Origin of the sequence: Leptospira haakeii, assembly GCF_002812045.1 — a bacterium.
GTDB classification, from domain to species: Bacteria; Spirochaetota; Leptospiria; order Leptospirales; family Leptospiraceae; genus Leptospira_B; species Leptospira_B haakeii.
Map to the genome: position 1 here is coordinate 1 of NZ_NPEG01000004.1, position 57,671 is coordinate 57,671.

General features: G+C 40.5%; 51 protein-coding genes (1 of these 51 running past the window's edge). 37 read left to right on the top strand and 14 right to left on the bottom strand.

Annotation, left to right across the window (positions count from 1 at the left end):
• The first annotated feature begins 50 nt into the window (after positions 1-50).
• From CH377_RS08910 to CH377_RS08935, 6 genes are all read left to right on the top strand, one after another.
• Positions 51-2,381 (top strand): adenylate/guanylate cyclase domain-containing protein, encoded by a 2,331-nt coding sequence (locus tag CH377_RS08910; RefSeq protein WP_100723477.1) that lies wholly within the window; start codon positions 51-53, stop codon positions 2,379-2,381.
• A gap of 18 nt (positions 2,382-2,399) precedes the next feature.
• Positions 2,400-4,313 (top strand): 1-deoxy-D-xylulose-5-phosphate synthase, encoded by a 1,914-nt coding sequence (gene dxs, locus CH377_RS08915; RefSeq protein WP_100723478.1) that lies wholly within the window; start codon positions 2,400-2,402, stop codon positions 4,311-4,313.
• Between the two features lie 47 nt (positions 4,314-4,360).
• Positions 4,361-4,831 carry a tetratricopeptide repeat protein gene (locus CH377_RS08920; RefSeq protein WP_100723479.1) on the top strand — a complete coding sequence of 157 codons (471 nt, stop codon included), beginning with the start codon at positions 4,361-4,363 and terminating at the stop codon, positions 4,829-4,831.
• Positions 4,832-5,452, top strand: coding sequence for a GNAT family N-acetyltransferase (locus tag CH377_RS08925; protein ID WP_100723480.1), 621 nt, complete (start codon positions 4,832-4,834; stop codon positions 5,450-5,452).
• A 98-nt stretch (positions 5,453-5,550) separates the two neighbouring features.
• On the top strand, positions 5,551-6,492 hold the full coding sequence (locus CH377_RS08930) for an alpha/beta hydrolase (protein ID WP_100723481.1): 942 nt from the start codon (positions 5,551-5,553) through the stop codon (positions 6,490-6,492).
• The gene (locus CH377_RS08935; protein WP_100723482.1) at positions 6,492-7,547 is read left to right on the top strand and encodes an alcohol dehydrogenase; all 1,056 of its coding nucleotides are present in this window, start codon (positions 6,492-6,494) and stop codon (positions 7,545-7,547) included. The genes CH377_RS08930 and CH377_RS08935 overlap by 1 nt, the downstream gene beginning before the upstream one ends.
• Before the next feature lie 46 nt (positions 7,548-7,593).
• On the opposite strand, the gene CH377_RS08940 is transcribed toward CH377_RS08935, so the two are convergent.
• A complete protein-coding gene (locus tag CH377_RS08940) occupies positions 7,594-8,091 on the bottom strand; it encodes a hypothetical protein (protein WP_100723483.1) in 498 nt (165 codons plus the stop codon).
• Entirely contained in the window at positions 8,091-8,564 is a 474-nt protein-coding gene (locus CH377_RS08945) for a hypothetical protein (RefSeq protein ID WP_243401979.1), read from the bottom strand. The genes CH377_RS08940 and CH377_RS08945 overlap by 1 nt, the downstream gene beginning before the upstream one ends.
• 172 nt (positions 8,565-8,736) lie before the next feature.
• Here CH377_RS08945 and CH377_RS08950 point away from each other — a divergent pair, with 172 nt between their 5' ends.
• On the top strand, positions 8,737-9,423 hold the full coding sequence (locus tag CH377_RS08950; RefSeq protein ID WP_008592254.1) for a hypothetical protein: 687 nt from the start codon (positions 8,737-8,739) through the stop codon (positions 9,421-9,423).
• Positions 9,424-9,621: 198 nt separating this feature from the next.
• Positions 9,622-10,500: an SDR family oxidoreductase gene (locus CH377_RS08955; RefSeq protein ID WP_100723485.1), complete on the top strand. Its 879-nt coding sequence runs from the start codon at positions 9,622-9,624 to the stop codon at positions 10,498-10,500.
• Between the two features lie 69 nt (positions 10,501-10,569).
• On the opposite strand, the gene CH377_RS08960 is transcribed toward CH377_RS08955, so the two are convergent.
• Positions 10,570-11,727 carry a glycosyltransferase gene (locus tag CH377_RS08960; protein WP_100723486.1) on the bottom strand — a complete coding sequence of 386 codons (1,158 nt, stop codon included), beginning with the start codon at positions 11,725-11,727 and terminating at the stop codon, positions 10,570-10,572.
• Complete coding sequence (locus tag CH377_RS08965; RefSeq protein WP_100723487.1) at positions 11,724-13,238, bottom strand: glycosyltransferase family protein; 1,515 nt, start codon at positions 13,236-13,238, stop codon at positions 11,724-11,726. The genes CH377_RS08960 and CH377_RS08965 overlap by 4 nt, the downstream gene beginning before the upstream one ends.
• A 166-nt stretch (positions 13,239-13,404) precedes the next feature.
• Between CH377_RS08965 and CH377_RS08970 the strand changes: the two genes are divergently transcribed.
• Complete coding sequence (locus CH377_RS08970) at positions 13,405-15,204, top strand: PQQ-dependent sugar dehydrogenase (RefSeq protein ID WP_100723488.1); 1,800 nt, start codon at positions 13,405-13,407, stop codon at positions 15,202-15,204.
• On the opposite strand, the gene CH377_RS08975 is transcribed toward CH377_RS08970, so the two are convergent.
• Positions 15,181-16,725, bottom strand: coding sequence for a hypothetical protein (locus tag CH377_RS08975; protein ID WP_100723646.1), 1,545 nt, complete (start codon positions 16,723-16,725; stop codon positions 15,181-15,183). The genes CH377_RS08970 and CH377_RS08975 overlap by 24 nt on opposite strands.
• A gap of 126 nt (positions 16,726-16,851) precedes the next feature.
• On the bottom strand, positions 16,852-19,386 hold the full coding sequence (locus tag CH377_RS08980; protein WP_100723489.1) for a Crp/Fnr family transcriptional regulator: 2,535 nt from the start codon (positions 19,384-19,386) through the stop codon (positions 16,852-16,854).
• Positions 19,387-19,560: 174 nt separating this feature from the next.
• Between CH377_RS08980 and CH377_RS08985 the strand changes: the two genes are divergently transcribed.
• A complete protein-coding gene (locus CH377_RS08985; RefSeq protein WP_100723490.1) occupies positions 19,561-20,697 on the top strand; it encodes a DUF1343 domain-containing protein in 1,137 nt (378 codons plus the stop codon).
• Between the two features lie 178 nt (positions 20,698-20,875).
• Here the strand turns inward: CH377_RS08985 and CH377_RS08990 are convergent, their stop codons facing one another.
• Both CH377_RS08990 and CH377_RS08995 read right to left on the bottom strand, forming a co-directional pair.
• On the bottom strand, positions 20,876-21,112 hold the full coding sequence (locus CH377_RS08990; protein ID WP_086446703.1) for a hypothetical protein: 237 nt from the start codon (positions 21,110-21,112) through the stop codon (positions 20,876-20,878).
• A 6-nt stretch (positions 21,113-21,118) separates the two neighbouring features.
• Complete coding sequence (locus CH377_RS08995; RefSeq protein WP_100723647.1) at positions 21,119-21,712, bottom strand: hypothetical protein; 594 nt, start codon at positions 21,710-21,712, stop codon at positions 21,119-21,121.
• 259 nt (positions 21,713-21,971) lie between these two features.
• Between CH377_RS08995 and CH377_RS09000 the strand changes: the two genes are divergently transcribed.
• The 4 genes from CH377_RS09000 to CH377_RS09015 all read left to right on the top strand — a co-directional run bounded on the left by CH377_RS09000 (position 21,972) and on the right by CH377_RS09015 (position 23,847).
• Positions 21,972-22,205, top strand: a complete 234-nt coding sequence (locus CH377_RS09000; protein WP_100723491.1) for a hypothetical protein — start codon at positions 21,972-21,974, stop codon at positions 22,203-22,205.
• A 150-nt stretch (positions 22,206-22,355) separates the two neighbouring features.
• On the top strand, positions 22,356-22,709 hold the full coding sequence (locus tag CH377_RS09005) for a hypothetical protein (protein WP_100723492.1): 354 nt from the start codon (positions 22,356-22,358) through the stop codon (positions 22,707-22,709).
• Positions 22,710-22,797: 88 nt separating this feature from the next.
• Positions 22,798-23,055, top strand: coding sequence for a hypothetical protein (locus CH377_RS09010; protein WP_125172154.1), 258 nt, complete (start codon positions 22,798-22,800; stop codon positions 23,053-23,055).
• Between the two features lie 162 nt (positions 23,056-23,217).
• A complete protein-coding gene (locus CH377_RS09015) occupies positions 23,218-23,847 on the top strand; it encodes a CDGSH iron-sulfur domain-containing protein (protein WP_100723494.1) in 630 nt (209 codons plus the stop codon).
• A gap of 11 nt (positions 23,848-23,858) precedes the next feature.
• On the opposite strand, the gene CH377_RS09020 is transcribed toward CH377_RS09015, so the two are convergent.
• The 3 genes from CH377_RS09020 to CH377_RS09030 all read right to left on the bottom strand — a co-directional run bounded on the left by CH377_RS09020 (position 23,859) and on the right by CH377_RS09030 (position 26,831).
• A complete protein-coding gene (locus tag CH377_RS09020; RefSeq protein WP_100723495.1) occupies positions 23,859-24,059 on the bottom strand; it encodes a hypothetical protein in 201 nt (66 codons plus the stop codon).
• Between the two features lie 155 nt (positions 24,060-24,214).
• Positions 24,215-25,675 (bottom strand): bifunctional ADP-dependent NAD(P)H-hydrate dehydratase/NAD(P)H-hydrate epimerase, encoded by a 1,461-nt coding sequence (locus CH377_RS09025; protein ID WP_100723496.1) that lies wholly within the window; start codon positions 25,673-25,675, stop codon positions 24,215-24,217.
• Between the two features lies 1 nt (position 25,676).
• Complete coding sequence (locus tag CH377_RS09030) at positions 25,677-26,831, bottom strand: LIC_12708 family protein (RefSeq protein ID WP_100723497.1); 1,155 nt, start codon at positions 26,829-26,831, stop codon at positions 25,677-25,679.
• Positions 26,832-27,192: 361 nt separating this feature from the next.
• On the opposite strand from CH377_RS09030, the gene rimP reads away from it, so the two are divergent.
• The 22 genes from rimP to CH377_RS09140 all read left to right on the top strand — a co-directional run bounded on the left by rimP (position 27,193) and on the right by CH377_RS09140 (position 52,445).
• Positions 27,193-27,618 carry a ribosome maturation factor RimP gene (rimP, locus tag CH377_RS09035; RefSeq protein WP_243401993.1) on the top strand — a complete coding sequence of 142 codons (426 nt, stop codon included), beginning with the start codon at positions 27,193-27,195 and terminating at the stop codon, positions 27,616-27,618.
• Positions 27,619-27,620: 2 nt separating this feature from the next.
• Positions 27,621-28,988, top strand: coding sequence for a transcription termination factor NusA (gene nusA, locus CH377_RS09040; RefSeq protein WP_100723498.1), 1,368 nt, complete (start codon positions 27,621-27,623; stop codon positions 28,986-28,988).
• A gap of 69 nt (positions 28,989-29,057) precedes the next feature.
• Positions 29,058-31,709, top strand: coding sequence for a translation initiation factor IF-2 (gene infB, locus CH377_RS09045; protein ID WP_100723499.1), 2,652 nt, complete (start codon positions 29,058-29,060; stop codon positions 31,707-31,709).
• A 7-nt stretch (positions 31,710-31,716) separates the two neighbouring features.
• Positions 31,717-32,070 (top strand): 30S ribosome-binding factor RbfA, encoded by a 354-nt coding sequence (rbfA, locus tag CH377_RS09050; protein WP_086446695.1) that lies wholly within the window; start codon positions 31,717-31,719, stop codon positions 32,068-32,070.
• Positions 32,027-32,953 (top strand): tRNA pseudouridine(55) synthase TruB, encoded by a 927-nt coding sequence (gene truB, locus CH377_RS09055; RefSeq protein ID WP_100723500.1) that lies wholly within the window; start codon positions 32,027-32,029, stop codon positions 32,951-32,953. Before rbfA ends, truB begins: the two co-directional genes overlap by 44 nt.
• A 51-nt stretch (positions 32,954-33,004) precedes the next feature.
• Positions 33,005-33,271 (top strand): 30S ribosomal protein S15, encoded by a 267-nt coding sequence (gene rpsO, locus CH377_RS09060; RefSeq protein ID WP_100723501.1) that lies wholly within the window; start codon positions 33,005-33,007, stop codon positions 33,269-33,271.
• A gap of 10 nt (positions 33,272-33,281) precedes the next feature.
• Complete coding sequence (gene pnp / locus CH377_RS09065; protein WP_100723502.1) at positions 33,282-35,369, top strand: polyribonucleotide nucleotidyltransferase; 2,088 nt, start codon at positions 33,282-33,284, stop codon at positions 35,367-35,369.
• Between the two features lie 40 nt (positions 35,370-35,409).
• Entirely contained in the window at positions 35,410-36,702 is a 1,293-nt protein-coding gene (locus CH377_RS09070; protein WP_100723649.1) for a M16 family metallopeptidase, read from the top strand.
• Between the two features lies 1 nt (position 36,703).
• Positions 36,704-37,138, top strand: coding sequence for a dUTP diphosphatase (dut, locus tag CH377_RS09075; protein ID WP_100723503.1), 435 nt, complete (start codon positions 36,704-36,706; stop codon positions 37,136-37,138).
• A 107-nt stretch (positions 37,139-37,245) separates the two neighbouring features.
• Positions 37,246-40,086: a DNA translocase FtsK gene (locus CH377_RS09080; protein WP_100723504.1), complete on the top strand. Its 2,841-nt coding sequence runs from the start codon at positions 37,246-37,248 to the stop codon at positions 40,084-40,086.
• Between the two features lie 102 nt (positions 40,087-40,188).
• Entirely contained in the window at positions 40,189-40,920 is a 732-nt protein-coding gene (locus CH377_RS09085) for a LolA family protein (protein WP_100723505.1), read from the top strand.
• 25 nt (positions 40,921-40,945) lie between these two features.
• Positions 40,946-42,073 carry a helix-turn-helix domain-containing protein gene (locus CH377_RS09090; RefSeq protein ID WP_100723506.1) on the top strand — a complete coding sequence of 376 codons (1,128 nt, stop codon included), beginning with the start codon at positions 40,946-40,948 and terminating at the stop codon, positions 42,071-42,073.
• A gap of 8 nt (positions 42,074-42,081) precedes the next feature.
• Complete coding sequence (rimO, locus tag CH377_RS09095) at positions 42,082-43,407, top strand: 30S ribosomal protein S12 methylthiotransferase RimO (RefSeq protein WP_100723507.1); 1,326 nt, start codon at positions 42,082-42,084, stop codon at positions 43,405-43,407.
• On the top strand, positions 43,404-44,138 hold the full coding sequence (pgsA, locus tag CH377_RS09100; RefSeq protein ID WP_100723650.1) for a CDP-diacylglycerol--glycerol-3-phosphate 3-phosphatidyltransferase: 735 nt from the start codon (positions 43,404-43,406) through the stop codon (positions 44,136-44,138). Before rimO ends, pgsA begins: the two co-directional genes overlap by 4 nt.
• The gene (trpD, locus tag CH377_RS09105; protein ID WP_100723508.1) at positions 44,128-45,138 is read left to right on the top strand and encodes an anthranilate phosphoribosyltransferase; all 1,011 of its coding nucleotides are present in this window, start codon (positions 44,128-44,130) and stop codon (positions 45,136-45,138) included. Before pgsA ends, trpD begins: the two co-directional genes overlap by 11 nt.
• Before the next feature lie 54 nt (positions 45,139-45,192).
• Entirely contained in the window at positions 45,193-45,531 is a 339-nt protein-coding gene (gene yajC / locus CH377_RS09110) for a preprotein translocase subunit YajC (RefSeq protein WP_100723509.1), read from the top strand.
• A gap of 40 nt (positions 45,532-45,571) precedes the next feature.
• Positions 45,572-46,282 (top strand): SRP-less Sec system protein, encoded by a 711-nt coding sequence (locus CH377_RS09115; RefSeq protein ID WP_100723510.1) that lies wholly within the window; start codon positions 45,572-45,574, stop codon positions 46,280-46,282.
• Between the two features lie 10 nt (positions 46,283-46,292).
• On the top strand, positions 46,293-48,233 hold the full coding sequence (gene secD / locus CH377_RS09120; protein ID WP_100723511.1) for a protein translocase subunit SecD: 1,941 nt from the start codon (positions 46,293-46,295) through the stop codon (positions 48,231-48,233).
• Positions 48,226-49,164 carry a protein translocase subunit SecF gene (secF, locus tag CH377_RS09125; RefSeq protein WP_100723512.1) on the top strand — a complete coding sequence of 313 codons (939 nt, stop codon included), beginning with the start codon at positions 48,226-48,228 and terminating at the stop codon, positions 49,162-49,164. The genes secD and secF overlap by 8 nt, the downstream gene beginning before the upstream one ends.
• Complete coding sequence (locus tag CH377_RS09130; RefSeq protein WP_100723513.1) at positions 49,161-50,432, top strand: bifunctional diaminohydroxyphosphoribosylaminopyrimidine deaminase/5-amino-6-(5-phosphoribosylamino)uracil reductase; 1,272 nt, start codon at positions 49,161-49,163, stop codon at positions 50,430-50,432. The genes secF and CH377_RS09130 overlap by 4 nt, the downstream gene beginning before the upstream one ends.
• Positions 50,417-51,022 (top strand): riboflavin synthase, encoded by a 606-nt coding sequence (locus CH377_RS09135; protein ID WP_100723514.1) that lies wholly within the window; start codon positions 50,417-50,419, stop codon positions 51,020-51,022. Before CH377_RS09130 ends, CH377_RS09135 begins: the two co-directional genes overlap by 16 nt.
• 217 nt (positions 51,023-51,239) lie before the next feature.
• Positions 51,240-52,445 (top strand): bifunctional 3,4-dihydroxy-2-butanone-4-phosphate synthase/GTP cyclohydrolase II, encoded by a 1,206-nt coding sequence (locus tag CH377_RS09140; protein WP_100723515.1) that lies wholly within the window; start codon positions 51,240-51,242, stop codon positions 52,443-52,445.
• On the opposite strand, the gene pdxH is transcribed toward CH377_RS09140, so the two are convergent.
• The 3 genes from pdxH to CH377_RS09155 are packed head-to-tail and all read right to left on the bottom strand — an operon-like array spanning position 52,442 to position 55,059.
• The gene (gene pdxH / locus CH377_RS09145) at positions 52,442-53,083 is read right to left on the bottom strand and encodes a pyridoxamine 5'-phosphate oxidase (protein WP_100723516.1); all 642 of its coding nucleotides are present in this window, start codon (positions 53,081-53,083) and stop codon (positions 52,442-52,444) included. The genes CH377_RS09140 and pdxH overlap by 4 nt on opposite strands.
• 5 nt (positions 53,084-53,088) lie before the next feature.
• Entirely contained in the window at positions 53,089-53,934 is an 846-nt protein-coding gene (locus CH377_RS09150; protein ID WP_100723517.1) for a prepilin peptidase, read from the bottom strand.
• A gap of 9 nt (positions 53,935-53,943) precedes the next feature.
• Positions 53,944-55,059: a pyridoxal phosphate-dependent aminotransferase gene (locus tag CH377_RS09155; protein WP_100723518.1), complete on the bottom strand. Its 1,116-nt coding sequence runs from the start codon at positions 55,057-55,059 to the stop codon at positions 53,944-53,946.
• A gap of 328 nt (positions 55,060-55,387) precedes the next feature.
• Between CH377_RS09155 and CH377_RS09160 the strand changes: the two genes are divergently transcribed.
• A protein-coding gene (locus CH377_RS09160; RefSeq protein WP_100723519.1) for an AAA family ATPase crosses the window boundary here: on the top strand, positions 55,388-57,671 show its 5' portion. It continues 746 nt past the right edge of the window; 2,284 of the gene's 3,030 nt are visible here — the first part of the coding sequence; the start codon lies at positions 55,388-55,390; its stop codon lies off the right edge, out of view.

Here is a 57,671-nt window from a genome sequence, read left to right on the forward strand (position 1 = left end):
CATTACCCTTGGATTTCCGGTAGAGAGAATCTTCCGGATCGGAGGAAAGAATGAGCGAGTCCAAATCAGCCCAGAAATTTACCGTTGTGGATATTATTTTCGGGGTCACTACAACCCTCGGAATTCTGGCACATTTTTATTACGCGTTTTTTTCCGAAGGGGAGTATTCAATTGATCTTCTCAGAATCGGTGCCCTCCTTTTATTTTCCTCTTCTTATTTCTTTTATAAAGCGATTATCAAGATGGCCAAGAGTCCACAAGTGGTCGGAAGCCTTTGGCTTGCAATCATCGTGTCTATGGTTTGGTTCGATCTTTATATCGAGTTTACTCCTGTTTCCGAGTTAGAAGAAAATTCCATTTCCTGGAGATTTAATCTTCTAAGAAGCCAAATGAATGCCAAAGTAGAAGTGGAGTCTGACAAAGGGGATTTATCTCGTATTGTGATGAATCCTCCACCCAAGGCACGTCGGGACATCAATATCATCGGGATCACTACTAAAACATTGGATCAACTAGGTGGAGTTTGGCCTCTTCCTTGGAAATATTACGCAAAGATAATAGATAAATTCGCTTCTTCTACCAATCAACTCATGTTCGACGTTTTCTTTCTGGACTATAAGCCAGGACAAACGGAAGAAATGTCAAAGGCTCTCTCCGGAAATCCAAGGGTAATGTTCGACTATCCGATGGAGACCAGTTTGGAATCCAAGAGTACAATTATTAATTTGGAGAAGAGAACGGAAATTCTTCGCAAATTCAAATTAGAGAATGTAAAGGACGATCAAAAAGGGCTTTCCTGGTTGAAATTTCCGCAGTCTCCTATCGAGCCGATTGCAGAAAAATCTTCCGGTTTAGGATTTGCGAATATTAAAAAAGACGAATCCGGTCTGAACCGCAAAATGCCGATCGTTGCCAAGATCTTAGGTTCGGGGCCCGGAAGAGAAGACGAATATTATCCTGCTATTGACCTTATCATTGCATGTAACTATTACGGGGTGGATGTCCGGAAAGATGTAGAAGTGGTCATGGGCGAATATGTGAAAATCAAAAATATTCCCCAAAAGAATATCAGCTATTTTGACCGTAATTCCCTAAAAATGGTCACAGAAGATATTATGGCGAAACCGAATGATACTCGAGAGATCATTATTCCGATAGACGAGTATGGCCAGATGGAGATCAACTTTCCAGGGGGATTATATTCTTATAATACTACGGAGTTCTTTGAAGTGTCCGAAGGTTGGGACAACGAAACTGCTACTCAATTGAATAATAATATCTTCCTCGTTGCAATGTTCTACGCTACAGGAAGAGGGGCAGCAAAAGATACTCACTTATCTCCATTCGGGGATATGTCCGGGATCGAGCACCACGCACATGCAATCAATACAATTCTAAACCAGGACTTTCTCTGGGATATGCCTTTGGCTGGAAACTTCCTGATCTTCTTCTCCATGGCATTTATTGTAGGGCTTATCCTGCCTAGAATGAAAACCTCTTGGGGGTTTTTGTTCGTTATCGGAATCGCTTTAATATATAGTATTGTCACATTATACAATTTCTCGGAATTAAATATCGTTCATGTGTTCCCATCCGTGATTATAGAACAGCTCTTCATATTCGTGGGGATCATAGTTTATAAGATCTTAACGGAAGAAGAGAACGTAAAATATATCCGCACAACATTCTCCAAATTCGTTTCTAAAGACGTTGTGGACGAACTTCTCAAAAACCCGGAAAACCTAAACTTGGGTGGATCTAAGAAGGATATTACTATTTTCTTCTCGGATATCCGCGGATTTACCACCATGTCCGAAAAAATGGGTCCGGAGGAACTGGTCCAATTCCTGAATCAGTACCTTTCCGAAATGACGGAGATCATTATCGAGTTCAAGGGAACGATTGATAAATACATGGGGGATGCGATCATGGCTTTCTGGGGGGCTCCGGTTCCTCTAGAAGACCATGCTTATTATGCCTGCGCAGCGTCTCTCGCTCAGATGAGAAGACTCGCAGTTCTTAAGGAAGAATGGAAAGCAAGAGATCTTCCTGTGATGGACATTGGTATTGGATTAAATTCCGGACCGGCTGTCGTGGGGAATATGGGAAGTTCTCACCGGATGGACTATACTTGTATGGGAGATACCATTAACCTGGGATCTCGTCTGGAAGGATCCAACAAGGAATATGCCACAAATATTATTATTTCGGAATATACATACGAAAAGGTCAAGGACCGCATAATTGCCAGAGAACTGGATCTAGTCAAGGTAAAGGGTAAAACCAAACCTGTCCGGATCTATGAACTGATCGACTTAGTGAACGAAGAAGACCTAAAACTTCTGAGGAGACCTTTGCATTCAGTAGAGCAGTCCCGATGACCGTCAAAGACGGAATACATGCAACAGGAAGATTCGTTATTGAACGGGATCCGCCTTCCGGCGGATCTCAGAAAATTGCCTCTCGAGGAACTGCCTAAACTCTGTTCCGAGATCCGAAATTATATCATTGATACTCTCTCCGGGATCGGAGGGCATTTCGCAAGTAACCTGGGAGTTGTGGAACTCACGGTTGCCTTACATTATGTTTTTGATACTCCCAAAGACAGACTGATCTGGGATGTAGGACATCAAACATATCCTCATAAGATACTGACAGGCAGAAAGGAAAGACTTTCCACAGTACGTAAATTTAAAGGTCTCTCCGGATTCCCTAAAAGAGAAGAATCAGTTTACGATTTATATAATACGGGTCATGCCGGCACTTCTATCTCCCAAGCATTGGGAGAAGCGGTGGCTCGGGATCTGACCGGAAAAGATTACTCAGTCGCAGCAATTATCGGGGACGCATCCATCGCTACAGGAATGGCTTTGGAAGCAATGAACCATGCAGGGCATCTCAAAAAAGATTTATTAGTTGTTCTAAATGACAACTACATGTCCATCTCTAAGAACGTAGGGTCTATCTCCAACTACTTGAATAATATCATCAGCTCTCATTTTTATCTGAACTGGAAAAGGATATTTTATACCTTCCTAAAATGGTTTCCTATCGTTGGGCCTGCAATGGAGAGCTTTTTCAAAAGAGTAGAGAAAGGATTTAAAGATGTTTTCACGCCTGGCGGTCTATTCGAGGATTTAGGATTTATTTATATAGGGCCTGAAGATGGTCACGACGTGGTTCGTTTGGTTAAGATGCTCAGGAAGATCAAAACCATGAAAGGACCTGTTCTTTTCCACACGATCACTCAGAAAGGAAAAGGTTATATTCCTGCAGAAAAGGACCCAATCAAATACCATGGAGTAACTCCATTCCGCAAGGAAGATGGGGCCATGGATTCAGGCGATTCTTCTAAAATTTCTTACTCTAAGATCGTGGGTAAGGTGCTTTCTGATCTGACCGAAAAAAATCCGCGTATAGCTGCAATTACTCCAGCAATGATAGAAGGTTCCGGACTCGGGGAATATGTTTCCAAATTCCCGGATCATGTGTACGACGTGGGTATTGCGGAGCAACACTCGGTTGCCTTTGCAGGTGCCATGACAAACGGGGACGTGATCCCTTATATGTGTATTTATTCTACCTTCTTAACCAGAGGGATGGACCAATTGGTGGAAGATGTTTCTCTTATGAATCTTCCCGTTCGATTTGTGATCGATAGGGCAGGTTGTGTTGGACCGGATGGAGAGACTCATCAGGGATTATTCGATCTAAGTTACCTTCTATCCTTGCCGAATATGGACGTGTTCGTTCCTTCTTCCGGACAGGATCTGGTGGATTCACTTAAGTATATGGAGAATTATGAGAAATCTCCGATCGCTATCCGATTCCCTAAGGCAAGTGTGGAACTTTCCGGTCTGGATTTCAGTGCGGAGAAGGATCTAAAACCTGGAAGTTTTAGAGTTCTACAAAGAGGAACGGATATCGCTCTTCTTTCCATCGGTTCCATGTTAGAGGAAGCTAAAAAAGCGACAAGTATATTGGAGCAAGAAGGATATTCGGTCACATTGATAGACCTTATATGGTTGAGGCCTCTAGGCAAAGAGGCACTGGACGAAGAACTTTCCCATGTCCGTCATTTTGCGATCCTGGATGAGAGTTATTTGGACGGAGGAGCTTCTGGCTATTTACTGAATCGGATCTCTTCCGAATATTTAGGACGTTTTATTAAAACATTCGCTTTCCCTTCCGAGGTTATTCACCACGGGGAAAGAAAGGAAATTTTCGCGGAGTATGGTTTGGATGCTCAAAGTATCTCCAAGTTTCTTCGGGAAAACGTAAAGAAGGAAGTCCTACACGGAAAACGGAATTAAGCTATTTCAAGAGGCGTCCGAAAATAAAAATAAAAACGGGTAGATAATTGGAAAACCTGACGCCTGAAGACAAGCTAGAAGCATCTAAATTTTTTTACAGAACCGGCGATTTGGATCGTGCGGAATTCCTACTAAAATCCTCTTTAGAAGATACCGAAAGCCATGAGACCTACTTTTTTTTGGGTCTAATCGAAAACCAAAGAAACAATTGGCAAAAAGGCCTGTACTATTTCTACCGTTCCGTAGAAGTGAATTCCGAATACGGGAATCCTTGCAACGAGATCGGGATTCTTCTTCTTCGCATGGGAAGAGAAAGAGAATCCGTTTTCTGGCTGAAAAAGTCACTTCGTTGTACTTTAAACGACGCGCCTCATATTTCTCTTTTTAACCTGGCTACTCTTTACAAGATCTGGAATCGTCCGGAAAGATCCTTACAATATCTGCATAAAGCAATCGTAATGAAACCTGATTTTGAAGAAGCAAAACGCCTGAGAGAAGAGCTCAATTCCGCGATCTAAATGTCTAACGAAACGATTACAATTCGCCCTGCTAGGCCCGAAGATGCGGCTGCTGCTGTTCCTTTGATCTATAGTTCCGGGCCTGCTGCCTGGGACTATGTGTTCAATGAAGGGAAAATTTCTGCTCAGGATTTTCTGATCAAATCCTTCCAGGGAACAAAGAATACATTCAGCTATAAGAATCATTATCTGGCTGAAAAGAAGGGCGAGGTTGTAGGAAGTATTGTTATATTCCGCTCAGAGAATTTTTTCTTCCAAAATGCAGCTACTGCGGGGAATATTTTTCGTATTTATAAATTACGGGCGCCTAAGGTTGCAGTTCGTGGTTTAAGTATGGAGGGAATGATCCAACCTCCAAAGTCAGGAAGATTGTACCTGGGGCATATCGCAGTTCCGGAAAAAGAAAGAAGACAAGGGATAGCGGAGAAGTTGATGAAATTCGCTGTTTCGACTTACCCAGTTTACGATAAAATTTCCCTGGATGTTTCTCAAGAGAATCCGAATGCACAAGGTCTATATAAAAAATTAGGATTCGAGATTGTCGAAGCCAGGAATTTTGCAGGGCCTAAGGGACTTGTTCCTAACCATTATTATATGGAAGCGAATCGCTCCTCTTTCTAAACCCGAAATTTATTCCATCCCGATCTATAAACTGGAACGACAAATCGTCGGATTTCTAATATACTTTTTTTCCTTACTCATTCGAAAGGAAGAAAAGAATGGAATTCGCTCCAGAAATGTTGGAATACGCAAATCTGATTTCCTCTAAAGGACTCACAGGTTTTACCAAAGGAAGTATCCAGGAAAGAAGAGACGGTTATTCCGCAATTGGAGAACTTTTGGGAGAAGGCCCTCCCATAAGAGAGATCCAAGACATCTCCATTCCTTCCAAGAACGGAAACGTATTCATAAAAAATTATATTCCAAAAACGGAACCTAAGTCCAAAATTTTATACTTCCACGGCGGGGGATGGGTAGTCGGAAGATTAAAAGACTTTGATCCATTCGCTCGTAAACTTGCAGAGATTACTTCAAGCATAGTTTCACTTGTGGATTATAGATTGGCTCCTGAGGCCCCTTTTCCTCTTCCATTAGAAGATGCTTATTCTTCTTTGGAATGGATCTCTTCTCAGAATGAAAATTTTTGGAAAAATCTTCCCTTGGTGGTGGCAGGTGACAGTGCCGGAGGGAATTTGGCTGCTTCTACTATTCTAAGAGCTAAAGAAATTTCCGGGCCGAAAATCGATCTACAAATCCTGATCTATCCGGTTACGGAAGCTATCTGTGATACGGATTCATATAAAGAATTCGAGTTAGGTCCCGGTCTTACCAAAAAGGATATGGAATGGTTTATTGATCAATATCTACCTGATCGCCATAAAAGATCTGATCCGAAAGCCTCTCCTTTATACCAAACTGATTGGAAAGATCATCCTCCTGCAATCGTATTTATAGCGGACATTGACCCGCTTAGGGACGATGGAAAACTATATGCAGAAAAACTAAAGGAAGCAGGAGTTTCAGTCCTATTTAGAGAATTTAAAGGATATACCCATGGATTTTTTACCAAGGTGAATCTTCTAAGGGCTCCTGATGAAGGCTTACGAATTATCTCAGAAGAGATGGATCGTGTTTTCAGACGAAAAGAGGTCGTATTTTAGTGAAAAGTGTTAGATTAGTAGAATTCGGTTCCTCATTAGAGTGGGAAGAAAAACAAGACCCAGAACCGAAAGATTACGAAGTTTTATTGGAAGTAATCTCTTGTGGGGTCTGCCATTCGGACCTTCATTTAAGAGATGGTTATTATAAAATCGGCGGAGAAGAAAAACTTTTCGTAAAGGACAGAGGAGTCAAACTTCCTCTCACTCCCGGTCATGAAGTTGTCGGAAAAGTTTTAAAAGTGGGATCTAAGGTCCATTCCGTTTCGGTAGGAGAAACAAAATTAGTCTATCCTTGGATCGGATGCGAGACTTGTGAGGAATGTGAATCCGGAAATCCGCAACTTTGTTCTGCTCCAAGGTCTCTGGGGATCTACCAAGATGGTGGTTATTCAGATCGTATCTTGGTTCCGAATGAAAAATGGCTATTGGATATTTATGATCTTTCTCCAGAGTATGCTTGTTCTTATGCATGCGCCGGACTCACTGCTTATGGCGCTTTGAAAAAAGCTATTCCACTTAAAAAAACGGATTCGTTGGTGATCATAGGAGCTGGAGGACTCGGTATGTTTGCTTCTCAACTGGTCCCACTTCTTACGGAAGCAAAAGTGATCTTTTTAGATTTAGATGAATCTCGTTTGGAAAAACTGAAGGAACTTGGATTTTATACAGTGTCTTCTTCTCATCCTGATGTTACTTCCGAAGTGAAAAAGATCTCAGGTCCTTTGGGTGTTTCCGCGGTCATCGATTTTGTGAATAATAGTGTCACTTCTTCTTTGGGATTTTCACTTTTGAGAAAAAACGGGACTCTGATCGGTGTTGGACTTTTTGGTGGAGAATTAAAAATACCGACCCCAATTCTTTCTCTTAGGAGTTTAACGGTTCAGGGAAGTTATACAGGTTCTCCAGGTGAGCTAAAGGAACTTCTGAGACTTGTCTCTGAGAAAAAAATACGTCCTGTTCCGGTTCAAATCAGGAATTTGAAGGATGCCGATTCTGCATTAAACGACTTATCTTCTGGAAAAATTATAGGAAGAGTAGTCTTATCAGGAAAATGAAATCCAAGAACTTCGCGCCTTCGCGTCTCTGTGTGAAAACTGCAGCTTATAAGTTTTGAAATTCTTTCGGAAGAGAAACTTTCGGATTTTCGTTTGTTTCCAAGATAGAAATTTCTCTATTTGGAAAAACCAGTTTTAGGCCATGCGCAGATTCAGATAAATATTCGCTTAAAACCGAAGAAACGTTCCGAGCTAATTTGTATTTTAGATAAGTATGATCCTTTTTCCTTGCGAATAATTCTCCTTCGTAGTCTGCTGCGATCTGCAAAGAGGAGAGGGGTAATTCTTCTCCTGAATCGCTTAAAAAATAAAATTCGTTGTCCTTCTCCCAAATTCTGATCAGGTTTAAAGGATAGCCGAATAATTCCAAATATCCGTTTTCGGAAAACTCTCCGTATTGATTATCAATATAGATCCCGTCCTCCGCTTCTTTCAGGTTCTTGCGGAAATACTCCAGAATATCTTTTTGTTCGATCTTTGCTTCCCGAAAGATCCAGTCTCCGTTAGGCAAAACCTTAATCTCGCTGTTTAGACGCCTTGCCATTATTCTTCTTCCCTTTCCCTATAACGGAATGCGACTCCTTCCAAAACTTTTGCATCTTTTGCAATCTCTGCCATGCTGGTAGTATAACCTTCAGTAGTGCCTGTTTGGAAAATTGTAGGAGGGACGGGAACCAGCCCTACATTTGCGAGATACATCCCGTCCATACCTCTGTCAAAAAGTTCTTTCTTAATCTTTTCGTAATAGAACTTCTCTATCCTTCCGTCCCCGAAATTCCTAACGATCACTCTACCGTAAGTTTTGTAATTCCTGCGCTTAGGAGGATGTTTCAGAATTTCTATTTGATCCCAATTAGGTTTATGGGAAATGAGCACGGTTTCTTTCTGGATTCCTTCCTGGATAAATTCGACTGAAAAACAGGAAACCAAGGTGAGGCAATATACTGCCAGGATCCCCTTCCATAAATGAACATTTATTCCGGTCCTAAGACGAGTTAAAATGGGTAGAATGGCCATTCCTCCCCATTCAAGGAGCGCACATACCGGGGACAAGCGGTTTTTTTGCATAGCCAAAAGAGGGCTTTTCAGACTTGGATTTTTTTTATATACTCTCCCCGGATACCCGGTAAATTCTCGCGAAATTCGGAACCTCGTTTAAGCTGGTTCCTCCGGGCCACCAAAAACTCGTATGGAAGATATAGATCTCAAAAAACGCGCGAGAGAAAACGTTTTAAAAATAGGGTATTGTACTCTGGACGAGCTGGAAGAGAAGGTGAAAGCCTTCCGGGTGATGAACCAAAACGCCGCCAAAAAAAGATACCTTATCACTAGGGAACCTATCTCCGATTCATCCGGAAAAATTTTGGTTCCGAAAGCTGCAGAGATTGATATCTCCACTGCAAAATTACTAAGACGTCATTTTAAACCTACTAGCGAATTCAAAACCTTCCAACCTGACGAAGGTATCGTGATCATCTCCGACATGACTTCCGCGGAAGGTGTTTCTTTCACAATGGATATCGTGACTCAGATCATGAACTTGGGTGGCGGTGCTTACGAAGGATTTATAGATCGTGTGGATAGTTTCGGAGACTTCATCAATCTTCTTAAAAAGTCATTATTTCCGCGTCTCATCATCATCGGTTATATGCCTCAAGATAAGATCCAAGGCGAGTTACTGAATTTTGTTCGAGTAAAACGTGTGGATAATTATTTGAGAGCCATGGAGCTGACCCATACTGCGTTCAAACCTCAGGCTTATTTTCCTAAGATCCGTCAGATTGAAATTTCCCAAGAAGATCCAAAATCTTGGGGACGTTTTGTTGTAGAAATCGTTAGAGAATATACTCGCCCTTATCTATTAGAAGAAGTTTAATTTTTTGGGGGCGGCTCTTCGCTTCGCTCAGACCAGGCTACTACGGGCTTCGCTATCGCTCCGGTCCTTCGGACTTCCCCTGCGTATCCTTGCCGCGTTTAGTTGTTTGAATTCTAATATTTAACTTGTAACTTTTTTTGTTTCAAGTAGTCTAATTAATTAAATTTAACGCGGACCGATACAGGTTTAAGAATACAAATGAGCACAATATCCGAGACAGTACTTGTGACCGGAGCTTCCGGCCATCTGGGAAAAATTATCCTAGAAGAATTATTAAAAAGAGGTCATAATAAGATCATCGCCACTACTCGTAAGCCCGAAAGTTTACAGGATTTCGCAAAGAGAGGAGTTGTTGTAAGAAAGGCAAGTTTTGATGATCCGGCAAGTCTTCTCACTGCATTCCAAGGTGCAGATCGTGTTTTGATCATTAGCACAGACAATATAGGAAACAGGATCGAAGAACATAGTAATGCGGTCGATGCCGCAGTAAAATCCGGAGCAAAACGGATACTTTATACTTCTCTCACCAAAGCCGACGAAGTACCGGTCACATTCGCTTTCGAACACGAAGGAACGGAGGAAAAAATCAAACAAAGCGGTCTTGCATATACAATCCTTCGTAATAATATGTATTCGGATTATTTAATACCTAAATTACAGCATGCAATTGCAAGCGGTTCTCTTTACGGTTCAGGTGGAGCCGGAGCCTGTGCTTATGTTTCCAGAATAGATTGTGCTAAAGCTGCAGCGGCTGCCTTACTTTCTTCCGAAACAGGAAACAAAATTTTGGAGATCAGCGGACCAAAGGTTTGGACTTATGCGGAACTCGCAAAATTCACTTCTGAATTAGTGGGTATATCTATTTCCTATGTGGACCTTCCTGCGGAAGAACTTTCTAAAGCATTAGTCGGAGCGGGAGTTCCAAAACCAATGGCGGATGCTTTGGCTTCTTTCGATGTTTCCATTAGAGAAGGTTATTTGAAAGAAGTAAACTCTTCTGCAAAAGATCTTATCGGCGAAGATCTTCAGGATGTGAGTGCGATACTAAAGGAAAACAGATCAGCTCTAGTTTCGTAAGTATCGAAAATAGAGCTTGAGCAAGTTGAAGGAACTCCAATACACATTTGTTTGCAAATATGGGAGTTCCTACATACGCTTTTTTGTTTGGCTCATCCAAGTTAGGTTAGAATTCAGAAAATAATTCGTAAACATTGCGATCAGGATTGCAGATAGATCGCATAAAAGTCTTAACTCGAAATTCTGAGGCATTCCCAAACGAGGTAAGATCTTGTAGAACAATAGTTGGAATATCCCCAATTGTACAAAAATTCCTAGAGCACTTACTCCCGAAAATATGATAAATCCTCGTATCGCTGACCATTTTTCGTATCTAGTTTCATAAAATGTAAAATAATTATTCAGTATAAAATTACTGATGATGGAAAGTTCTATCCCGAAAAACACGGAACTCGGGAATATAGGTAATATCCCGATACCTGTTTCCAGATCTTTTACTCCCAAGTTTTCGAATAAGATAAAACCTAAAAGATTAACGATTACTCCACTAATCCCTACGAGAGAATATATTAAGAATGTAGATGAGATCCATTTCCCGAAACGTAGATCTAATACAGTCATCAAAAAACTTCTGGCAATAGAATTATTAATCTTAGTTTCTCCATGAAGTCTAGTACGAAAATAGAATGGGATCTCGGCAACCTTCAGGCCTTTCTCCGCTCTTCCTAAGATCTCTAATAGGATCTTAAATCCGATCGGATTGATCTTGTATCCATATTTGAAAAAAACTTCTCTTTTGATCGCGAAAAATCCGCTCATAGGATCCGAGATACGGATCGGAAGAAGTAGTTTTGTAAATGTATTCGCTGCCACACTCAAGGATTTACGTATAAAATTCCATTTACCTGTGGAACCTCCGTTAGCATATCTGGTGCCTACTGCTACGTCCGCTCCTTCTTCCAAACTTTTTAACATTTGTGGTAAAACGGATTCGTCATGTTGAAGGTCAGAATCCATGACCAAAAAGTTCTCACCTTCTGCAACACTCATTCCGGAAACGATCGCGGAAGAGAGTCCTTTTTCCGTCATTCTTCGGATCAGCTTTACTTTAGGATTTTGATCTTTCAGCTTTTCCACAACGGACCAGGTGTTATCGGGGCTATTATCATCTATTACAATTATTTCATATTCCAAACCCTTAAAGATTTGAGATACTCCTGAAATACATTTTTCTATATTTTCTGCTTCGTTATATGTGGGCAATAATACTGATATCTTAGGTCTCATCTTTCCTTGCACAATTTGAGTTGGTATAAATACAAGCTTGCTCTTCTTTTGTTTTTATTTGGATTTAGGAATACTGCTAATTCTTCCAAGGGAGAAGATTGAAAACTCTCCACTAAGATCCAGGGAGGATCAGGATCCACTCCGTTCATCACGTAATCCTTTCGAATGGCAAGCACCGCGGAACATGATCTGAACGGATCAAAGTTTTGGATCCTTGGTTGCATATTTTGGTCCAGAGATTCAATCAATTCGTATCTTTCTAACGGTTCACGATATGCATAAGACACAGGAAGGTGAGGGATGGAATCCCTATATACGTAAAGTTCTTTGATCTCTTTGTGAAAGTTGAGATATCGGACTAATCCTATCGTATTGTTCTGGATGGTGAAAAAACATAGAAGGTCTAATAATAGGAAATTCACTATGAGAAATAAGATCCTTCTTATGGACATTCTTCCCTTTTCAATTCCTCTCCAATAAGCACAAAGTGGAGCAAGTAAGATCAACATTAAGGGAAGAATAGGTAGCAAAAATCTCTCTTCCTTGTGTGGAATTGCCGAATGGACTAACAAAAAGAGAACCGAGAATAAGATGGTTGGAATAAATTTGGAATATTCCGCCTTCCAATCGAATTCGGTATATCTACCTATCAAAAATGGAAAAAGGGAAACTCCGAGAATTGCAGGTAAATACGCAAACCAAGGAGATGCACCATATTCAGCGGAATGTTGTAAATTATAAGTGATGTAAGATCTGAGAGAAGAATGAAATGATCCTCTGAAGATCAGATCGGGCAGTCCTGTGATGATGGCCAAAAATACCGATAATATTAAGAATATATAAATATCTTCGAAAGATTTGTTTTTCCAAGACCTATATACTACCAGCAAAAATAATGCTAATGCACAAACACCAACTTGAAACCTAAAAAGTGAGGCGATTGCCAAAAGGCTTAAAGATATTCCTAATTGTTTTAATTCTCCTGATCTCCAATAGATCGAAGCAGAGAATACTGCTCCTAAGAGAAAGGGGGCTGACATGGATTCTATGAGTGCTCTCGTCGATACCAAAGGTATCAGAAAATGTAGAGATAGTAAGAATGCTCCTGATAATGGGATCCAAGCTCGGTAATCATTTTTTGAATTAGCCTCTTCCGGATAAAGGTGCTTTAGGAATTTATATCCGATCCAGATAGAAATTCCGGAGAGTAGTCCTAAACATATGAATATAAATTTGATTTGGTATAATGGATCTTCGAAGCCTAATTTGTAAGCGGTTGTTGCGAATAAACGTATGATTGAGTCAGGCAGTAAAGAACGTATTTCTGGGACTGCCTGCACCGAATTGATCAGGGATAAGGATTCGGATTGAGCCGGAACCGAAAAGAATAGAATGTAATAATCGTCTAACGCAAGATATCCGCTGTTTAAAATTGCAGTCGTAACTCGGATGAGTATTCCTAATGCGAGAAAAAGCTGGAACCATCTGGTCTCGACTTTTGCATTTAGCATGGTTGTATCTTTACTTCTTTTTGATTTCAAAAAGAACGCAGTACAATTACAGAACGATGAAATGAAATATTATGTTAATTGCATGAAAATATACGTCTTCATTCTGTAATATTTTTATTTTAGGTTTTTAGTTGATGGATTATTTTACGAGAAAGCCATTGTCTTCATGAAAAACCTTCATTCTAAAAATACATTCTTATTGCTGTTTTTATTCCTACTACCTTCTCTGCTTTATTCTCAATTTTATACGAATAAACAAATGAGAAAGAATGCAGATGAGAAGAATGCAGAGTGGCTTGTGCATGAAGGTTTTACGCTGGTCGAAGATGCTGGAGATTATACCACACCTGTCAGTATTGCATTATTGAAATCTCCGGGCCAATCTCCGAATGACGTGATTTATATTGTAAGCGAACTCAGAGGAAGTATCAAGGCCCGTCTTAGAAATGGAAATGTAATCCAAATCGGAGAGGATGAGGAAATTTCTAAGCCAAGAAAAGAACTTCCTGATTTTCAGGGAGAAATGGGACAAACCGGTGCATGTTTAACTCCGGATGATAAAACTCTTTTTACTACATCTGTGTATCAAAATGGCTGGGGAAGAAGTAATAAGATTACTCGCTGGAAGTCTGTCGGAAATTTACCTTGGATAAAGATCGAAAAGGTAGAAGTTTTCGATTCTCCTTTCAGAGGTGATACTGCAGGTCTTGCACATCAGATCGGTCACTGTTTTGTAGATTCTAATTATCATCTTTGGGTTGGTACAGGAGATGGACAATCCTGGACAAGCTCTCATAAGAAGGACAGCACCAATGGAAAGTTACTTAGATTAAAGTCCGATTTTTCTCAAGTAGAATCCAATCCGTTCTATACAGGCAAAAAAACGGAAGCGGGTGGATATATTTATTCTATGGGACTTCGAAATCCTTTTGCAATCGCGAAATCTGAAGGAGGAGAAGTTTATATAGCGGATAACGGTCCCGAAATAGATCGTTTGGTCAAGGCATCCAAAGGTATGGATTTCCCTTGGGACAATACGAATCCTAGTATGACATATAATAATCTTATGACCTTTCCTAAGTCTGTAGGTCCGGCAGATATGATCTATGTTCCTAAAAATCATAAACTGACTTCTTTAAGAGGACATCTTGTAATAGCCGCCTCTCATATCACTTCATTGCTTGCTGTCCCGATTGATGATAAAAAAGGAGTCACTGGAGAACCTTGGTGGATCGTTTTACCTACTAAGTATGAGGAAGAAAGAAGACAGGATTTTACGGGCCTCGCTTTAGGGGAAGACGGTATACTTATCTCTCATATTCGAATGAGAAAGGATGGGGGACTTCTTCCTGCTCCCGTTTTGAAATTAGTTCCGGGCCAAATCTCTTCTGAAAATATGAAATACTCCGGAGAACAATTGGTAGAGATCAAAGGATGCAGAAGTTGTCATATAGTTGGCGGAGCAGGGGGAAATGTTGCACCCAATTTGGATATGATCCGTCCTAGAACGACGGAAATGTTCAAGTCCCAAGACTTTCTTAAACAAGTGGAAGAAATGGCTTCTTATAAAGAAGAGCCTGACCACGAAAAATGGAACCAGATCCGATCCAAGCTTACAGATCCGAGCCAGGATAATAAGGAAAAGTTAGAATTATATATTTCTTCTAAATTAGAAAATCCTAAATTCTTAAATCCGATCAGCGGAATGCCTAACTTGAATCTTTCTAAGACGGAGATAGAATCCTTAAAAGAATTCTTAGTGGAACTTTCCGAAGATTCGGTCCGATTCCAAGGTTTGGAAAAATGGGAATACAGTGTAGTCAAACAATTCGAACAGAATCCTCGAATATCTTTGGTTCTATCCTTATTGTTCGGAATAGGATTCGGGATCTATGGAAAGAGATTATTCTACCTATTGAAAGGTTTGGTGATCCGTCTATATCTAAGGTTTATGGAGAAATCCTGATCTGTAATAGCCGACAAAACAGTCGGCAAATTTTTCACTCGCTTTAATAGACGAAGAATAAGTTAAATGATGGGGATCCATGAATTGTTGTTTGTGATCGAATAGATCACTCGCATCCAAAAATCCGTATTTTTTTCCGGATATTTTTTCTAAAAATCCAAGATATCCGAAATACCATCGGCTATTCGAGTAAACGGATTTTTCCTTAGGATTTTCCGGAGAATTAATAAGCAGAACAGGAATATTTCGTTCAGATAAATATCGGATCCCCTCATTCAAATATTTCATCTGAGACCAAGGACGAAATGATTTCTGTTTAGAAAGTAATGATTTGGCTTCCTTGATCTTTTTGAATCTGTTCAAAACATTCTCGTCGTCATTCTCTCTGTAAATTCTGCGATCATAATCTTTATCGTATTGATCATTAGGCATGGATTCCAATCTAGAATCATCTAAACCAGGGATTCGAATATATGACAAATTTTCCCTAAATTCAGATCTGCAAAAGTTTTGAGAAAGGCGTATGCCGTAAATTTCTTCCGTCCCGAAAATCCTATAATCCACTTCTAAGGAAGATATTTGTTTATCGGATTGGAATTTAAGTTTCAATTTTTCTAATCTTTCTGAGAAGTTCAGATCCAGATAATACCAACCCTTCTTAGCATAAGTTTTATCGAATAAGAGTTCTTGCTTAGGGGATACACTAAAAATTTTCAAATTTGTTCCCGGATTTTGGATGAATATACTATCTCTCCACTTATTTCCGGAAATTTCACAGTCGATCTCGAATTCCGGTTTTGCCCAACCTCTTAGATAGATCCCTTCTTTCGGAATGACGCCAGTATAATAATGATAAGATCGTCCCCATCTGAAACGATGCATATACCAAGCTATCACCGGATCATAGAAGAAACTTCTATAACGAACGCCGTAAGAAATAAATTTGGATACAAATGACTCTAATTGGTATTTATCTAAGTTGTAAATTTCTTCCCAATGATCCTTTAAAAAAAGGTCTGGATATAATAATCTGTTTTGATGTCTTGTTCGGATAGAATCGACAAAAAATTCTCTTTCTTCGTATTCTAAACCTTCCTGAGTTTCTTTTAAATATTCTAATTGAAAGTCCGCAGGATTGATTAAATAGACGACCGCTTTAGGTTTTTTAGAAACAATATCTTCTTTGTAATAATAAAAGTCGGAAGGTGTAAGTGAAGGGTGAGAATAAAATTCCGATCGGATTTTCTCACTAGACGGAAGGGCTCGGTTTACATTATTCGAAAATACATCCGGCAATACCGAATATAATGCGATACTACTGCCTAAGAGTAATACTCCATTTTCTTTTTCCGAAAAGTGGATCTCTTTTCTTTTTCTTAAAAAATTATACCAAGGAGAAGTATCCCATTCCATTTCGTTTGGAACTGAAAAGAGTAGATTCTGGAATAAGAAACGATCTATGAATAAAAAGCCAAGAAAGCAGGATATAAAGACTAATAGAATTTTAATTTTTCGACTCATTGGATTTTCCAATTCATCTCCAAATTGAAAAATCATATTGTATCGTCTATTCCAGACTTGGTTTCAATTATGAAATCGAAACTTTGGATTGTTGGTGAATCGTAATATAATTATATTAAATCGTAATCAAACTCGATAGAATTCCATATTCTCCCGAAGTTGATCTGGAAGACTTCCTAACGCGTTGATATACTTCTTGTATCTGTTTTCTAACTCTGTAAATTTGCGAGTCCGAATATTTACGAACCTGTTATTGATCTCGCCGAAAGCAGGCATTTTGGAAACCTTTTCTCGAATCGTTCTTGCGAAAGGAATATGACGATAGAAAATTCCACGGACCACGCGGTTTAACCTTTGTACACCTTCTGCTTCATACTTGATCCAAAGCTGGTAATCGTTCGCGAAAATATCCCTTTCGTTACGGAAACGTTTGAATTCAGCGGCCAACTTTTCTTTGATCTCTATGGAAAGGTCTTTGTTCTTTTTATAGAATTGAACATAGTCCATATAGTCAGCAGTGATCGATGGGTTTCCTACGTTATTCCATTCTGGTCCTAAGATCGTTTTACAAAGTTCCCAGCGGAACGCTGCAAATGCATCTATCAAAAGAGATTTTAGATCTCCTTGTACAAAAATAGGAAGAACGATCCTTCCTCTACTTTCTTTAGAACCGGAACCCCTATGGATGGAGAGTTCCTGCCACATCATGATCTTGCTACCTATAGAAGGAACAATTACAAAATCAGGAATGATAGCTCTTTGAATGAATTCCTTATTGATCCCCATCTCAGGGTTATTATAAATCACCTCTCTGTTGAACACTGAGAAGTCGACTGCCATGATATCATGGATCGTATCCGTAAGCATTTTTTTGGTAACGTATGCTTTAGCAAGAGGGATCTGAGAATGATACTTGGTTAAGATCGGAAGATAAGTCGCCAAGGAACCTGTAGTGAGTCGAACGTTCGCCTCATACATTGCACCAAATTCGAATTTTAATCTTGCTTCCGGATTATCTATATCCGGAGGAAGATCTGATTCTTTTTTGAAAACTGCATTTCGATTGTCCATCTTGACTTTGTCGAAGAAGTTCTGGCCGAGTTCATCTAAGGAAGTAGGGCATTCTCTTTTATAAATTTTTTCCAACCATTCCGTTCCGTAATGGATGGGAATATCTGAAACGGAAGTGATTGCGTCCTTGAATGTGGACATAAACACTAACTGAGAATCATCCAACATCGTTTCATCGAAGAAACCGTATTTCAACATCAGATCTACAGGCTTCGGAACATTCTTACCTGAGTTGACGTATTTCTGGAAACATGCAGCGTAAATATCAAAGTAGGTTTTTGTAATGGACCTTCTTAATTTACGAGTATCGTTATCTGAATCCAATGGATTCTTTAAGGACTTGAGTTTTACCATCATCGCGGAAAACTCTTTGATTGCATCCCCGCCTAAACCTGAGAATTGGATGATGCTAGATGCAGAATTAGCCAATTCTTTTCGGATCGCAGTCGCATCTGCGGAACCATCCACAGAAATTCCGCTCCCATTCGATGCAGCCTTTGCGGTGGGATTAGAAGCTTCGAATTTTTTAGCAAGACCTGCAGTCTTTTCTAAAAAGGATTTAATATTGGGAGAAGGGCTCGGGATCGCTGATCCGAAAATTGCCTGATGGCCTGCAAGCGCTCTTTCTATCTTTTGAGAGACCACTTGTAAGATAGGAACCACGAATTCCGGAGGTGCTGTAGCATAACCGTTTGCAGCCATATCCAGGATCAGGAAGTATTTTTCAGTAAGACTTTCTACTCCACCTAAAAGAAGAGAGAAGTTTTCATCTAATTCTTCTAATATACCTTTTGCATTTTCCGTAATATTGTTCTGTACTCTTCCGAGTTTGTCGCAAACATAGGAAACCATGCTTGGATCTGGAGCGAATAATTGTGCGAGAAGATTCGGATCTGCAAGGATAACCTTGCGAACGAAATTGAATTCTCCATCTTGGAATTCGATTTCTTCCGGATAATATTTTACTAGAAGTTGTGAATGATCTTCTTCTACATAATTTGCAGTCGGTCTTTCTGGAAGAATTCCACCATTATCGAAATAATGTTTTAAATTTTCACGAGCAAGCCGTAATACTGGATCCACAATTTCGGAACTTGGATCTGCAATCGGTTGTCCTGGTTTGATATCGGGAAAAACACTTGGATTGAATTGATAATACAGAAGAGAAAGATTATCGTTTGTCTTTCCCATATCAGAAGCGATCTTTCTGAGTTGGTTCACTTTTTTGAAAGATTCAGTGATCTCTCTTAAAAGAGAACGACCTACCATGATTCCTAAAGAACTTCTGGCTGCGAGAGAACGGCCCACAGTGGACTGGGACATAACATATGTAGAGAGCACACAGTCTTGTTCTGCAACAATAGTAAATGGATAACGTCCACTGCCGAAAAGAGCGGACGCACCAGGAGTCAAATTAGCTCCTGAAATTTTGAATAACTCCAGTTTTCTGCCACCGGGAGCTTCTACCAGATAACGTAAGGCTCCACTATGCAATACGTTGAGAGAGTTTGCGGCGCTTCCTTCCGGAAATAAAACCGTCCCGGCTTTTATTGTTACTTTTTGATTTGGTACGCTTGTATCTAATGCCATACGATCGCTGTTGGGGCAAATTAAGAAGAAAACTATCCTTCCCCAAGAAGGGAAACTCTTTTTTAAAGGAATCTCTAAAAAGGACCTTGGGGATAAGGCAAAAGATTTCCAAGACTAAGGCGCAGATAGTCCTGCTTGACTCCTGAACTTTCCCGGAAATAACCTCTTTAGAAAATGAAAAAAAGCAGAATTCTCTCCGGTGCAAAATCTATCGGAATGATCACCAACCAAAGCGCATATGGTTGGAAAGGCGACTATCATTTCCGGATCATCCAAAAAGAGTACGGACTTAAAAAACTATTTTTACCTGAGCATGGACTTTTTGCGGAGTTGCAAGATCAGGTCTCTGGAAGCGGGCTTGCCTATGATTTGGGGGAAACTCAAGTCCTGAATTTGTACGGAGACAATGAGGAAAGTCTCGCTCCTGCAGAAGATATTTTATCTGACCTGGACACTCTGATCATTGATATCAGAGATGTAGGCGCTCGTTATTATACATTTTTAACCACTGCTTTATATGCGATGCAAGCAGCGGATCGGCTTGCTAAAAAAGGAAAACCAAGACCTCGAATTTTGGTATCGAATGCAAAAAATCCGGCAGGCTCTAAGATAGAAGGTTCTCCATTAGAAAAAAAATTTTCGTCATTTGTCGGGGTAGAAGGTACACTGCATCGACATGGTCTCTCAGCAGCGGGGCTTTTAGAATATTATAGGGATAAATTCGATTTGGATCTGGAGCTATATCGATTGGATCTATATTCTAAAAAGAGTTCCGAGTTTTTATGGGTTCCACCTTCTCCCAATATTCCTGCCCAAACAACTTGTTACGTATACGCTGGTCTTTGTCTTTTAGAAGGAACCAATCTATCAGAAGGAAGAGGAACTACTCGTCCATTCGAAACATTTGGCGCTCCATATATCAATGATCTGGACAAATCACTTCTGGAAAAACTCCAAGAAAAACAAAGGGGCATTTTTAGACTCAGGCCATTAAAGTTTATTCCGACCTTCCATAAACATGCAGGAAAAGTTTGTGGAGGTTACCAAATCCTATTAGATAAGCCTAAAAAATTTCATAGCTTACTATTCGGATTATTGCTCATCAGGACTCTAAGAGAATTTTATCCGGACAAGTTTGAATTCCTACAGGGACCTTACGAATTCAGATCGGATCTACCGGCGATCCAACTTTTAGTGGGAGACCAGTTCCTTTTGGATTATCTGGACGGAAAAAGATCCTATTCAGAGGTCCAAGATTATCTGGAAGAAACAGAAAAGAAATGGAAGAAGGTTACGAAAAATTATAACTAACTTAGAACTTTGCACCTATGATGTTGGAATTCCAACATCGGGTGCAGGGAGCGCCCCCTCCCAGGTTCGGGTGGGGGGAGTGGCCCGTGGGAGAGCCATGCTCCTATATCATAAAATTCAAATCTCTACAATTGAATTTTACATTTTACTTTTGTAGGAATTCCAACATCGATTTCCCTTAGAGCGGTAATCTCGAAAACTCCGCCTTTAATTTCTGCAAGTCCCCCAGAAGATCGTTGGGTGCGGGGCGAATATTTTTAGCCAATTGAAGAGCGTTCTCGATCAGATCCAAGATCAACTTTTTCTCAGTTACCGCCCTGATCTTAGGCATATGGCTCCAATCCTTTTTGAATAAGGAAGCTTTCTCGTCTACAATTGCGACTATCTTGTTTAATGCTTGGATCTCTTCGTTCATAATATCTCAAAAATTAGGAATTTCTAAAGAAACGGTTTCAGCTTTACGGAGAATTTCTGCATGAAAGGATCTTTTTTTCCCGCCCTGGAAAACATTGCTAATATTATTCAAAATTGATTTTTCCTGAGTTTTACATTCAGGAGGAAGGTTAGAAAGACGTTCGGAAGAAATTTCATATCTGAAAAAATTCGTACTTCCAGGTTCTAAATTTTTAGAAGCCAAGGTCCAAGAATCTTCCAGACAATTCAGATCTCCACTTTTAATATGAACTTTGATCTTATCCTCTTCATTCGGAAAAGATAAACTTTCAGTCCCTTTGTTTTTCAGAAAAAGAAAGAAGATTGGAAAATCCTTTGAATTCTCTTTACTGGAAGAAAGGCGATAACTCACAAAACCGGAAGAAATTTCCTTAGATTCAGTCTGACCAGTGAAAGCCAGAGGATTCAAAAGTTTGGCAACTACTGAAAAAATAAAGAGTAATAGTATAACATCAAAAAATAGGATCAGCTTGGAACGGTTATTTGATTTGCCCGTATCCTTACTCTTACGCAGGAAATCTTGGAATTCTTCCGGAGAACGGGAATGGTAACCTTTACTCATTATAGATATTCCTGGCCCTTTTTCCATACATTACTTTTTCGTAGAAAAGATTGCAAGCATTCCTAAGAGAAATGATGAGACTTGGTTTAGGATTAACTACCGGTCAAAATAGTCGAAAAAAGAAAAATTAACGGAATGTCTACCGTCAATATTGACGATTCTTCGCAAATTGATAGGCTATTGGACTCGTTATAGGGAACAGAGACGGACATGATTTTTTACGAATGCCTTGCAATATACGGTTTATGAGGAATTTTATATGAGCGATAACCCTTTCGAGACAGGAAAAAAATATAGAGTTCTCGAGTCGTTTAAATTTGGTTCCTATGATTTTCAGCAAGGTGATATTTTAATATATAGAAGCGGTGGATTTAGTCGTTACGATGATTGTTATCTTTTCGAATTTGATGACATGTCCGGTAATCGAAAAGTATGCAAACTAGCACCAGAATTCGAAGGACGAGAAATAGTGCCTTTTTTTGAAGAAGTTTAATCGAAGGCATAAAGATACAGATGAGGAAACTGACTGTTGTCGAAGATGAGGTTAGGGTAGTTTGAAACAATTTGAAGTTATGGAATATTAGAAATACAAAAATTCTCCAAACAGGTTTGAACCATTGGGAAATTTAAAAGGGTATCTAAAATGAATCACGATACATGTAAATTAATTAATTATAAAACTTTAAAAATAGGGAATATAGAACATGCAGCTTTTGAACGTATTCATCAGTTTCTTGAATTCGAGAAATTTATAGTTTACATTATTGCTGCAATGCGAAGTGACCTTGAATATCCTCTCGAATATGATGGAGGGAATCTGTTTTGTATTAGTAAAGAAACTATAAAAATACTTTGGCAAGAGAAACATAAAGGTTATACTGAAATATGGAAGGAAAATAATCGAGATGATGTGGTCATGGCATTTCATTTTTCCGGTTATAAGGTAATATTGGACTTAGCAACAGGAAATATTCTGAATACCATATTTGTAAAATGAAAGACGTAGAATTAGTAGACTACAGAATCCTGAAAATATTGGATATATCTTTGTCTTGATGCATGGATGGGCGATTTTAAGAATAAGTATGGAAAACATAAAATCTGCAATTCTTGGCCCAGAGTATGATCAGAATTTGCGGAAGAAATTAAGAGACGTTATCATCTCATTGCAGGCGAAAATCGGCGAAAGTTCTTGGGGACTTGCAGGCAGTCAGGAAATCTTTAAAACTGATGCAATATTTCCTGAAACAATACTGCATATTGAAGCTGAAACATATGTTGGTCTTTCTGTCACTGGTGACGCAGAATTAGTAGATAAGATCGCAGATTTGATAAAACGATAATTTTCTATACTACTTTTCATACTATATACTCTGTTAATGATGGAATGTATTCGATCAAGAATTCAGGAAGAAAGATTTATGCTAAGGAAACAAACTGGTCTTTAAAAAGCTTGCTCTCCCGTCTTTTTTAATGGAAAATCCACCTGAGGCAAAAGTAATATCATGGAAATCGTAAAAGGAAAAGAAGCCACTATTCTTTTCGACGGCAAGAAATGTATTCATTCTCGCAATTGTGTGCTTTCTCGTCCCGACGTATTCGTTCCGAATGTAGAAGGAGAATGGATTTATCCTGATAAAGCGAGCGTAGAAGAGATTAAATCTTTGGCCTTAAATTGTCCATCCGGTGCGATCCGTTTCGAGTCGAATGATCCTTCTTTCAAAGAAACTCCTCCTCCTGTGAATGTTTTGAGAGTAAGAGAGAATGGGCCTCTTGCAATTCACGCGGATATTGAATTAGAAGGAGTAGAAAAACAATATAGGCTTACACTATGTAGATGTGGAGCTTCTACTCATAAACCTTTTTGTGATGCAACTCATGTGAGTATTGGATTTACTGCAACCGGAGAACCCCCGATCCAGGAGTCTCGACCTTTGCCGGTCCGAAATGGAATTTTAAAAATAGATCCTACTAAAAACGGTCCTTTAAAGGTGAATGGGAGTTTAGAAATTTGTTCTGGGACTGGAAAAGTAACGAATAGGACCATTGAAACTTACCTTTGTCGCTGTGGTGGTTCTTCGAATAAACCTTACTGCGACGGAACGCATCGTAAGATCAAATTTAAATCCGAGTAAAGGGATCTATATCACACCCATTTCATTTTGCGTAACCATAGATAAACTGTCCAGATCATGGTTATAGCAAATATGATTAGAATCGGGAAACGATATTGAAGGAAAAAATCACTGAAATAAGCTCCGACCAAAACATAGGCGGAAGCCACACAAAGTTTAAATATTATAAATTCTGCATTTGACCAACTTGTTTCTGCTTTAAAAAAGTTCATAAATAAGATCTCCCTCTCTTATTCTGAGAATAGAGTGTGGTTTTCAATCGGTCAAGCGTAAGGCTGTCATTCCGGGATTGATATATATTATACAGATTACCTATAAGCAAGTCAGGCGACTTCGTACATCTGCGGGAGATTAAACACTGCGTATTTTACACAAGTAACGTTCTTACTTTTTTCCGAATCCTGCTAGCAGTCGGATATCCTTTACATAATTCTGCGCAATAAAGCATTAAACTTTGAGAAAGTCTGACTGATTCTATCATATCCTCTCCTCTGGATAAGAAAAATGTTAGAATTCCTACAAGTAGATCTCCAGTTCCCATGACAGCTAGTTTTGGTTCTTGGAATTCCCAGAAATAGGAAATCCCTTTCGGAGAAAATAAAATGGAAACCGGTCCTTTTAAAAGAAGATAACAATTCTTTTCTTTTGCCCAAACGGATGCGTCTTCCAGTGCAGAATAAACACTTGGATATTTTTTTCCGGAAATAACAGACCATTCCCCTAAATGAGGAGTGAGTATTGTGTGAGGGCCTAAATGTTTTTCATCTAAATATTTAAGAGCACCGGCGTCAAAGACCAGAGTTGTTTCTTTAGAAAATGAAAAGTGAGGAAAATCGGAAGAAGCGAGTCCTGGTCCGACACATACCACACTTGCCTTTTTCAGAAAGGGATAATCAGTAGGTTTTTTGGAAGTTTCTAACCCGGAAACCATGAAAGACGGATCCTTTTTCAGAATTTTTGTGAGGGTAGTTGCAGAAGGAGTGAGTATTTGGGAAATTCCTCCTCCTAATTCCTGGAATGCAAGTGCAGAAGATAAAATTGCTCCCGACATTCCTTCTGAGCCGCCAACAAATACTGCGGATCCGTTTTTATATTTATGAGAATCTTTTGCTCTGGCAAGTTTAGAAACTAATTCTTCTCTGCTTGCTCTTGGTAAAAGATATTTGGATGTCTGAAATTCTTGCCGGACAAATCCGATTGGATGAAATGATTTTTTCTCTTTGGATAAAGGATAGAATACATTTTTGATTTTAGGGGATCCGATTTCCGCTAAAATATCTGCGGCAAACGGGATTTTTTCGTCCGGAGAATATCCGGAAACGGCATCTATGCTCAATACCAATAAAGAATCTTTTAATCTTTCTTTGGCAGCCTGGATTTTTGCAATAATATCGGAAATTTCCCCTGACAAAGGGCCCTTGAATCCCGTTCCTAAAAGAGAATCTACTAATACTTCTCCTGGATTTACAAGATCACTCTTGAATTTTTCCAAAGGAAAATTCGGGATCTTAAGTTCTTCTGTTAGATTTTTATAATATTTTGTTTCTTCAGAAAAATTTCCTTGTTTGGAATAGATCTCGACCTTGAGACCTTCTGCTCTTAAAAATTGGGCTAGGGCGTATCCGTCCCCTCCATTGTTCCCGGAACCGCAAAGTATAATGATCTTCTCTGCGGCTCTGAAAACTCCTTCCCAGGTTTTGAAGATGGAAAGTGCAGCAAATCCCATGAGCAAGGTGCCCGAAATTTTTCGTTCTCGGATAGTTTGCTCGTCTAGGAGTTTTGCTTCTTCTTCGCTGAATAAAACCTGGAAATCAGGAGATTCGCTCATTTTATTTCCATTTATGGATCTCTAAATAACCGGATCTGATTTTCATGGAATAGATTTCGTCGTTTGTATCCATCCAAGTTTCTCTCCATAATCCGCGAGGTGGAGGGTAGTTGAGTCGGATATTATTTACATGATTCCCATCTTCGTCGTGAACTTGTAATCGGATCGAATTTCCTTCTTCTACTTCTGTTTCCCAGATGAAGAAGTTATCATTGTTCAGGACCCAATATAATGTTTCGGAAGGATCTTGGATCTCTTTGATCGGAGTGATCCTTTTGTCTTTGAGTTCATATTTTATGATCTTTCTGTTTTTGAATCTTCCGGATTTAGTTTCGTAAAAGCTAAAGGAGCCGAGCACATACTCTCCGTCCGGATGTGAGATAAAAGAGTCCACATACCAAGTGTATGCTTCGCCCTGATTCAAAGAATCTTTGAAATCGGAACCTTCTACCTTTTGTTTTAATTTTCCGGACTCGTCAAAAATACTAAGTCTCATCACTCCATTTTGTCTATGGAAGACGAATAATAGATCGTTATTCCCAGCTTCCATTCTTTCTACGTAACCGAATGGAATAGAACCTCCTACTCCATCCGCGTAGATTGTTTGGGAAAGTTTTCCGGAATCATTTATTTTTAAGATCACGGAAGGAACCGCTTCTTCCGCTTCCGTACGAAATTCTCCGGATTTTTTTGTATAAATGTTTTCGGCTACTTTATCTGACTTTGCATCTTCTCTGGAAATTCTGGACTGAACATAGATATCATCTCCGTCAGAAACGGTAACCAATCCGATTCTACCTAATTTAATATTATAAGTTTTGACTTTGTCCTGTTTTTCTTTGGAGTTTCCGATCACAAACTTTAGATCTCCGTCAGAATTGAATGCTTTGATCAGAGATTGTTCAAAATCCGGAACGTAAATCACTCCGGAAGCAACTGCAACTTGGTTCGGAACATTTGTCGGAACCCGATTGACTATGCTAACTTGTAATTCTTTTAAATCTTTTCCTAATTTAACTCTTCCGTATAGATAAGGATTATAATCATCCACCCGGAATTTGGAACAAGCTCCTATCACTAAGATGGAAGTTAAGAAAAATGGAAGGTATTTGCGGACAGATGAGGTCCAAATTTTGAAAGTAAAAGAATTTTGCATGGTTCTAATAAAAACCCGAGCCTATTTTTGGTTTGCCCGGGACATTTCGTTACTATCCTTCTTTTTAGTATATGAAAACAAGCAATTTCGCTCGTATCAATAGGATGGCTCGGAACTAGGCGTATTTTTTACTTTACACTAGGGTAAGCCAAAAATATTTTGAATGAATATCGGGAACCACCCATTGAATGTATGGGAAAAACCTAAAAAATTCGGAGATAATCCGTTTTTGTAGGTTGTTTTTTCCTCTTTTTTGAGGCAAAACGAAGCGGTTCAGAGACTCTCTGTAAGGCCGGCATTGACAGTCAGTAAAGAAGTTATCGAAACGATCTTAGATCGAATCCTTCTCACTCCCGTCAAGCTGTATGCACTCATGGTTAGCCAAAGGCCAAACCATACGCTGATCGAGGTAGAGTTGGATCACCTCGAACACCCGTACGGTTCCGTCAGCCTTCTGGAATGTGAGCAAGTTTCCAGAAAACTGAATGAAGAGTTGGAGCAGATCTCACCAGATCTGAACTATACTCTTAAGGTTTCTTCCGCAGGTGCGGAAAGAAAACTGGTGATTCCCGAGGATCTGGATAGATTCCGTGGAATACCGGTCCGACTCGTCTATAAGTCAGAAGGGTCGGGCGATAAAGAAGGAATCTTTAAGATTCTGGATAGGAAAGAGGACAAGATCTTTTTAGAACTGTTTTCCAAGAGGAAAACAAAAGGTGCTAAAAAAAAGGAAGTCATTCTGGAATTGAAGGATATACTGAAAGGAAATTTGTACGTAAGTATTTGATTATGGCAGTTAAGAAGAAAGAAGTCGAAGTCAATCTGTTGGAAGCGATCCAGCAATTTTGTGCCGACAAATCCTTAGACAGGGAAGCCGTGATGGGAGTCATTCGTGACTCTTTGATTACCGCGTACAAAAAGAAGTCGGGCATCGAAACTCTTGAAGAAGAGGAAAGTCCGATCAAGGTAGAATTTGCTTCCTCCGGAGACGGAGAAAATGTCGTTATAGTTGTATCCCGCAAAGTTGTAGAGGCTTCGCCTGCAAACGGTTTGGAAATCTCCTTAGAAGATGCTAAGGCTATTTATCCTAACGCAACCGAGGGAGAGGTTCTGGATTTTAGAGAAAAGCCGATGGAGCTTTCCAGGATCATTTCATCTCAAGCAAAACAAATGGTATTCCAACGTTTGAGAGATATGGAAAAAGAACTTCTGTATCAGGAATACAAAGCAAAAGAAGGCGAACTGACTCACGGATATTTCCAACGTTGGAAAAAAGACGCTATGTCCATCGATCTTGGTAAGGTCGAGGGAGTTATGCCTAAGCGTGAGCAAAACCCCGGAGAAAAATATCATAGCGGGGATCGTCTAAAAGCAATCATACAAAAAGTTGAACTTCGTCCGAGAGAACCGATCCCAGTGATCACTCTTTCCAGAGCATCTGCAGACTTTGTTCGTAAACTTTTCGAAATGGAAATCCCAGAGATCTACGATGGACTCGTAGAGATCGTAAACGTGGCTCGTCAACCTTCCATTCGTACCAAAGTAGTGGTGTATGCTACCAGAGGAGATATTGATCCTGTGGGAGCCTGCGTTGGTATGAAAGGGGTTCGTATCCAGTCCATCGTTAGGGAATTAGGAAACGAAAGAATAGATATCGTTCAATACTCTTCGGATCCGACAGAGTTTATCGCAAACGCGATCTCTCCGGCAAAACCTTACGATGTAAAGGCAGATTCCGTAGGTAGAGAAGCAATGGTAATCGTTCCTGAAGAACAATTATCTCTTGCAATCGGGATCAATGGTTCCAATGTAAAGTTGGCTTCACAGTTAACCGGATTTAGGATCGATATCAAAACAATAGCCCAGTATAACGAAGAGTTTTCTTCTCCGGAAGCGAGAGAGAGATTGGATAAATTATTTAGTCCTCCAGTTGCTAATACGGAAGAAGAAGACGATGGAGCAACTGCTCTAGAAGATTTACCTGGACTTTCTACCCGATTGATTGGCCTATTAAGGAGCGCAGGGATCAATAACGTCGAGACGTTGATCGAGATCAGCCAGGATGACTTGGCGAAACTCCCCGGTATAGGACAGACTACTGCCGCACAAATCCTTAGGATATTGGCGGAATCTGTAGAGTGGGTGGAGGAGAGCTGATCTCTCAATTTTGAGAGTTTGGGCTTAGGACCCGTTTTTAGTACATCGCGTACTTGACCAGGACATTATATGGAAGAAAAGAATAAATCAATCAAGGAAAAGCTCCAGGGCTCTGCTTCTGCTTCTGCTTCTGCTGACGCAAGTAAGAAGAAGAAGCTGGTTATCAAAAAGAAGCCGGACGAAAAAACGCCTTCTACTTCTGCAAAGAAAGAGGCCCCTACAGATCCAGCTCCAAGCAAACCGGCTGCTGCAGCTTCCTCCTCTCCAAGCACTCCTAAAAGTTCTACTCCTCCTAAAAAAGAACCTCTCTTTCCGGAACCAAGCACTCGCCAAGAGCCTCCAGTTCCAAGATCTGCTCCTCCTGAACATATTTTAGGAGAAGGTAGACCTCCATTCCAGAGAGAAGACAATAATATTATAGTATCTCGTCCAAATCAGAGACCGACGTTCCCAAACCAAAATCGCGAGGGCGGCGGAAATTACCGAGGCAATCGTTCTGACGGAAACCAAGGTTACCAAAATCGCGAAGGTGGTGGTTACCAAGGTGGTCAAGGCGGCGGATACCAAAACCGTGAAGGCGGTGGCGGTGGATATCGCGGAGGCCAGGGTGGTCAGGGCGGTGGCGGTTACCAAGGCGGTCAAGGTGGCCAAGGCGGTGGCGGATATCGTGGAGGCCAAGGTGGACAGGGCGGAGGATTTCGTGGTGGTCCAGGTGGCGGCCAAGGCGGTGGTTTCCGAGGAGGCCCAGGCGGTCAGGGTGGCGGATTTAGAGGCGGCCCTGGAGCAGGAACTCCACCTCCAGGTTTAGGACCTGTAGAAGGCGGAAGAGGTGTTCCTTCCGGCAAAAAACGTAATGATAAAGATAGAGGCGGAAGACCAGAGGGATCAGAAGGTTCTGAAAACTCTAGATTCTTCAGACAGAATTACAAAAAACAAAAAGTAAGCGGGCCGACTGGAGTTTCCGTACCGAAAGAGATCACTCTTTTGGAGAATGTCCAAGTAGGAGAACTGGCTAAGAAAATGAATCTTAAGCCGGGAGATGTCATCGGAAAACTCATGAAAATGGGAATGATGGTGACCATCAATAATATCATCGATGCAGAAACCGCATCGATTCTCGCAGATGAATATGGTTGTAAGGTAAAAGTAGTTTCTCTATATGAAGAAACTCTAATCGACGAAGAAAAAGACAGTCCGGAAGATTATATCCATAGACCTCCTGTCGTTACCATCATGGGTCACGTTGACCATGGTAAGACAAAACTATTGGATACTATCCGTAAGTCTTCCGTCATCGATACCGAGTCCGGTGGAATTACACAACATATCGGTGCTTACCAGGTAAAAACTTCCAGAGGGGAAATTACCTTCTTGGATACTCCTGGTCACGAAGCATTTACCTCTATGAGAGCAAGGGGAGCTAAGGTAACGGATATCGTGATCTTAGTGGTTGCTGCTGACGATGGAGTAATGCCTCAAACTTTAGAAGCATTATCTCATGCTAAAGATGCAAAAGTTCCTATCATTGTTGCAATCAACAAAGTGGATCTACCTGCTGCAAATCCTGATAAGATCATGCAAGAACTTGCTAACCACGGACTCCAATCCGAAGAATGGGGCGGAGACACTATGTATTGCAAGATCTCTGCGAAAGAAAATATCGGGATCGATAAACTTTTAGAATCAGTACTTCTACAAGCAGAAGTTCTGGATCTGAAAGCGAACCCTAAACGTAGAGCAAAAGGTACAATCGTTGAGGCGAAACTGGATCCGGGTCGTGGAGCAGTTGCAACAGTTCTTATCCAAAACGGAACTCTAAGAGTTGGAGATCCGTTTGTAGCCGGCGTATTCTCCGGTAGAGTTCGTGCGATGTACGATGATTACGGTCATCTGATCAAGGAAGCGGGACCTGCTTTCCCTGTTCAGGTAACTGGACTCGACGGAGTTCCTGATGCAGGAGCACCTTTCGATTCCGTGGAAGACGAAAAGGAAGCAAGAAACATCTCTCAACACCGTATCGAATTCGAAAGAATCGGAAACGCAGGAGCTGCAGGTTCCAAAGTTACTCTGGAAAACATGAACGAGTTCATCAAACAGGGTGCATTAAAAGAACTGAAAGTAATTATCAAAGCAGACGTTCGTGGTTCTGCAGAAGCGATCAAGGAAGCTCTTGAAAAACTTTCCACTTCGGATGTAAAACTGAACGTAATTCAGTCCGGGGCGGGAGCTATCGTGGATATGGACGTGATGCTTGCATCCGCTTCTAACGCGATCGTAATCGGTTTCCATGTTCGTGCGAATCCTAAAACAATTGCACTCGCTGAGAAAGAAGGCGTTCAGATCAAATACTACAACATCATTTATCAGGTTGTGGATGAGATCAAGATGGCGATGGAAGGACTTCTCGAACCAGAAAGGATCGAAGAAGTTATCGGAACAGCAGAGATCAGAGAAGTTTTCAAGGTTTCCAAGATCGGAAATATCGCAGGTTGTATGGTTACTTCCGGAAAGATCACAAAAGCTTCCGGTATCCGCGTGATCAGCGATGGAGTCCAAGTATTCGATGGAAAACTCAAGTCTCTTCGAAGATTCAAAGACGAAGTCAACGAAGTGGTGAACAATTTCGAATGTGGTATCCAGTTGGAAAATTACAATGACTTCAAAGCAGGCGACACGATCGAAGCTTATACTGTCACAATAGTAAAACGGAAACTGGAGTAGTGTTAGAGTGAATCCGATCCGTAAAAGGAAAATCGAAGCGGAGACGGTTCGTACCGTCGCCATGATGATCCTGGCCGGGAAAGTTAAGGACCCAAGGGTCCATATGGTTTCCGTTCACAGATCGGAACTCTCGGACGATTCCAAAAATCTAAAGGTGTACGTAACGGCTATCGTAACGGACAAAAAAAAGGAAAAATTACTCGCTGGATTAAATAGTGCCTCGGGTAAATTTGCCGCGACTCTTTCCACAAAACTCAATCTAAGGATCACACCTAGAATGAGTTTTGTTTGGGACGAAGAATATATCCAAGGTTTAGATGAATCCCTCCGACTTACGAGAAAACCAACAAATCCGGACTGAATTCGGATTTCTACTCTTGGATAAACCGATTGGAATGACTTCCTCTGATCTGGTTTTAAAAGCCAAAAAAACTCTCGGACTTAAAAAGGTAGGTCACACAGGTACCTTAGATAAGGCTGCCTCCGGTTTGATGGTGCTACCTGTAGGCACTTCGACAAGTTTCTCCCAAGTATTTTTAGGAAAAGATAAAGAATACGAGGCCGAAGTCCAGATCGGCTTCTCCACTGACTCTGGAGACAGAGAAGGTTTAGTGGTAGAAGATTGGGAAACTCCTAAGATCCAAAAATGGTACCGAGAATCCATGCCTAAATTGGAAGAAATTCTTTCCAAGGTTTCCAGCTGGGAAGAACAGATTGCGCCAGAAGTTTCCGCACTGAAGGTGCAAGGGCAGAGAAGAGCCAAATTATTCAGAGAAGGAATCTCTGTTCCACCAAGTATTCGTAAGATCAAAATATTCGAATTTTCAGCCGGAGACTTCTGCCAGGAAGGTTTCAAATTAAAGACGAGGGTTTCTGGCGGAACGTATATCCGTAAACTTGTTATGGATATAGCCGAAGAAGCTGGGATCCCAATGTGTCTTAAGTCCTTGAATAGGACTAAAGTGGGTAAACTGAAGCTGGAGCAAGCCGATACCTACGAGGCATTATTACTTGGAAAAGCAATTATCCATCCTCCGGAAGAGATTCTGGATATTCCTTCCGTTGAGATCCCAAGTACAGAGGTAAAAGACGTTTTTCACGGGAAAAAGATCAAATTGGATTGGATCCCGGCTCAGGAGTTCCTACTTACCTCTCCGGAAGGAGAGATTTTGGCATATTGCAGGAGGGAGGGACTTCCTGGCAGCCTTTCGTATAAATATTTGAAGGTCTTTTCTAAAAATTAGCTTGGACAGGGGGCTAGGCCCCCGAAAATTGGCAACAGGTACAATCAAACTATGGTAACTACGGAACAAAAGAAGCAAATTATATCCACATTTGCAAAAGGGCAAGGGGACACTGGTTCAACAGAAGTCCAAATCGCTCTTCTAGACGCTCAAATCAAAGATCTTAACGAGCATTTTAAAACTCATAAGAAAGATTTTCATTCTAAAACCGGTCTTCTTAAACTTATCAGCAAGCGTAAAAGATTACAAGAATACCTAAAACGTACTGATCTAGAACGTTATAAAAAATTAATCGAAGCTCTCGGACTCCGCAAGTAAGGAGTTCCTCATGGCTAAAACTATTAATGGCCAATTTGGCCGTGATTCAATCACTCTCGAAACGGGAGATTGGGCGAAGCAAGCCCACGGGTCCGTAGTATATAAAACCGGAAATCTAGTTTTATTAGCAACTGTTTGTGCCGCAGACGAACCTAAAGAAGGCCAAGACTTCTTCCCACTTACTTGCGAATATTCTGAAAAAGTTTATTCAGTAGGTAGATTCCCAGGTGGATATTTTAAAAGAGAAGCAAAACCTTATGAGCATGAGGTTTTAAACTCCAGGATTATCGACAGACCGATCCGTCCTCTTTTCCCTGAAGGATATTTCTGCGAAGTTCAATTGCAGGTAACTGTTCTTTCTGCGGATAACGAAATTTCTACAGCTGGTCACGCGTTGAATGCAGCTTCTGCAGCATTAACGATCTCTAATATTCCTTTTAATGGTCCAATTGCTGGAGCAAGAGTAGGAAGAATTAACGGAGAACTCGTATTAAATCCTGGTAATAAAGAACTACAAAATTCCGATCTGGATCTGGTAGTTGCAGGAACTAAAACCCATATCGTAATGATAGAGGGAGAAGCAAAGGAATTATCCAACACAGAAATGTTGGAAGCATTGAAGTTTGCTCACGGGCATATTGCTAAATTTGTAGAACTTCAAGAGTCCTGGGCGAAAGAACTCGCTGTAGTCAAAAAAGAAGTTAAACTCAAAGTAAAAGACGAAACTCTTTTGGGCGAAGTTCGCAAATATGCATTCGATAAGATCTCTTCTGCAAATAAAACTGCAGATAAAGCTTCTCGTAATAAAGAAATTTCTAATGCAAACAAAGAAGTTGTAGAACACTTCAAAGAAACCGTTACCGAATCTGAAAAGATCAAGGACATCAAAAACTTCTTACATGAACTCGAGTATGAGATCGTAAGAGAGCAGGTATTGAAAGAAGGAGTTCGTTTCGACGGAAGAAAGTTGGACGAAATCCGAAATATCAGCGTAGAGATGAGTCCTCTTCCGGGAGTTCACGGTTCCGCAGTATTTACAAGAGGTCAAACCCAGTCTTTGGGAACAGTAACTCTTGGAACTGCATCCGACAACCAACGTTATGAAACATTGGAAGGTCAGAAAGAAAAGAACTTCATGCTTCATTATAATTTCCCTGCATTCTCAGTAGGAGAAGTAAGAAGATCTTCCGGACCAGGTCGTAGAGAGATCGGTCATGGAAACTTGGCAGAAAGAGCTCTTAAATTAGTTCTTCCTAAGCCGGATGATTTCCCTTATGTGATCAGAGTTGTATCCGAAATTTTAGAATCCAATGGATCTTCTTCCATGGCTTCCGTATGTTCCGGATCATTGGCTCTAATGGCAGCAGGAGTTCCGATCAAGTCCGCAGTTTCCGGAATTGCAATGGGATTATTCTCCGATGAGAGTGGAAGATTTGCAGTATTATCCGATATCGCGGGATTGGAAGATCATTTTGGTGATATGGACTGCAAAATCGCAGGAACTAGAAAAGGAATTACTGCATTCCAAATGGACTTAAAAGTAACTGGTGTTGCGTTTAACGTTCTTGAAGCAGTATTTGCTCAGGCAGAAAAAGCTCGTTTCCATATTTTGGATGTGATGGAAAAATCCATCTCCAAAGCTGCGGATTCCGTTTCTCGTACTGCTCCTAAAATTATCGTAAAATATATACCTAAAGATCGTATCGGAGAATTGATCGGTCCAGGTGGTAAAAACATCCGTGGAATCATCGAAGCTTCCGGAGCGGATATTAATATAGACGACGATGGAAAAGTGACTATCGCTGGAGCCAACCAAGAGCAGGCAGAAAAAGCTGCAGGTATGGTAGAAGGTTTCTTCGCGGAAGTAGAAGTAGGAAAAATTTACGAAGGCAAAGTAAAACGTATAACCGATTTCGGTGCCTTTGTGGAGATTCTGCCAGGTAAAGAAGGACTTTGCCATATTTCCAAATTGGATTCCAAACGTGTGAATTCAGTGAAAGACGTAGTTAAAGAAGGTGAGATCATCCGTGTCCGCGTATTGAACGTGGATAAAACAGGTAAGATCGATCTTTCCAGAAGAGACGCTCTCGAAGTTTAAAGTGAATAAGACCGGCGAAATTTTTTCGCCGGGTAGTACATTGGTTTTTCTAGAAGAAAAAAATCATAAAATAACATTAGGGAACGGACTTGTAGTCTTGTTCCAACGAGCTCCTTATTCAGTAAGCGTGTCTATGGGAGTGTATGTAAAAGTGGGATCCAGGTCTGAAACTTTGGAAAACGCTGGTTACTGTCATTTCCTAGAGCATATGCTTTTTAAAGACACTGAAAAGCGAACTGCAAAACAACAAGCGGAAGATTGGGAAAGAGTAGGAGCTTACTCTAACGCGGCCACTTCCAGAGAATACACTTACTTTCATGCAACCTTAGCTTCCAGAGATCTGGAACTCGGATTGGAATTACTTTCAGAAATGATGTTCCAACCTTTGTTTAGGGACCAAGATATCCGTACAGAAGCGGAAGTCGTTTTGGAAGAGATGAAGGGGTATGAAGATTCTCCGGAAGATGCCATTCACGATTTTTATTATAATAATTTATTCAGAGAAAATTCTTTAGGTAGAGATATTATAGGGACCGAAGCCTCGATCAGAGGAGTAACTCCTACTAGTCTCAGGAAATTTTACGAAACCTATTATCATCCGGAGAATATGATACTTTCTCTTTCCGGAAATTACGAACCTGAGTTTGTATTCGATCTGATCTCTAAATACTTCTCCCATTCGGTTAAAAAAGGAAAAGAAGGAACATTCGAAACTCCTAAAAAAGAATTCGGATATTTCCGCAAAGGAAATAAGGAAACTGAACAGGCCTATTTTATTTTAGGCGCGGAAGGTTTTCCTCGAAATTTCCATGATGCTACAAGGCTGTCTCTTCTCACACATGTTTTAGGCGGGGGAATGTCCTCTCGTTTATTCCAAAAAGTAAGGGAAGAAAAAGGACTTTGCTATCATATTACAAGTTATCCTTCTTCTTATCGTGATGTTGGGATAAATTCGATCGTATGTTCCTCTTCTAAGGAAAGATTTGCAGAAAGCCTGGAACTGATCTTGGCAGAAGTTAAACTTTTCGTGGATAAGGGAGTTACTTCCCAAGAATTGAAAGATGCCAAGACCAATCATGAAGGAAGTCTTTCCATTGGTTATGAGCATACTGAAAGTAGAATGAATAATATAGCTTTCCAAGAGTTATACTATGGAAAATACAATTCTTTAGAAAATAGGATCAAAGAGATCCATTCAGTAACTGAAGAAGAGATCAACGAGACTGTTCGAAAAATATTCGCACTTCCTGAGTTGCATCTTTCCGTTTTGGCAAAATTAAAACCGAAAGAAGAGCAAAAAATAAAATCTATTTTCGAATCCTATTCGTACTAATATGAAAATTCCGATTAAGAAGTTAAAAGAGAAGGCGCTCTTACCGGAGATCAAAACATCAGGTTCTGCAGGTTATGATATTGCTGCTTGTTTGGATTCCACTCTGGCATTACCCGTTGGGGAAGTGGTTTTAGTTCCTACAGGACTTTCTTTCGCTATTCCGGAAGGATTTCATTTCGAAATCAGACCTCGTTCCGGATTTTCTACTAAGTTTAAGATCTTAATTCCAAATACTCCAGGTACAATCGACTCTGATTATAGAGGAGAATTGATGGTACCTCTACTCAACCTGGGAAAAGAGCCATATCTTCTCGAAGACAAAACTAGAATTGCTCAATTATTGATCCGCCGCACTTGGCATACAGACTGGGAACTTGTGACTGAACTTCCTGAATCCGAAAGAGGAGCAGGGGGGTTCGGTAGCACCGGTTTTTGAGGCGCGGAGATTAGCAAAAACTCTGTCTCTTTTTTTTAACTTTGCGTCTCTTTTCCCGGAATTAAGTCTCTTTTCGGATTCCATATTTCTGCCGATCCTTAGGGAGTATGGATAGAAGGGACCAAATAGTCGGACAAAATATAGCGATTTGGGAAAAGGGAAGAGCGGCATTGCCATATCTTCTACTTTTCACTGGGATTTTCCTGACCCTTTCTCTTGGTTCCTTTACCATCGCTGAAAATGGAGTGGAAGCCAACCTTTTCGGTAGACTGGGCCATTATCTTTCCTGGGGATTTTTATACTTATTCGGAAATGCCTCCTTTGTTCCCGGCATCATGCTTATTTTAACTGGCGGGATCCTTCTTGCTAAACCCGCTCAGGATGTAACGAACAAACTTCTTACCATTCCATTATTCTTACTCGCAGTCGCTGTGAGTTTAAATGTTTTCGGAAATGTTTCCACAGTTCCATTTGCATCTAACGGTGGGGTTCTCGGCCAGGCATTAGCCGTGGCTTTGGAATATCTTCTTGGTTCTACCGGAAGACTTCTTATCCATTTTGTGGTCTATTTTTACGGCATACTTGTTTATTTGAACGAATCTCCGGTCCATTTTTTAGGAAGGCTTCTTGCACAAAGCGGCCGGGACTGGAAGGAGCAATGGCTTTCCGGTTATATGAGTGGAAGAACCAAAAAAGAAGACGAGATCCCAAATTACGAACCTGCATTTGCAAAAACCAAATCGGCTGATTGGTCCAAAGGTCTTGCAGGTATGATGAATTCAATTCCTTCTTGGAAAGAAACAAACACTGAAGTTTCTGAAGAAAACGTGCCTCCTTGGTTTCGCAGAGAAGTTTCGGGTCCTTCTTCGGAGAAACAAAATCCAGTGAAAGCTGCTACAAATCTAGAATCATATATACAAAAAGCAAAGGGATACTCTAAGACCCAGGACTTAAGAGAATCTAATGTGCAATATAGAAACTCAGGTCTTCTCCAAGGGTTTTTTGAAGATGATAGAAAAATTTTCCAATTCCAAACTGCTTCTTCTCGACTTGTTGAGAAGGTATACGGAGTTCCGGAAAGAAAAGAAGAAGTTCCAGCTGCTTCTTCCAAAAAAGCATGGGAGATCTTGGATCTTAGGAGTGAAACTTCTACACTACCTTCTTTTACGAAAGAAGAAGTTCAGTCCGTAGTTGCAGAACCGGAAGAGTTGGAAGAGGATATCCAACCTCTCATTTCTAATAAAGAAATTATAGAAGATGTTTCTACAGAAGAGGAAAACTTCTTAGAAGAAGGCGAAGAGCTGGAAGAATGGACTGAAGAGGAAGATTCTTTAGACGAACTAGAAGACTCGGAAGAAGAATACGAGGAAGAAATAGAAGAATCCGACGAACCAACTGTAGTTGTAGAGGCGGAGCCGATAGTCATTCCTAGTGCATTACTTTCTCCTCCTGCAGTTGTCCCTGAGAAAAAACAAGAGAAACCGAAACAATCTGAACTTCCTTTTACGCCTGTTTCTATGGTGCCAGTATTCCGTTCTAAACGTTCTGTGTATCATATTCCTCTGAATCGTTTGAAGAGCAATCCTACAAAGGTCCAAGATGCACTTTTCAAAGTAGAATCGGAAAAGGTTGCGTTCGAGATAGAGAATGCTCTGAAAGTATACGGTTACGAAGCTAAGGTGGTAGGTTGGGAAAGAGGCCCTATTATCACACGTTACGAACTCACTCCTCCTCCTGGTGTAAAATTGGGAAGGATCACTTCTTTAACTGACGAGCTAAGAATGTATCTTGCAGTTAAGAATATACGTATTGTCGCTCCTATTCCGGGTAAATCCACGATCGGTATAGAGGTGCCTAATAAACATAGAGAAGATGTTTTCTTAGGAGATATATTACGTTCTTCTTTAGCTCCTAAACCTAAAAAAGATCTAAATATTGTGATCGGTAAGGATATCTCCGGTAAGCTAGTATCCATCGATCTGAATAAACTTCCTCACTTGCTTGTGGCCGGAACTACAGGTTCCGGTAAATCTGTTTGTTTAAATGCGATGATCGCTTCTCTTGTCCTGAATCTTTCTCCGGAAGAAGTTCGTTTTATCATGATCGACCCTAAGATGGTGGAACTTACCTTGTTCGAGGATATTCCTCATCTTCTTATGCCAGTGATCAAAGATGCTCGTAAAGCAACCAAATCCCTTTCTTGGGTGATCCAAGAGATGGAAGCGCGTTATGAGGCCGTTTCCCAATTGAAATGTAGGGACTTCCGTTCTTATAATGAGAAAGTAGAAGAACATTATCACAAAGAAGGTTATAATAAAATGCCTTATCTTGTGGTGTTTATTGATGAGCTTGCTGATCTAATGATGGTTTCCGGAAAAGATCTGGAAGATGCGATCACTCGTATCAGCCAGAAGTCCAGAGCGGTCGGGATCCATTTAGTGATGGCGACCCAAAGACCTTCTGTGGATGTGATTACCGGTCTTATCAAAGCAAACTGTCCTGCTAGGATTGCATTTCATGTGGCCCAAAAAACGGATTCGAAGATCATTTTGGATATGAATGGTGCAGAGTCTCTTCTTGGAAAAGGAGACATGTTGTATAAGTCTCCTACTTCTGCGGACCTGGCAAGGATCCAGGCTCCATTTATCTCTGAAGAAGAGATTGAGAAGATCGTGGATGAGGCCAAAAAATACGGAGCTCCTACCTACGTAGAATTCGATTTGGAAGAAGAGACCGAATCTGAATCTGCAGAAGAGATGGATGAGGAGCTATTTGATAAGGCCTGGGAAATAGTAAGAACGGATAGAAAAGCGAGCGCAAGCTACTTACAAAGACGTTTGAAAATCGGCTATAACAGGGCGGCCCGGATCATGGAATTAATGGAAGAAAGGGGATACGTTTCTCCGATTCTGGGATCTAAGGGACGGGAAATTTTAAGGTCCGCATAAAAATTCGACCCGGTCTAGGAATTTCCAGGCCGGGAAAAGAAACCAAGTGACAGTGGGGCGGATACTCGCCATCCTGGAAAAAAATCCCTGCATTACCTGAGAATGAAAGATACCAGAAGCAATCGTTCTATATTTATCGCCCTTGGCCTTGTCGTTTTATTCGGCAGCTTCTCCCTAGGCGCTCAGTCCTCCGCAAAACACCATTGGAATTCACCTTCTGAAGTGGTTAAAAAAGTCAGAAAAACTTTTTCGGACCTAAAAGCTTATAAGGCTGATTTTGTAATCCAAACGGAATCGAACAAAAAAGTGGTCACTAAAAAAGGTGTCTGCTATTATAAGAAAGGTGGAAAGATCAAATATGAATTTTCAGATCCTTCCGGTGATGAGATCGTTTCCGATGGAAAAACTCTTTGGATCTTCATCAAAAGATTAAATGCCGCAGGAAAGCAGGATCTTACATTAAATAAATCTAATAAATCCGGTCCTATTTTTTCGCCAATGACAGAAGAGGGGCTTTCCAGGATTTTCAGAAAGTATCATTATAAATTCGAGTCTATAGAACAACCTCAGATTTCTCCTAAAGACAATCGTCAATATTTCGTATTGGCTTTGGAACAAAGAGAGAAGATCGGCGGTTATGAAACTATGACACTTTACGTAGACGCGCAAACTTCCTTTATTAAAAAGGCAATTGCAAGTGACGGAAGAGGTAAGACCACCACTGTAGAATTTTTCGGATTGGATCCGAATGCAGATGTCGAGGATGGAGTATTTAATTTCCGTCCTGACGGTAATTCTAAAATCGTAAATAACCCCTTGGTGTCGGAAGAATAAATCTTCCTAGGAAAGGAGAGCGAAATTGAATCAGAAACGAGTAGGGCAAATCCTTAGAGAGGCTAGGGAAGAAAAAAAGCTCACTGTAAAGGACGTATCCAAGGATACGAATATTTCCGTTAAATATATTCTCGCATTGGAGACAGAGGACTATGCTCAGTTTCCTGGAGAAACTTTTACCATAGGTTTCCTAAAAAACTATGGTAGTTACTTAAAGCTAGACACGGGGATGCTGATCAATTTATATAGAGGTGAAAAGATAGAAGAGTCCCAAGCTCCTCTAGAAGAGCTCACCAAACCTACTTCTAATTTTTATTATGATCTAAACTTCGATAAGAACAAACTGATCACTGCTATTTCGGTTCTGATGGTGGCGATTGCGGCTGTTCTACTTTATACCTTCATTGACGGGTCTTCTTCTGATGACGATGTAGCGGAAGAAAGTGGAAGAAGGTTAGAGATCCCTGAAAACATAGATTTTATCAATCGTTCCGTTCCTGAAACAAGACCTGAAAGTTTTATCTTAACTGCGAACCAAGGTGTAAGTTTTAGTGCTTCTAACCAACAATGTAAACTTTTCATTTCTTCAGTAGAACAAGGGTCTGATACGAACACTGCAGTTCTTGCATTCAATGTGTATCCCGAATTGACCGTTTACAAATTCAGATTGTCCGAAGGACAGGAAAAGGTGCTTAGCTATTCTATTCCTGAAATTTCTTCCTTACGTAGAAGTATCAGGATCGCTGCTCAAAGTGTGACCGGAAGTTCCGCAAAAGTTTTGGTTTCTTTAAGTGAAGAAGAGAAACAAGGCGCTACTGTACAGTCTAATCCTCAAGGAGAAGACTCCACCAAAACCTTAGGTGATGTTCCGATCCAGGTTACATTATTTTTCTCTAAACCGAGTTATGCAGAGTTCATGATAGACGGGCAAATGGGATTTAGAGGCCTTGTACAAGGTGGAGAAAATAAAACGCTAGAAGCGAAAGATCGTCTGGAGATCAAAGTTGGAGACGGTTCCGCAGTGGAGATGATCCAAAACGGAAAACCTAAAGTTGTTTTAGGACGTCCCGGAAAATTAGTTAAGAAAGTTTATATAAAAACACCAAACCCTTACGATAGCACTCAGTTTATCATTAAGGAGTTGGGCGAGTAAGGCTTCGTTTGGATAAAAAGTTCTACATTACCACTCTTGGATGTCCCAAAAATACCGTGGACTCCATGAGCATGCACCACTCTCTTTTGGAAGAAGGTTTTCTTCCGGCAACAAAACCGGAAGAGTCCGACTTCCATCTGATCAATACCTGTACTTTTATCCGCTCCGCTACCGAAGAGACCATCCAAACTATTTTGGGTGCGGCTCACGCTAAAAAACAAGAAGGCCAGAAATTAGTCGTAGTAGGATGTTTTGCTGAAAGATATCCGAAAGATATTTCTGCGGAGATCCCGGAAGTGGATCTGGTATTTGGAACCGGAAAATATTCCCAAGCAGGAAAGATCATTAAAGAAGCTTTCCGCAGGGATATCTCTTCTCCTGCAAAAACCGAATTCAACTCAGATATAGTAGAAAGAATGAAACTTTCTCCCGAGATAGAAAACTATTCTAAACCTTATGCGTATGTGAAAGTTTCTGATGGTTGTAATAGAGGTTGTGCATTTTGTATCATTCCTTCCCTTCGCGGAAAATTCGTGGATTCTCCTTTGGAAGAGATCATTAGGGATACTAAAAGAGCGATTGCCGCAGGTGCAAAAGAGATCTGTTTAGTTTCCCAAGATACAGTGTATTACGGAAAAGACTCCGACAAACTTCTGGATATGATCAAGGCTGTCTCGGATGTCGAGAACCTGGAAATATTAAGATTATTATATTTATATCCTGATAAGAAGACTGAAAAAATCCTCAGACTCATGGGAGAAACTACTAAGATCGCTCCTTATCTGGAATCTCCTCTTCAACATGTTTCAGAAAGAGTATTGAAAAACATGAATAGAAGCGGCGGATATTCCCAGTTCAGGGATCTATATTCTCTCGCAAGAGAAATGAGACCTGATCTTGAGATCAGGACTTCTTTTATCTTAGGTTTTCCTGGAGAAACAGGAGAAGATGTGGATGAGATCCTACGTTTTGTGGAAGAGACTCGTCCTGAAAAATTGAATTTATTTTCTTATTCTCCTCAAGAGGGAACTAAGGGTGCAGATCTTACCCAAACAGTTTCCGACAAGGAGAAGGCGAAAAGGATCAATCTGATCCGAGATACACATTTGAAAATCTTACAAGAGATCCATGAATCCAGAATAGGTAAAACATATACTGCGATAGTAGATGGATTAGAAGGTAATACTGCAATCGTCAGACGTTTGCAAGATGCTCCTGAAATAGACGAAGTGGTTTATGTAGAAGATCCTTCTTTGAAGCCGGGAACAATCGGAAAAGTGAAAATCGAATCTTTTTACGAATATGACATGATGGGAACTTGGTTGGAATCTTGAATCCGAATATTAACTTACCCAACGCTCTTACCGTACTGAGAGTAGCTTCACTTCCTTTTTTTATCTGGTTCTTATATCAGAAGGAACAGGCGTATCATATCGCCGCTCTGGTTTTATTCTCTCTTGCATCTATCACTGATTTTGTGGACGGTTATCTGGCCAGAAAATGGAAACAAGAGACCGAGTTCGGGAAATTTTTAGACCCACTTGCAGATAAGATCATTGTAGTAGGCTGTTTTACAACATTTATATTTTTACACGAACAGATCGAACTTTGGATGGTAGTACTTATCATCGGAAGAGATATGTTGATCACAACATTACGTTATCTTGCGATCCGTTTAGGGAAATCTATCCGAACCACCATGCTTGGAAAGGTTAAGACCGCCTTCCAAATGGGAGCCATTATTCTAATTTTGATCTTCTTTATATTAGTTTCTTCGAATAAAAGAATTCTGATCAATGAGGTCTACCAAAGTGGCAAACTTGCAGGAATGACCGTTTTTGGGATAGCTTCCGAAAACGCAGTTGCATTCGTTAAGGTTTGGCAGGAAAACGGTGCCCCCGGCTGGAATGAATTGGTATTCGGATTGGGTGGATTTGTTCCTTATTTCGGAATGCTATTGACCACTCTCATCACCGTACTTTCCGGAATTCGTTATTTGATCTCAAACAGGGAAGTGATCCGTTACAGCTCTATACGGAGGGCATTCGGTAAAAATGGAAATTAGACAAGCTATCATCAAAGTTTTAGAAAAAAAGAATCTTACAGTTTCGGAAGCGGAGACTGTGATCAATTCAGTAATGAGAGGAGAAGTATCTGAGATCCTACTTTCTTCTTTTTTGACCGCAATGAGAGCAAAAGGAGAAACAGTAGACGAACTATTGGGTTTCTGTTTGGCTCTTCGCCGTAACGCGCTCAAACCTAAAACCGCTTTTCCTTTTGATATGTTGGACACCTGTGGGACAGGCGGCGACGGAAAAGGAACGGTGAATATCTCCACACTTTCTGCAATCGTACTTTCTTCTCTTGGGATCAAGGTTGCAAAACATGGCAACCGTTCTGTTTCTTCTCATACCGGTTCTAGTGATATCCTGGGAAGGCTAGGTTATAATACTGAAAAGACCCAAGAAGAAGTGGAATCCCACTTAGTAGAAAACGGATTTGCATTCTTATTCGCTCCTATGTGGCATCCATCTATGAAGTTTGCAGGACCTGTACGTAGAGAATTGGGTTTTAGAACCTTATTTAATATGATCGGACCTCTGAGTAATCCATTCTCTCCTCAATATCAGATCATTGGTGTGTACGAGCCTGAATTGACTGAAACTTTTATCCGAGTTCTGCAAGGTTTGGGTTTGAGAAGGGCCCTAGTATGTCATTCTCGAGACGGACTGGATGAATTTTCCATTTTCGAAAAAACGGATTATACTCTGTTAGAAGATGGAGTTATCTCCAGAAAAGACTTTGATCCTAAAGATCTGGGTTTAAAAGATCTGAATCCTGAGGAAGTATTTACCAGTGGGCCGGACCAAGCTGAGTCCTTAGCTAGAAAGATCCTGGCAGGAGAGAAGATCGCGGGCACCCATGCAGTTGCCTTGAACGCTGGAGCAGGGCTTTTCACCTTGGGTAAAGCTAGTTCTATCCTAGATGGATATAAAACAGCATTAGAACAGTTGGCTTCCGGAAAAACAGGCGCCTTCTTTCAAAATTTAATTACCAAGGGATAATAAAGGAAAATACTGGTCTCAAAAAGGACCAAAAAAGGAAACACAGGTTTCACCATGTTTAGCAATTTTCAAAATTTATTAATATTAGCCCAAGCGGATCCGGCTGGGGCACAAGGTGGCGGGTTTAATACTCTATTATTCATCCCGATCCTATTTATCATTCTGTATTTTATAGTGATTCGCCCTCAAAGAAACGAAGAAAAGAAAAGAAAAACGATGATCGAGGGTCTACAAAAAGGGGACGTGGTAATCACTTCTTCCGGGATCCATGGCAAGGTAGTAGAATTTAAGGATAATAACGAAACTGTTGTTTTGGCGATCGCTAAGGACACCAACGTTACCTTCAATTCCAGCACGATTTTAAGAAAGAAGGAAAAAGAGAAAGAGGCGTAATTCCCTTTTTCCGATAGTATCAGTATAACCGGTGCGACTCATGAATAAGATCCTATGCCTACTTCTTTGTATTTCTTTGACCCTGCCAATTTTTGGACAGGACGGAGAAGAAATCGATTTTTTGGATAAGGTTTCCGAACCTAAGAAGACAACCACTTCTTCCAAAAAGACACCTCTTGCAAAAGCTTCTAGAAAGAAAAAAGTAAAGAAGAACGCTGGCAAAAAGAAGAAGGCTGTCGAGTCCAAAGAGACCGAGCAGAAAGAATCCGAGCCTAAGAAAAAAGTAGATCCGGAAATCGCACCGGAGGATCCCTCTCAGGGAAAAAATTCGGGAGATCCTAACGGGCCGAATGAAACCACTGAGAGAAATCTAAATAAAGAAGTTTCTAATCCTGAAGTTTCTGCTGAGATCCAAAAGCCGTACTGGTTAAATGAAGAAACAAATTTAAGTCCTAAAAATCTGCCTGGGTTTAATGCTAGTGCTTCTTCTTTGCCTAAAGAAGATATTTCTATCAGAGAGAAGTTGGGAGAGATCCTGAAACTCGGAGACGATAAGAAAAAAGAAGAAGAGAAAAGAAAGGCCGCAGAACAAAAAGAACAGGGAGCTATCGCAGGATTTTTCTCTGAACATAAAAAGGCGATTATCATAATTGCAATCATACTTGCTTTTGCTTTATATCAATTCAGAGCCAAAGGCGCACGCGTCACTCGGCGTTCCCCTGTGACCATCAATAAAGTGAGAAGAGACTAGGAGTCCGAATTTGAAATCTGTCCAATGGATTTTTGTTCCAATATTGGTAGTAGCGTCTTCATTGACGCTTCTTTATCCAAACTTCGCCGAAAGGGAATTGGAACTCGCAGTAAGAAAAGAATTTAAAGAATTACCTGAAGAAACCCGCAAAGAAGTTCTTTCTAATTTTGCGGAAAGATGGAAAACCGATTATAACCCGAAAAGCGACTGGCAGATCGAACCTGATCCTAATGTTTTTCCGGATCAGGATTATTATCTAGTCAAAGGAAGATTTATCACTTCCGCGAAGATCAACCAACTTTCTCAGGAAAACCAAGAGCTGATCTTAGAGCCAAAAAATAAACTTAGACCAACTTGGGTAGAAGAGTATATTTTCGGTGGAAGACCCTTGGCGATTCGTCTTGGATTGGACTTACAAGGTGGAATGAGAGTCGTTTTGAAAGGTGATTTCGACGACTATACATCTAAATTAAAAGATTCTTATACAAAAGAAATCGAAGAGCTTACTCGTAAAAAAAGCGATGCTAGTCTTTCCGAAAAAGAAAGAAAAGAAGCTCAAGACAAACTGAAAGAGATCGAAAGTTATTTCGAATTAACTCCTAGCAGAAAACTTGCCGAGTTGGAAAAAGCGAAGTTGATCATCGACAACCGTCTGACCAACCAAAACTTGACTGAACCTCAGGTGCGTATCCAGAAGGACCAAGATTCTATCGAGGTTTCCTTACCAGGTGTGAGCAACTCATCTCAGATCCTAGACATTATCAGAAACACTGAAACTGTGGAATACAGATTGAGAGAGCCTTCTGATTCCAATGCAAATTCCAGGGGAACTTACCACGACGCGATTGAGTTAGAAGAAATGAAACTCATGAACGACGGCAGAAGGGAAGAAACCGAGATCGTAAAATTCCAGAATATCGTTAAACAGAAACTAGGAAAAGACGAGCAGGACAAATTCCTGGCAGCTATGGAGAAGAAGTATAATATACCCGAAAAGTATAAATTATACGTAAAATGGTCCAGAGCAAATAACCCTAAGGCGTCTTTACTTCCTAGAGAGTTTGTAGTTCTGGAAAGAGCTATCTCTCTCGATGGAAAAGATATGAGAAACGCTCGTGAGAGTTACGACCAAAATAGACTTTCTTATTACGTTTCCTTCTCCTTAACTTCTCAAGGTGCTGAGAAATTTTTTGATATTACTTCTAAAAACGTAGGAAGACAACTCGCGATCGTTTGGGGAGACAAAGTTATCTCTGATCCTGTAATTCGTAGTCCTATCGCAGGTGGTAACGCTCAGATCGACGGCGAATTCGGACAAAAAGAAGCTACAGACCTTGCAAACGTGATCAGTGAGGGTGCGCTTCCGATTCCGTTAAACGTTTTGGAAATGAGATTTATAGGTCCTACTTTAGGGATCGAGTCCATCGAAGTAGGATTAAAAGCGGTTCTTTTAGGCTTCGCCCTCGTGATCGTGTTCATGTTGATCATCTATAGGCTGTCCGGACTGGTTGCGGATATCGCACTTCTTGTGAACGTGATCGTGCTTATGGCACTTCTTTCCTTGATGGGATTCACTTTGACCTTACCTGGTTTTGCGGGGATCATCCTCACAGTAGGTATGGCGGTAGACGCTAACGTTATTATCTACGAAAGGATTAAGGAAGAATTGGCCTCCGGAAAACATGTGTCCGCCGCGGTTGCTCAAGGATTCGATAACGCTTTCTGGACGATTATGGACAGTAACGTGACCACTTTGATCTCGGGTATCTTGATGATCAAACTTGGAAACGGACCGATCAAAGGATTTGCGATCACTCTTTGTTGGGGTATCATCACTTCCCTGTTTACTTCCTTGTTCTTGAGTAGAATGATCATGGATCTATTGGTAAACAAATTTGGAGTTCGTAAACTCCGGATCGGATTCAAAAAACTGGAGTCCAAAAATGTTTGATTTTATAAAATATAAATACGTATCCATTTCTTTCTCTGCCATCCTGATAGCTGTCGGGTTTGGAGTTACCTTCGGAAAATACGGAGGATTCGCTACTTCTTTGGATTTCGACGGTGGTTTGAGAGCCGTTGTAGAATTCCCGGAAAATGTAGAACGTAAAAATTTGGAGGAATATTTCTCCGCAAAAAATTTAGAAGCTGTTTTGGTCCTAATGGATAAGGATAAAAACGATTACCAAATCGATATAGGTCTTGGTTCCGTTGACCAGATCAAACAACTTTATATAGAAAGAAAAGGTAAAGATAGTGTAGAAGCGCAACAAGCTTCTGCGATCGATGCATTGATTGGTCTTTTGCAAGAAGACTTTAAATTAGAAAAAAAGAAAATCCTTTCCGCGAATCAAGTAGGTTCCGTTGTAGGGGCTGAGTTAACTTCTACGGGGATTTCTCTATTGGGTTTAACTCTTTTCTTTATCATGATATATCTAAGCTTCCGTTTCCAATTCAAGTTCGCATTAGGGGCAATCTTAGCTCTAATTCATGACTTGGTGATCACGATCGCGTTTATCGGATTTTTCCAAATTAAACCGAGCGTTCCTATTATCGCTGCTCTTTTGACATTACTCGGATATTCAATCAACGATACGATTGTGGTATTCGATAGGATCCGCGAAAATGCTGGAAATCTTAGAGATACATTTTCTAAAGTGATTAACCTTTCGATCAACCAAACACTTTCTAGGACTTTCAATACTTCTGTTGCGACCTTGATTTCAGTAGTTGCGATCATCATTGGTGGAGCAGTGGAATTATACGATTTCGCTTATGTTCTTACTTTCGGGATTATACTCGGAACATTCTCCTCCGTGTTTATTGCAGCACCACTCGTAGATATCTATGATTCTCTGAGTAAGAGGTGGAAACGCTCTTGAGTGGTTTCCTCCCGGATCGAATTCGGGAGGAATTGACTCGCTATTCCTTTGTCTCCACCGGATATTCCAGTCCGAATCCTCCGGTGGCCTGCGTTTTAGAAGACGCAATCACCGGCGAAATTTTATCTTCTGCTTCCACGCAAAAGACCGGGGAAAATCACGCAGAAAGAGAAGCATATCGTTTGCTTCGAGAAAAATTCCCGGACGGAAAACTCCCCGACCATAATGCTTACGTTACCTTAGAGCCTTGCACTCATTTTGGTAAAACTCCTCCTTGTATTGATCTGTTCTTAAAAGAAAAGCCTGTTCGATTGGAATATGGATGGAAGGACCCGAATCCTTTGGTTTCTTCTCATTCGGGTTTGAATAAATTATCAGAGATCGGAGTTCAGGTTATCGAAAATGTCGAGTTAGCCGAAATCTCCTCTCAATTCTTGTTTGGTTTTAGATCTAGGATAGAAAAAAGAAGACCTGCTTTTTTACTCAAAACTTCTCTCAGCAAAGAAGGTTATTTCAGTTCAGGAGAAGGTCTCAGAGAGAAAATATCTTCTTCCGAATCGGATACATTCCTTTCTATCCTAAGAGCAAAGGTAGATGCGATCTTAGTCGGGCCGAATACCGTACGAGTAGACGATCCAGGTTTAGATTTTAGAGTACCTTCTTCTTTGCCAAAGATCGCAGCAAAAATTTTGAACGAAGCTGGAAATTTAAATACTGCTAGGAGTTCCTACAGAGGATTTTCGGGATTGGTCTCCAATGTTTTGGAATATTCTCCAAATCCTGAGGTCTTTCAGATCCATAAAGAAAAAGAGAAAGATTACCAGCCGCTTAGAATTTTCTTTTTACCGGATCAAAATTCGATCAGTCCAATTTTTTTGGAAAAACAAAACCTTCTCAACGAAAGGATTGGAAAAAAGAATTCTGCATTCTTTTTAGATGAGAAAAAATCTTATGATCCGAAATTCTTGAATATATTGGAAAGCCTTTCTAAGTTTCCATTGGAGAAGGTGAACTTCTTGGACATTTCCAAAATTTTAGAAGTTTTACATTCTTGGGAGATCAACACTGCACTCGTAGAAGGTGGAAATTTTCTATACAAACTATTTTCTTCCATACTTTCGGAAGACGATGCGATCTTACAAATCAGATCGAATGTTGTTTCTTTTACAAAAGGAATCTTGCCTGAATGGATGGAAAAATTTTCCATGGAATGGAAGGCAGAACTTGGTTCTGATCTTTGGGAGTTGGGAAGATGTTCACAGGATTAATAGAGACTACCGGAAAAATTGAATCCATCCAAGACACTGGGGACGGTAAAATATTTAAGGTAACCGCCGTTTGGAAAGATCCGGATCTAAAAAATGGGGACTCTATTTCGGTCAACGGAGCCTGTCACACAGTTACTTCCTTCCAAGAGAGCGGAAACAAATTCGAATTTTATTCTTCTTACAAAACTTTAGAACTCACCAATTTCGGCAGTTTCCAAGTAGGGACAAAGATCAATTTAGAAAGATCAGTCCAACCGCATACAAGAATGGGAGGTCATTTTGTTACCGGGCATGTGGATCTAACAGGTACCATTCTTCTTTCTGAAGAAAAAGATTCCGGAAAAGTAAGAAGATTCATAATTTCTCATGATCCAACATTTACCAAATATTTCGCGGTCCGGGGTAGCGTGACTGTGGACGGAATTTCTCTCACAATTGTGGATTCCAAACCCGGTGAATTCGAATTGGTTTTGATCCCGGAAACTCTTATTGTCACCAACGCTTCCGAAGCTTGGAAGGTCGGAGCCAAGGTAAATTTAGAAGTAGACCTAATCGCAAGATACCTAGAACAACTCGGTACATATAAATAAGGGTTTCGCACGGAGAACACAGAGTTTACGGAGAGAAAGAGTTGGAGTTGGGGCTTTCCAGCTTTACCCCTCGGTGCTCTCCGTGGCCTCTGCGCGAAACTTCTTCTTATTCCCCAAGCGGTATCCTTGGTTCGAATTACCAACTATCAGTCTCACTTTTCCGAGTTGGCCAGGATTTATCATGGAAAAAAAACAGTCCAAGAAATGAGGTGGAATCATGATCGGCTCCATTGAACAGGCAATCGAAGATATAAAAGCGGGGAAGATGATCATTCTCGTGGATTCCGAAGATCGGGAAAACGAGGGGGATCTGGTTTGTGCCGCCCAATTCACTGACAAAGAAAAGGTGAATTTTATGGCCACTTACGGGAGGGGCCTAATTTGTTTTCCTATGGAGGGAGACAGACTTAGACAATTAGGTCTGAACAGAATGGTGGACGACCTAAGTTTGGGAGATAAACACGGGACCGCATTCACAGTTTCCGTAGACGCTAAAAATGGAACGACTACTGGGATTTCTGCCCAGGACAGAGCGACTACAATCCAAGTACTTATAGATCCTAAAACCACTCCAGGTGACTTGATGAAACCAGGTCATTTATTTCCTTTACAAGCGGTTTCGGGCGGAGTTCTCAGAAGAGCGGGTCATACGGAAGCATCTGTAGATCTTTCCAAACTTGCAGGACTTTATCCTGCGGCAGTGATCTGCGAGATCATGAACGACGATGGAACCATGTCCCGTCTTCCTGATCTTGAAAAATTCGCAGAAAAACACGGACTTAATATTTACACGATCGAAGATCTGATCCGTTACAGAAGGAAAAAAGAAAATCTAATTCATTTAGAAGTGGAGACAACTCTTCCTACCGAGTATGGAGATTTTTCTGTTAGGGCTTATTCTACCATCATTGACGATAAAGTCCATGTTGCATTAGTGAAAGGTAAAATTGATAAGAACGAACCTATAATGGTCCGCGTACATTCCGAGTGTTTTACCGGGGATATTTTCGGAAGCGGCCGTTGTGATTGTGGACCTCAACTCCATTCGGCTCTTTCTATGATTGCTCAAGAAGGGAAGGGAATTCTTCTCTATATGAGACAAGAAGGTAGAGGGATAGGCCTTATCAATAAACTCAAAGCTTATAATATGCAGGACCAAGGTTTGGATACTGTAGAGGCTAACGAGAAGTTAGGATTTGCTCCTGACCTTCGGGAATACGGAGTGGGCGCTCAGATCCTGAAAGATATAGGTGTAGGTAAAATGAAACTGCTTACGAATAACCCTCGTAAGATCGTAGGCTTAGAAGGTTATGGTCTGGAAGTTACGGATCGAGTTCCTATAGAGATCAAACCTACTGGGAATAACCACCATTATCTATTCACTAAAAAAATGAGAATGGGGCATTTATTAGGACTAAACTAAGGTTGTAGTCTGGTTTTTACCCAAGAGCCGCTTTCTTTTCGGAATAAGATCCGATCATGTAAGCGGCTTCTTCGTCCCTGCCAAAATTCTATTTCAAAAGCTTCTAATATATATCCTCCCCAGTTTTCCGGTAGAGGAACAGTTTTACCTTCGTATTTTAATTTCAGTTCTTCATAATGTTTATCTAAAATAGATCTGTCGTCTACCGGATCACTTTGGGAAGAAGCGAGGGCACCTATTTGGCTTGCGAACGGTCTGGAGTGAAAATATTCTTCCGAATTTTTTCTGGAGACCTTGGAGATCTTTCCTCTGATACGGACCTGTCTTTCTAATTCTGCCCAAAAAAATACAAGGCATGCATTCGGATTTGAATCCAATTCTTTTCCCTTGGCGCTTGTATAATTAGTATAAAATTGGAATCCGTCTTTATCGATCCCTTTGAGTAGAACGATCCTTGCGTCTGGCATTCCGTCTTTACGAACGGTCGCCAATGTCATCGCAGTAGGTTCTCTTACTTCTGAATGGACTGCTTGATCAAACCAGGTCTTAAAAAAATCGATAGGGGAATCGCCGATATCTTTTTCATCCAGAGAGGCTTTACTGTATTCGTTACGGATATCAGAGATCTTATTTTCCATATTTCTTATAGAATGAGATCTGCCCAGTTAGGAAGTAAACCTGAATTTGAAAGCATTCTACCCAGAAATGTCAATACCAGTCCGATCGAAAAATAAACTCCCATCGGGATCGGGACTTGTCTTAAACTTTCTCCTTTTTTTCTTTTCAGGATTGTGATAATGATCGCGATCCCATACGAAGAATTTAAAAAGAAGATCCACCAAGGGTGCATGCTTAAAAATGCGAATGTTGGAGCGAATATCGCGTCCGCAAATCCCATACTCGCAGGAAATATAAAATAAATTAAGAAGAATACGGCAGAAAAGGAAACATAAACGATCAACTCCGCTTTTCCAGGAACAGAATCGAATAAAAGATAATTTGCCAATGCCCCAAACAGAATGATAAAAGGCAAATTTTCATAATCCAAGGAGAACTTCTTAAAGTCGGTGCTTGCAGCGACTAGTAGATGCCCGCATAAGGCTACAAATGCAAAACTTCCGAGTAATTTTCCGGAAAGAAGAAAGGAGACTACGAATAATAATCCGAATACTACCTCACATAGAGAATACAATGGATTGATTGGAGTTTTACAGTTCCCACATTCTTTTTTGGAGATCCAATATCCGAATACTGGAATGATCGAAGCGCCTTTTATTTGGGTTCCACAGGATTCGCAGGCAGAAGGTTCTATTAAGATTTTCTTAAGTCTGAAAAGTTTAGAACCAATCTTTCTTTCTTTTCCGTAATAGAATCTGAGGATTCTATAGGCTAGGGTAGAATAAAAACTTCCCATAGAAAAGGAGACTAAAACGCCTCCAATCCATATGAAAAGGATCAAATATGGGAATTCGGAATAGTACTCCGCCAAAATTTTCTCTTAAGAAGCCAGTTCTTTTAATGCCTGGATCCCTCGTTTCAGATTCTCCCATTCGGAAGCAAAGCTGATACGGATATATTCTTTCGAATCTACGAATATATAACCAGGCACTAGGATCAGGCCTTTTTCTTTTACTGCTTTTACGATAAAATCATCATCCTTCTCCTTTATTTTTAAGAAGAAGTAAAACGCACCCCCGCTTTTTTTTAGCTGGTAATGGTCTTTTAGGTTTTCGTAAACATAATCCCTTTTTTCCTTATAGTCATCTATATAAGGTTGCATATCGGTTTTAAGTGCTTCTATCCCCATCCATTGGGTCACGGAAGGTGCGCAAACTAATGTGTATTGTTGTAAGGTAGTTAAAGTTTTTATGATAGGAGCAGGAGCAACTATAGATGCTAATCTAAGTCCTGTCATACTATATGTTTTGGAAAACCCGGAGAGAGTTATCGCTTTTTCGTAAAAGGATCCAACGGATAAGAAAGACTTATCATAATCGAACTTCTCGTAGATCTCATCCGAGATCAAATAAGCTCCCGTTTTTTCTGCGAGTTCCGCAAGTGCAGTTAATTGTTTTTTAGTTAAAACGGTCCCAGTCGGATTGGAAGGAGTGGAGAAGATAATGATCTTCAACTTCTTGTCTTTGAATACATTCAGATCTTCCGGCTGAAAATCTTCCGAAATTGTGTTCATCTTCCCGCCATAAATTTTGATATAAGCGGGATACATCAAGAAGTGAGGAGTTACTACAAGGCACTCATCTCCTTCGTTCAAAAGAGAATTGAAAAGTAATAAGAATGCAGAGCTGATCCCTGAAGTAACTAAAAGACGGTCCGGACTTGCATAATCGATCCCGTTTTCTTGTTTGTATTTTTGGGAGAGAGCTTCTTTCAGTTCGGGAATTCCTGCCGTTAATGTATAAGCAGTTTTTCCGTCGCGTAAAGCTTTGACTCCAGCTTCTACAATATTTGGAGGACAAGGAAAATGAGGTTGTCCAATAGAAAGGTTGATCGGGTCTTTTAAGGTCCCGGCAAGTTCGAATGCTTTTCGGATGGCTGAGGAATCCAAACCTTGGATTCTTTGCGCTAGTACATAATCAAGGGTACTCTGGCTCATATAAATACGCTAATGTGAAACCCGTCCCGCGAACAAACGGAAATTGGTTTAGAAGAGTATTTTTTTTCGCAGAGAGGCCACTAAGTTTTAGAGAGATTCAGAGTTCGGTTCACACAAAGACACAAAGGCACAAAGTAGCGTGGTGTTGGAGTTCCTACATTGTTCCAAATTTTCAAACCTCCGTGGCTTCGTGACTCTGTGTGAAAGGAACTCCGAGGCTCTTCTACCTCTGCGTCTCTGTGTGTAACAGTTGGAGTTCCCAACCAATCGTTCTCAGAAATAACGAAATGAGATTGCCTCGGAATTCCGCTTTCCGGATCTTGGGGACATGGATACAATTTCAATCGCTGGCATCAAAGTACCTAAGTCTAAATTAGGAAATAATTCCGGCTCTCTCGGTTCCGATTTAGTGGAAACGGATTCCACAGTTAGGAATTTACAAAATATCCTGTATCCTCTTCTGGAATCTCGTCCAGTGCTACTTGTAGGAGATGCCGGGGTGGGTAAAAACGCACTTATCTATTATATTAACTTCAAAAGAAATCATCCTACTGCAAGATTTAGTTTTAACGAAGATACTCTTCCGGAAGATCTGATCGGTTCTTATCGTTTACTTTTGGATGGAAAAGGTTTCGCTTGGGGAGATGGCCCCTTAACTTCTGCAGTTAGAAGTGGCGCAAGTTTTGTGGCGGATGAGATGAACCTTTGCCCACCTCATATCATCAAACGTTTTTCCACAGTTTATGAATCCAATTATTTGGAACTGATCGAAGGTGATGGAACTCGTATCCATGGTGCAGAAGGTTTTAATTTTATTGGAACCCAAAACCCCTCCGAAGGATTCGAGGGACGTAAGCCTCTTCCTTTCGATATCACCAGATATTATTCTACTGTATTTATAGATCCTCATACTCCTGACGAGATCCTGTTCATTTTGGGAAAATTATATCCGAATATGAACACTGATATTCTCAAATCCTGTATCCGTATTTCCCTAGAGACCGAGACCAAAGTGGTTTCGGGTAATTTAGGAAAAGGTGATTTAGAAAAATATCACTTCAATATCCGAAATCTTAAAAAACTTTGTAATCGTATCCTTGCTTTAAAGGCGGACCAGCCCGAGCTTAGATTTAGGGAATTATGGAATTTTTATGTAGAACCATTCCGCAAAGAAGAAGATCGTAATTCTCAAATTGAACTTCTACTTAAAGAAACTGGGCTTAAGGCCAAACCGAATCTTCCTGAGCCTAAGTTCGAAGTGCATAAAGGATCCTTATTTTGTAACGATAAGGAAATTCATGTAACGAATGAGAATACTGCAAAAGAAATTCTTTCTTCCGTTCCAATGCCTTTGAAACTAAGAGAGTTTGCCGAGAAGGTTTACTCTGCAGTTCAATTCAAAGAAAACGTTTTGATAGAATATTCGGAAGAGCAAGATCCTCAGCTCATTCTACCTTTATTTACTGAGATTAGCGGTGTTCCTTTGGAGGCAGTTCATCTTTGTAAAGGGATCCATACTGCTGATATTATTGGTGCATTAAAACCGATCGCAGGTTCCCAAGTAGGTTGGGTGGACGGCCCACTTACTAAGGGTATTAGAGAAGGTGGAAATATCCTGATCACAAACCTGGAAGCGGCAGGTGCGGAATTAGTAGAAAAACTGAATATGCTTACGGATGATGCAAGAGCACTTGTTCTTCCTCCTGAAAGTTCTGAAGATATGCCACTTTCTTTAAAGGAAGATTCTCGTATCTTCGCACTTAAATTATTCAGAAAGACCAAGTCTACTCCTACAATTTCCAGAGCATTCCGTAACAGGTTTACTTCAGTTCTGTTTCCGGAATTAGAAGATAATGCGACATTGCAGGAAATTTTAAACTTCTATCTGCCTGAAGGAGGCCTTGTTTCTAAAATGGCGGAGTTCCATATCAAGATTAAGGATCTTTCCAAAAAAAGAACGATCGGTTCTGCGAATTTAATGCCTTATACATTCGGGCTTTCTAATCTTCTACAATGGAAGGATCATATCCTACGTTATGCAGATGAATCTCTCGGAAAAGATGGTCTGCGTGAGATCGCTTTTAGAGGTGGAAAGATCGCTTACTCTAACCAGGTTTCAGATCCTGGAGAAAGAAAAGAGTTGGAGAGAATTTTAGAATTCTCTTTATCAGGGATCGAGATTGTATCGGACTTCTTCCAAACCTTGGAGGATAAGAAAAAAAAAACTCTGACCCCTTCTACCGAAATCGAAAAGAAACGCTGGTGGGATCCTGAATTACATAAGAGAGAACCTCTTACTGGAAAAGCAGAACTCAAAAACTCAGGAAGAGAATTAAGAGAAGGCCTGGAGATCAATACTCCTGAAACAGGTGGCCAAAGAAAAGAAGGGCCTGACGCCTGGTACGGACAAGAGACCAGAGGAAACATGGGCCAAGGTGAACCCGCGGGTGGAGGTGGTGCCTGGGGTTATCGCACCGAAGAATTATACAAAGCATTCTTAGCAAAACGTAGGATACTTTGGGAATATACAATCCAAACAAGTATCAAAGAATTTAAGGAAGTGTTCGGACGCAGTTTGGAAGAAGTGGAACTGAATCTGGAAAGACTTTTTG

Coding starts and splice junctions, on each gene's coding strand:
- pdxH (WP_100723516.1), bottom strand. CDS start 53,083: ATGGAAAATAAGATCTCTGATATCCGTAACGAATACAGTAAAGCCTCT.
- CH377_RS09020 (WP_100723495.1), bottom strand. CDS start 24,059: ATGAACTTTTTTAAAGCAGAAACAAGTTGGTCAAATGCAGAATTTATA.
- CH377_RS08930 (WP_100723481.1), top strand. CDS start 5,551: ATGGAATTCGCTCCAGAAATGTTGGAATACGCAAATCTGATTTCCTCT.
- CH377_RS08955 (WP_100723485.1), top strand. CDS start 9,622: ATGAGCACAATATCCGAGACAGTACTTGTGACCGGAGCTTCCGGCCAT.
- trpD (WP_100723508.1), top strand. CDS start 44,128: ATGGAAATTAGACAAGCTATCATCAAAGTTTTAGAAAAAAAGAATCTT.
- CH377_RS08960 (WP_100723486.1), bottom strand. CDS start 11,727: ATGAGACCTAAGATATCAGTATTATTGCCCACATATAACGAAGCAGAA.
- dut (WP_100723503.1), top strand. CDS start 36,704: ATGAAAATTCCGATTAAGAAGTTAAAAGAGAAGGCGCTCTTACCGGAG.
- CH377_RS09015 (WP_100723494.1), top strand. CDS start 23,218: ATGGAAATCGTAAAAGGAAAAGAAGCCACTATTCTTTTCGACGGCAAG.
- CH377_RS09155 (WP_100723518.1), bottom strand. CDS start 55,059: ATGAGCCAGAGTACCCTTGATTATGTACTAGCGCAAAGAATCCAAGGT.
- CH377_RS08940 (WP_100723483.1), bottom strand. CDS start 8,091: ATGGCAAGGCGTCTAAACAGCGAGATTAAGGTTTTGCCTAACGGAGAC.
- CH377_RS08970 (WP_100723488.1), top strand. CDS start 13,405: ATGAAAAACCTTCATTCTAAAAATACATTCTTATTGCTGTTTTTATTC.
- infB (WP_100723499.1), top strand. CDS start 29,058: ATGGAAGAAAAGAATAAATCAATCAAGGAAAAGCTCCAGGGCTCTGCT.
- CH377_RS09140 (WP_100723515.1), top strand. CDS start 51,240: ATGATCGGCTCCATTGAACAGGCAATCGAAGATATAAAAGCGGGGAAG.
- CH377_RS09025 (WP_100723496.1), bottom strand. CDS start 25,675: ATGAGCGAATCTCCTGATTTCCAGGTTTTATTCAGCGAAGAAGAAGCA.
- truB (WP_100723500.1), top strand. CDS start 32,027: ATGAATCCCTCCGACTTACGAGAAAACCAACAAATCCGGACTGAATTC.
- yajC (WP_100723509.1), top strand. CDS start 45,193: ATGTTTAGCAATTTTCAAAATTTATTAATATTAGCCCAAGCGGATCCG.
- CH377_RS08945 (WP_243401979.1), bottom strand. CDS start 8,564: ATGGCCATTCTACCCATTTTAACTCGTCTTAGGACCGGAATAAATGTT.
- dxs (WP_100723478.1), top strand. CDS start 2,400: ATGCAACAGGAAGATTCGTTATTGAACGGGATCCGCCTTCCGGCGGAT.
- CH377_RS09135 (WP_100723514.1), top strand. CDS start 50,417: ATGTTCACAGGATTAATAGAGACTACCGGAAAAATTGAATCCATCCAA.
- secF (WP_100723512.1), top strand. CDS start 48,226: ATGTTTGATTTTATAAAATATAAATACGTATCCATTTCTTTCTCTGCC.
- CH377_RS08995 (WP_100723647.1), bottom strand. CDS start 21,712: ATGAGTAAAGGTTACCATTCCCGTTCTCCGGAAGAATTCCAAGATTTC.
- CH377_RS09080 (WP_100723504.1), top strand. CDS start 37,246: ATGGATAGAAGGGACCAAATAGTCGGACAAAATATAGCGATTTGGGAA.
- CH377_RS09085 (WP_100723505.1), top strand. CDS start 40,189: ATGAAAGATACCAGAAGCAATCGTTCTATATTTATCGCCCTTGGCCTT.
- rpsO (WP_100723501.1), top strand. CDS start 33,005: ATGGTAACTACGGAACAAAAGAAGCAAATTATATCCACATTTGCAAAA.
- CH377_RS08950 (WP_008592254.1), top strand. CDS start 8,737: ATGGAAGATATAGATCTCAAAAAACGCGCGAGAGAAAACGTTTTAAAA.
- CH377_RS09005 (WP_100723492.1), top strand. CDS start 22,356: ATGAATCACGATACATGTAAATTAATTAATTATAAAACTTTAAAAATA.
- CH377_RS08925 (WP_100723480.1), top strand. CDS start 4,832: ATGTCTAACGAAACGATTACAATTCGCCCTGCTAGGCCCGAAGATGCG.
- CH377_RS08980 (WP_100723489.1), bottom strand. CDS start 19,386: ATGGCATTAGATACAAGCGTACCAAATCAAAAAGTAACAATAAAAGCC.
- CH377_RS08985 (WP_100723490.1), top strand. CDS start 19,561: ATGAAAAAAAGCAGAATTCTCTCCGGTGCAAAATCTATCGGAATGATC.
- CH377_RS08965 (WP_100723487.1), bottom strand. CDS start 13,238: ATGCTAAATGCAAAAGTCGAGACCAGATGGTTCCAGCTTTTTCTCGCA.
- pnp (WP_100723502.1), top strand. CDS start 33,282: ATGGCTAAAACTATTAATGGCCAATTTGGCCGTGATTCAATCACTCTC.
- CH377_RS09030 (WP_100723497.1), bottom strand. CDS start 26,831: ATGCAAAATTCTTTTACTTTCAAAATTTGGACCTCATCTGTCCGCAAA.
- nusA (WP_100723498.1), top strand. CDS start 27,621: ATGGCAGTTAAGAAGAAAGAAGTCGAAGTCAATCTGTTGGAAGCGATC.
- CH377_RS09000 (WP_100723491.1), top strand. CDS start 21,972: ATGAGCGATAACCCTTTCGAGACAGGAAAAAAATATAGAGTTCTCGAG.
- CH377_RS09115 (WP_100723510.1), top strand. CDS start 45,572: ATGAATAAGATCCTATGCCTACTTCTTTGTATTTCTTTGACCCTGCCA.
- CH377_RS08990 (WP_086446703.1), bottom strand. CDS start 21,112: ATGAACGAAGAGATCCAAGCATTAAACAAGATAGTCGCAATTGTAGAC.
- CH377_RS08975 (WP_100723646.1), bottom strand. CDS start 16,725: ATGAGTCGAAAAATTAAAATTCTATTAGTCTTTATATCCTGCTTTCTT.
- CH377_RS08910 (WP_100723477.1), top strand. CDS start 51: ATGAGCGAGTCCAAATCAGCCCAGAAATTTACCGTTGTGGATATTATT.
- CH377_RS09010 (WP_125172154.1), top strand. CDS start 22,798: ATGGAAAACATAAAATCTGCAATTCTTGGCCCAGAGTATGATCAGAAT.